Raw genomic sequence first — 55712 nt, forward strand, 5'->3', positions numbered from 1 at the left:
ACATGGAGTTGAACAACAGGAGTGCCGCATGATTCGCGTATTGCTGGCCGAAGATCAGGCCATGGTGCGTGGCGCGCTGTCCGCGCTGCTCAATCTCGAAAGTGATATCGAAGTGCTTGGTTCGGCGGCGGATGGTGAGTCGGCGTGGCGCGAATTGCAGCGTATCAAGCCCGACGTGCTGGTCACCGATATCGAAATGCCTGGCCTGACCGGGCTGGAGCTCGCGCAGCGCATCCAGCGCCATGACATGCCGATCAAGGTGATCATCGTGACCACGTTTGCGCGGCCGGGTTTTCTTCGCCGCGCCCTGGATGCCGGCGTGTCCGGCTATTTGTTGAAGGATGCGCCGGCGGAGAACCTGGCCGAAGCGCTGCGCATGGTCCATCGCGGCGGACGCGCCATCGATCCGCAGCTGGCGCTGGAGGCCTGGTCCGAGGCCGACCCGCTGAACGATCGCGAGCGGCAGGTGCTGCGCCTGGCAGGCGAGGGGCAGTCGGCCAGCGACATCGCCACCCAGCTCAACCTGTCGCATGGCACCGTTCGCAACTACTTGTCCGAGGCCATCGGCAAGCTTGGCGCCGCCAATCGCATCGAGGCATATCGGCTGGCACGGCAGAAGGGTTGGTTGTAGCCGGCGCGTTCGGGAGCAATCGCGGGCGCGCCTTGTCCTGGCCTCGCCACGCCCCCGGCAGAGGGCCCGCCGCGGGTTTTGCGCGATAATGGCCTATTCGACGCCAGTATCCCGCCGTGAAGAAGACCGATTTCGATTTTGAATTGCCGCCCGAGCTGATTGCGCAGGCACCGCTGTCCGAGCGTTCGGCCAGCCGCCTGCTGGTGCTCGACGTGGATGCGCAGTTGCGCCAGGACCGCATGTTCCGCGAACTGCCGACCTTCCTGCGTGAGGGCGACCTGCTGGTGTTCAATGACACGCGCGTGCTGCCTGCGCGCCTGTACGGTCGCAAGGACAGCGGCGGTCAGGTGGAAATCCTGATCGAGCGCGTCACCGGTGCGCACGAAGCCACAGTGCAGCTGGGGGTGAGCAAGAAGCCGAAAGAGGGTGGCCGCATCGAGCTGGCTGATGGCAGCCATGCCGTGGTGCTGGGACGCGATAACTCATTCTTCCGTCTGCACTTCGAATCGCCCGAACCGCTGGAGCGGCTGCTGCTGAAGCTCGGCGAAATGCCGCTGCCGCCGTATATCGAACGCCACGCCGATGCCAGCGACATGGAGCGCTACCAGACGGTCTTCGCGCGCGAGCCGGGTGCGGTGGCGGCGCCCACGGCCGGCCTGCATTTCGATGAGGCGATGCTGGCGACGCTACGCGAGCGCGGCATACAGTTTGGCTACGTGACCCTGCACGTGGGCGCGGGCACGTTCCAGCCGATACGTGCCGATGACATCAAGGATCACCAGATGCATCGCGAGTGGCTCAACGTGGGCGCAAGCCTGGTAGAGCAGATCCGCCGCACGCGTGCCGCCGGCGGTCGCGTGATCGCGGTGGGCACGACGGTGGTGCGCGCACTGGAGAGCGCCGTGCGCGATGGCGAGCTGCAGCCGTTCGCGGGCGAAACGCAGATCTTCATTTTCCCGGGCTACAAGTTCAGCAGCATCGACGGCTTGCTGACCAACTTCCACCTGCCGCAATCGACCCTGCTGATGCTGGTGTCGGCGCTGGCGGGGCGCGACTTCATGCTGGGCTCGTATCGGCATGCGGTGGAACAGAAGTACCGGTTTTTCTCCTACGGCGATGCGATGTTGATTTTGCCCAAGGGCTGAAAGACAGAAACCCTCACCTGTGGGAGCGCACCCTGTGCGCGACTGCCACGCCTGGGTGTACCGCTTCGTAGGCATGTCGCGCACAGGGTGCGCTCCCACAGGGGGGGGCGTTTTCGGCCTCCAAAGCACGAAATCGCCGGACAGGCGATAATTCCCCCTATGACTTCCATGACTTTCGAACTCCAGGCCACCGACGGCGCGGCCCGCCGTGGCCGTCTCACGTTTGACCGCGGCACGGTGGAAACGCCGGCCTTCATGCCGGTCGGCACCTATGGCTCGGTGAAAGCGATGACCCCGCGGGACGTCCGCGAGATCGGCGCCGAGATCATCCTGGGCAACACCTTCCACCTGTATCTGCGCCCCGGCCTCGAGGTGGTGGAGCAGTTCGGCGGCCTGCACAAGTTCATTGGATGGGACAAGCCGATCCTCACCGATTCCGGCGGTTTCCAGGTGTTCTCGCTGGCGCACAAGCGCAAGATCACCGAGGAAGGCGTGGCCTTCGCATCGCCCGTTGATGGCTCGAAGGTGTTCCTGTCGCCGGAAGAATCGATGCGCATCCAGAAGGTGCTGGATTCGGATATCGCGATGATCTTCGACGAGTGCACGCCGTATCCGGCAACGGAGAAGGTGGCGTCCACCTCGATGGAATTGAGCCTGCGCTGGGCGGAGCGTTCGCGCCGCGCGTTTGACGATCTAAAGAACCCCAATGCGCTGTTCGGCATCGTGCAGGGCAGCGTCTACGAAAACCTGCGCCGCCGCTCGGCGGAGGGTTTGGTGAACATCGGCTTCGATGGCTACGCCGTCGGCGGCCTCGCCGTGGGCGAGCCGGAGGCCGAGCGCAATCACGCGCTGGATTTCACCGTGCCCCTGTTGCCGGCCGACAAGCCGCGCTACCTCATGGGCGTGGGCCGTCCGGAGGACATCGTGGAAGCGGTGCGCCGCGGCATCGACATGTTCGATTGCGTCATGCCCACCCGCAATGCCCGCAACGGATTCCTGTTCACGGCCGAGGGCACGCTGCGCATCCGCAACGCCAAGTTCGCGCTGGACACGCGCGTGATCGAGGAAGGCTGCGACTGCTACGCCTGCAGCAACGGCTTCAGCCGCGCCTACCTGCGGCATCTTGACCGCTGCAACGAGATCCTCGGCAGCCAGCTCGCCACCATGCATAACCTGCGGCATTACCAGCGGTTGATGGCGGGGCTGCGCGAGGCGATTGCGGCGGGGATGCTGGAGGACTTCGTGGCGGAGTTCTATGCGCGCAGGGCGGGCGGAGTGGTGGCCTGAGCTTGAGGTTGGCACGAACCTCGAGCCCGTCATCCGGGCGCAGGCCGGAAGGACGGGCTAGCGGGGGCCCTTTCGGGGAACCTTCCGACCCTCGCCCCGGTCCAGCCCTTGCAAACCACGCCTCCCGACGCCAGAACCCTTCACGGGCGGGCCTTGCAGCGCATGCAGGGGCCGGGGGCGCGTGGCATAATCCACGATCTTTTATCAGGTGTTGTCAGAAAACTCTGGCAATACCGCTACTTGCGAGACGAGCTGATGACTTTTCCGATGTCCTATGTGATTGCCCAGGCCGCTCCCGCAGCCGCTCCGGGGGGTAATCCCCTGATGAGCCTGGCCCTGCCGATCCTGCTGCTGGTGGTCATGTTCTTCGTCATGATCCGCCCGCAGATGAAGCGTCAGAAGGAGCACCGCGCCATGCTGACGGCCCTGTCCAAGGGTGACGAAGTGGTCACCAACGGCGGTATTGCCGGCAAGGTGGAAGAGATCGGTGAGAGCTTCATCACGGTCGAAATCGCCCCGAACGTGAAGATCAAGGTGCAGAAGGGCGCCGTGCAGCAGGTCCTGCCCAAGGGCTCGCTGAAGTCGTCCTGACGACTTGCCGGAGCGGAGGGGCTCCGGTCCACCGAAGCATTGCTCGCCACGGCTGCCTCAGCCGTGGCTTTTGACGGATTCAAGGCATGAGTGATTTTCCACGCTGGAAATATGCGCTGGTCGCCATCGTATTGGTGCTCGGTATTGTTTACGCGTTGCCCAATGTGTTCTTGCCGGTGCCTGCCGTGCAGATCACGGCCAACCGCAACGGGACGGTTGACCAGTCGATCGAACAGAAGGTGGTCGACGCGCTGAAGAAAGCCAACGTCGCCACGACCGGCGTCGAGCTCAATGGCGATCACCTGCTCGCCAGCTTCGCCAATGCCGACGTGCAGAAGAGCGCAGCCGATGCCATCAAGGCCTCGCTGGGCGATGACTACACGGTGGCGTTCAACCTGAAGTCGACGGTGCCGCATTGGCTGACGTCCATCGGCGCCAAGTCGATGCCGCTGGGCCTGGACCTTCAGGGCGGCGTGCACTTCCTCATGGAGGTCGATCAGAACGATGTGATCGACAAGCAGGAAACGCGTTACGCGGACGACATCCGCAGCCTGCTGCGCGAAAAGAACATCCGCTACGACTCGGTCGTGCGCAACCCGCAGCGCGGGCAGGGCGTGTCGGTGGTGCTCAAGTCCGCCGCCGACCGCACCGCTGCCGGCAACGCCATCACGGCGGACTATCCCGATCTGGCCGTGACGGACGGCAACGCCACCGGCGATCGTTTCCCGCTGAACGCGGCGGTGCGTCCGGACAAGGCGCGTGAGCTGTCGCTCAACACCATCCGCCAGAACCTGGGCACGCTGCGCAACCGCATCAACGCGCTGGGCGTGTCCGAGCCGATCATCCAGCAGCAGGGCGACAGCCGCATCGTGGTCGAGCTGGCCGGCGTGCAGGATACGGCCGAGGCGAAGAAGCTGATCGGCGCCGTGGCGACCCTGGAATACCGCTCAGGCTACGGCACGCCGCAGCAGGCGGTGGACGCTGCCCGCACCGGCATCGTTCCGCCCGACGCGCGCCTGTACAAGGATCGCGACGGCCGTCCGTATCTGCTGAGCAAGAACATCATCGTCACCGGCGACCAGCTGGTGGATGCTTCGTCCAGCTTCGACCAGCAGAGCGGCAGCCCGGCAGTGTCGGTGACGCTCAATGCGGCCGGCGCCAAGAAGATGCTCGACTTCACCACCAGCAACGTCGGCAAGCCGATGGGCGTGGTGTACGTGGAGCGCGTGGTCGACACCAAGGTGGTCGACGGCAAGGAAGTGCGCACGCCGAAGGTCACGGAAGAAGTGATCAACTACGCCACCATCAACGGCGTGTTTGGCAAGAACTTCCAGACGACCGGTCTGCGCAGTCCCAAGGACGCCTCCGATCTTGCGCTGCTGCTCAAGGGTGGTTCGCTGGCGGCGCCTGTGGACATCGTCGAAGAGCGCGTGATTGGTCCCAGCCTGGGTCAGGACAACATCCAGAAGGGTCTGCGCGCCGTGACGCTCGGCCTCGCCCTGGTGCTGCTGGCCGCTGCGTTCTACTACAAGCTGTTCGGTCTCGTGGCCGACGTGGCGCTGTTCTTCAACCTGGTGATCCTGATTGCCGTGATGTCGGCGGTCGGCGTGACGCTGACCATGCCGGGCATCGCCGGTATCGTGCTGACGCTGGGTATGGCGATCGACGCGAACGTGCTGATCTGCGAACGCATCCGTGAAGAACTGCGTAACGGCTCGTCGCCGCACGCGGCGATCCGCGCTGGTTACGACAAGGCGTGGGCCACCATTCTCGACGCCAACGTTACCCACCTTATTGCCGCACTCGCGCTGACCACGATGGGCTCGGGCCCGATCAAGGGCTTCGGCGTGACGCTGCTGATCGGTATCCTGACCTCGATGTTCACCTCGGTCACCGTGACGCACGCGATCACCGCGCTGATCCATGGTCATCGCAAGCTCAAGACGCTGTCGGTCTGAGGAATAAACACAAATGGAAATCTTCAACCACAACGCCAACGTGAACTTCCTCGGCATGAGGAAGTTCAGCGTGGGTATCGCGATCTTGCTGATGATTGCCTCCATCGCGCTGATCACGGTCAAGGGACTCAACTACGGTCTGGACTTCACCGGCGGCGTGTCCATGGTGATGGACTACGACAACGCGGTGCAGGTCGGCGAAGTACGCGACGCGCTCGAAAAGGGCGGCATGGAGCATGCGCTGGTGCAGAGCCTGGGCGGCACCAAGGAAGTGTCCATTCGCCTGCAGCCGAAGGACGATCCGAACTCCGGCGTCGCCAACGGCGGCAAGGTGAACCTGGACAAGATCGCCGACGACGTCACCAAGGCCCTGCAGGCCGCGCGTCCGGATGCCAAGCTCAAGAGCCGCGACTACGTCGGCTCCGCCGTGGGCGAAGAGCTGCGCAGCGACGGCATCGTGGCTGCCATCGTGGTGGTGCTGGGCATCGGCTTGTACCTGGGTATCCGCTTCGAATGGCGTTTCGCCGTGGCGGCCATCGCCACCGAGGCCCACGATGCGCTGGTGACGGTCGGCATCTTCGCGTTGACGCAGCGCGAGTTCGACCTGACCGTGCTTGCCTCGGTGCTGGCGGTGATCGGTTACTCGATCAACGACAAGGTGGTGGTGTTCGACCGCGTGCGCGAACTGTTCCGCCTGGCCCGCAAGGCCGAGCCGGAAGAGATCCTCAACCGTTCGATCAACAACACGCTGTCGCGTACCATCATCACCGCGCTGTTCACCGGCATCACCATGGCCGCGCTGTACTTCTTCGGTGGTCCCGCGGTGCACGGCTTCGCCATCACGATGCTGATCGGTATTCTGGTGGGTACGCTCTCCTCGATCTTCGTGGCGAGCCCGATCCTGCTGTGGCTGGGCGTGTCCAAGCAGGACCTGATGCCCAGGACCAAGGAAAATCCGGAGTTGGCGCGTCGTCCGTAACTGGCTCGCTGCTTTCGCTGAGAAGAGGCCCGGGGATTCCCGGGCCTTTTTCTTTGTGTGACTTCCAGGCTGGCCCATGTGCGTGCAGGACTTCCCCGATTGAAGGTCGCCTGCACCGAACACTAGGATGGGCCAACACTGTCTCGGCCTCTCGCATGTTTCGCGCTCCGAACCTCTGGAATGAATTCTTTGCGATCGTGCTGAGGCAACCCAGGCCAAGCGCCAAGGTGGCGGCAACGTTTCCGGAAGTCCGACGTTTCAGTACGTCGAATGGACCGGTCAGCAGCGTTGTGGTCCCCATCATGATCATCGGACTGCTTGGCGACATCCCGCTTTCATGGGTGCTGGTGTCGCTCTGCCACCCCGCCCATCCATGGTTGATCCATGGCATCGTTTTTATCGCCGGGCTGTATGCGGTCGGATGGGCATTGGCGGTGCGCAGCACAAGCTGCTCGATTCCCCATGCAATCGATGAGCACGCGCTGTGGCTAGGTGGTGGCATCCATTACGGCGGGAACATCCCGCGATCTTCCATTCGCCGCGTCCTTGCGTTCCACGAATCTCGTCAGGCCTGGGCGGGGGGCCATCAAATTCCCCTGAGCGATGTGCTGGTAGTCAGTCGACCCGATGCTCCCAACGTGGCAATAGAACTTGAGGAATCGGCCATGACCCAGGTGCGTTTGAGCCGTAAAGGGAAGGACGTTGCTGCACGCCGCTGGATCCTGCTGTACGTGGACCGCCCCGGCGAGTTTGCGACGGCAGCATCCTGAGTGGAGTCGCTGCGGGGACACGGCGAGGCAGATATCTAAGCGGTCTCAGTGGAGGCCTGAACTCCGGAAACACCGGCCGAAGTTTCTTCCACAGCATGCGCCGGCTGCAGCACATGATGGGCCAACCCATGCAGATCCAGCTGCTCGACCGGAATCGGCTCGTAGCTGGGGCTGAAGGCCACCTCGCCAAACTTCCATCCCGACGGCCGACGCACCGCTCCCCAGAAGCGCTTGGCCGCATTCCAGTGCAATCCGACGAGCCCATGGTTGTTGTCGTCGTCCACCATCGGATCGCCCACGCCGGTGGGACGCAGCGGTTCGTTGTACAGCGCCGTTCCGAACACCACGTCCCAGATCGAAAACACCTGGCCGAAGTTGCAGTTGTGCAGGGTCGGTCGGGTCGGGTCGACCAGCATGTGGTGAAGGCGGTGGAACTTCGGTGACACGAATACGCGGTTGAACACCGGGCCGAAGGCGATGCGCACATTGGCGTGCGAGAAGTTCTGCACCAGTTCGCCCATCAGCACCAGCCACGCGAACTGCTCGGGCTCCACGCCCATCACGATGCCCACGCTGGCGAGGATCATCGACTGGATGAAGCCGTCGATCAGGCTGCCGCGATCATTCGTCCAGCAGCTCATCTGGCGCGTGCTGTGGTGCATGCTGTGCAGCGCCCACCACCACGGCAGCGCGTGCTGCAGGCGGTGCATCCAGTAGTACACCAGGTCGTAGATCACGTAGTAGCAGCCGAACAACAGCCACGGATGCTGCTTCAGCCACGGCACCCAGTGCGTGATGGCGAGCGGCGAGGCGCTGGCGTCGCCGGGGCCGGTGTCGGGTCCGCCAAAGTAAGTGGCGATGGGCGTGAGGATGAGATAGCTGAAGATCGGAAAGATGCCGACCAGCATCAACACGGTGTACTGGAAGTCGACCTTGGTGAGCTTGCGGTGTTCCCATCGTTCTGCCGGCACGACGCTTTCCAGCGGCCGGAAGATCAGACCGATCACGCAGAGCTGGAACGCGGCGATCAGCAGCGAGCCGGAGATATCGATTGGATCGCCGGCGAGGCCTTCCAGGTGCAGGAACTGCAGCACTGGCAGTACACCGTGGTTGGCGAACCAACTGACCAGATGGGACCACAGTTCGGACATCGTCGACACCTTGCGAGATAACGTGTCGGTCCTGCAGGCGGGGAGCGGAGCGGGGCGCTACAGAACCGGGCAGTTCAGGATACCGCCGGCTGCCGGCCGCATCCATCCGGCAGGATTTTGCGGCAGGCCACCTTTCGCTTAGCTGCCGCGCAAATGCGCGTCCAGCTCCGTCAATTGGGCCGGATTGCCCAGGTTGCGCCAGAAGCCGTCGTAGCATTCCCCGCTAAGCTGGTCGGCGCGCATGGCTTGTTGATACAGCGGCAGCAACTTGAAGCGACCGGGTGCGTGCCCGCGCAGGAATTCGGGGCGATAGACGCCGATATTGCCGAAGGTGAGCCGCTCGCCTGAACCGTCTTCGTGGAGCTGGCCCTGATCCAGCACGAAATCGCCCGTGGCATGCCAGTCAGGATTGGGCACCATCACCAGGTGTGCCAGGCCCGATGGCTCAAGCGGCAGCGCGGCATAGTCGTAGTCGCTGTAGATATCCGCGCTAACGGCGATAAACGGCTCGGGTCCCAGCAAGGGCAGTGCGTTGAGCATGCCGCCGCCGGTTTCCAGCGGTGTGGGACCTTCGTAGGCGTAGCGGATGCGCAGGCCCCAGCGCGAACCATCGCCGAGCACATCGGGAAATTGATCCGCCAGGTGCGAGGTGTTGATCACCACGTAACGCACATCAATGGCAGCCAGTTTTTCCAGATGCCACTCGATCAGGCGCTTGCCGCCCGCCTCCAGCAAAGGCTTGGGCGTGTGATCGGTGAGCGGTCGCATGCGTTCGCCCAGGCCGGCGGCGAAGATCATGGCGTGTCTCATGCGGCGACTACCTGGGTAAGATCGCGACCTTCCGCATGCTGCTTCAGCAGCGCCACGAAGTCCGCCAGTTCGGGATAACGCTCTGCCACCGACACAACGTAGTGATACACGCGCGGCACGTCGGCGAGGTAGCCGGGCTTTCCATCGCGATACCACAAGCGATAGAACTGGCCGAGCACGCGGATATGGCGATGCATGCCGGTGAGATCGAACCAGCGCAGGAAACGTTCGCCGTCGATCTTTTCATCGATCACACCTGCGTTGAGCAGGCGCTGCCGATACGACTCGACCCAGCCTTCCACGCGCTCGCGCGGCCACACGATGTAGGCATCGCGCAGCAGCGAGGCGAGATCGTAGGTGATCGGGCCAGACAGCGCGCCCTGGAAATCGATCACCCCGGGATTGTTGTGATCGACGATGAGCAAATTACGGCTGTGATAATCGCGATGCACGAAACGGCGCGGCTGTTCCAGCGCATTGCGGATGATCACGCTGAACGCGGCTTCGAGCACATCCCATTCGTCGCAGGTGGGCGTGTAACCGAGGTGTTTGCCGAGAAACCATTCCGGCATCACTTCCAATCCGCTTACCAGGCGTGCGTGATCGAACAGCGGCAGATCGGCGTGATCCATGCGTGTCTGCATCAACAACAATGCATCCATGGCGTCGCCGTAGAGGCGATCGGCGCTGTCGTCGTTCAAGGCGGGTAGGTAGAGCTGCGTGCCGAGGTCTTCTATCAGCAGGAAGCCCTGCTCCAGATCCTTCGCGTGCACCGCCGGCACATGCAAACCCGCGTCGGCAAGTCGTTGGCCGATGGCCAGCCACGGGCGAGGGTCTTCCTGCGCGATCGGTGAATCCATCACCACCCAGCTTTTGCCGCCATGCTCCGTGCGCCAGTAGCTGCGGAAGCTGGCGTCCGACGAGGCCGATTCGAGGGTGAGCGTGGGGTCGCCAAGGGCGGAGCGGGTCCAGGCGAGGCGGGCGGCGGCGCGGTCGGGAACGGTGGTCATGGTCGGCTGGACGTGGCGATGAGAGAAGCTTAGCGGGTATTCGCCTCATCTTGCCGGGAGCCAGAGCAGGGCTGAAATCTACCGTGGGAAATCTACTGTGGGAGCGAACCCCTCTGCCCAAAAGGAAAGAGGGGATGAGAGAGCGCACTCACGACAGGTTGTACGCCTTCTCCTCGTGCAACGAGAGATCCAGGCCAACCTGCTCCTGCTCATCGTCCACACGCAGCCCAATAGTCCAGTCAATCAACTTCAGGATAAGCAGACTCAACACGGCGCTCCACACCACCGTAAAGCCCACGCCTTTGGCCTGTATCCACAACTGCCCGAACAGCGATTCCACCGTGCCGAAGCCGCCGAGCTTGGGCGAGGCCAGCGGGCCGGTGAGCAGGGCGCCGATGATGCCGGCGATGGCGTGTACGCCGAACACATCCAGCGAGTCGTCATAGCCGAACTTGTGCTTGAGGCGCGTGGCGCTGAAGAAACAGACGACGCCCGCAATCAGGCCCAGCACGAGCGCGCCGCCGGGCCCGGCCGTGCCAGCGGCAGGCGTGACAGCAACAAGCCCCGCAACCGCGCCAGAAACAATGCCCAGCACGCTGGGCCGCCCATGCACGATCCATTCGATCGCCAGCCAGCCTAGTGCGGCGGCGGCGGTGGCGATCTGCGTCACCAGCATCGCCATGCCGGCGCTGCCGTTGGCGGCCACGGCCGAGCCGGCATTGAAGCCGAACCAGCCCAGCCACAGCAGGCTGGCGCCCACCACGGTGTAACCCAGGTTGTGCGGCGGCATCGGCACGTTGGGATAACCGCGGCGCTTGCCGATCACCAGGCAGGCCACCAGGCCCGCGATGCCCGCGTTGATGTGCACCACCGTACCGCCGGCGAAATCGAGCACGCCCAGATCGCCGAGGAAGGAGCCCGGCCCGCTCCACACCATATGCGCCACCGGCAGATAGACGATGGTCAGCCACAGTCCGCTGAACCACAGCAGCGCGCTGAACTTCATGCGTTCGGCGAAAGCGCCGATGATCAGGGCGGGCGTGATGATCGCGAAGGTCAGCTGGAACATCACGAACACGCTTTCGGGAACCGTCTGATAGCGCGAGTCAGGTTTCAAGCCCGCAAGAAACACGCGATCGAGTCCACCGATGAAGGAGTGCAGGTTGGTCACGCCGGCCTGCATGCCTTCCGTGCTGAAGGCCAGCGAGTAGCCATAGACCATCCACAGCACCGACACCATCGCGGTGATGGCGAAGCACTGCATCAAGACCGACAGCAGGTTCTTCGCACGCACCATACCGCCGTAGAAGAGCGCGAGCCCCGGAAGCGTCATCAGCAGCACCAGCGCGGTGGCGGTGAGCATCCACGCGGTATCGCCGCTGTCGATATGGGTGGGCGCGGCGGTGGTCTGTGCCCAGGCAGATGAGGTGGCCAGGAGACCGAGGAGAGCGAGCAGGGGGCGTGAGGTCTTCAGGTCAAAGCGCATCGACGTCGACCTCCTGCGTGCGAATGCGGATGGCCTGTTCCAGCTCGCTCACGAACACCTTGCCGTCGCCGATCTTGCCGGTGCGCGCGGCGGCGACGATGGCCTCCACCGCCCGGTCGAGCTGCTCGTCGGCCACGGCCACCTCAAGCTTGAGCTTGGGCAGGAAATCCACCACGTATTCCGCACCCCGGTACAGCTCGGTATGCCCGTGCTGGCGGCCAAACCCCTTCACCTCGGTGACGGTCATGCCCGTCACTCCCACCTCGGTCAGCGCCTGGCGGACGTCGTCCAGCGTGAACGGTTTGATGATGGCCGTAATCCACTTCATCCCCAACGCTCCCCGTACGGTAGATATGTCGCGGTGCAGCAGGATGCGTGCCATGGGCGGTGTGCGGCCGCCCATGATTCCTCATCGTCATTCCAGCAAAAGCTGAATTCCAGCGACTTTCAATGGGTTGGAGGAGAGGCAAAGCCACTGGATCCCCGCTTTCGCAGGGATGTCGGTGCGGGAAGGGGGATGTTTTCGTCAGCCGGCCGCGTGACCTTGCCCGGAAAGGGGGCGTTCTCCCCAGGACAAATCCCGCTTTTGGTGCATTGCCGCGGTTTGACCCCACCGGCATTAATCAGTACCATTTTGGTACCGATTCCCCGCAGTCTCGTGGCCGATTCCCCCATGCTCCGCGTCAGCCGACTCACCGACTACGCCACCGTGGTGATGACCTGCATCGCCGCCCATCCTGACGACGTGCTCAGCACGGCGCAGATCGCCGACGAGGCGCGCCTGGAGCTGCCCACCGTGAGCAAGCTGCTCAAGTCGCTGGGTCATGCGGGTCTGGTGGAGTCGTTCCGCGGCGTCAATGGCGGCTACCGCCTGGCACGCCCTGCGGACGACATCACCCTGGCCCAGATCGTGGAAGCGCTCGAAGGCCCCATCGGGATGACCGAATGCAGTCTCGCCGAAGGTCAGTGCGATCGTGAATCGCTGTGCGGCGTCCGCTCCAACTGGCAACACGTCAACAGCGTCGTGGACAGCGCGCTGCGTGCAGTCAGCCTGTCCGACATGCTCAAACCACCCAGTCGTCGTATCGACGCCAACCTGATCGGATGACCGCCAGGCCATCCATGACGAACGCCCACGACGACACGAAGAACACCATGACCATCGAAACCACTGAACGCAGCGACCTCTCCGCCACGACACTTCGCGACAACGCCGAAGTGGCAGAAGCGCTGGGCCGTCGCTACGAAGCCGGCTTCGTCACGGACATCGAGACCGAGTATCTGCCGGCCGGTCTGTCCGAAGACATCGTGCGTCAACTTTCCGCGCTCAAGAAAGAACCCGAGTGGATGACGGAGTGGCGCCTCAAGGCGTATCGCCACTGGCTCACCATGCCGATGCCGGACTGGGCCAAGTTGAATCTGAAGCCGATCGATTACCAGTCGATCAGCTACTACGCCGCGCCCAAGTCCGGCCCGAAGTCGCTGGACGAGGTCGATCCGAAGCTGCTGGAAACCTACGACAAGCTGGGCGTGCCGCTGCACGAGCGCGCCAAGCTCGCCGGCGTCGCGGTCGATGCGGTGTTCGATTCGGTCTCCGTAGGCACCACTTTCCGCAAGGAACTGGCCGAAGCCGGCGTGATCTTCTGCTCGATGAGCGAAGCCATCCGCGAACATCCCGAACTGGTGCAGAAGTACCTGGGCAGCGTGGTGCCGACGGGCGACAACTTCTTCGCCGCGCTCAATTCGGCGGTGTTCTCCGATGGCTCGTTCGTGTTCATCCCCAAGGGCGTGCGTTGCCCGATGGAGCTGTCCACCTATTTCCGCATCAACGCCATCAACACCGGGCAGTTCGAGCGCACCCTGATCGTGTGCGAAGACGATGCCTACGTGTCCTACCTCGAAGGCTGCACGGCGCCGATGCGCGACGAGAACCAGCTGCACGCAGCGGTGGTTGAGCTGGTGGCGCTGGAGCGCGCGCAGATCAAATATTCCACCGTGCAGAACTGGTACCCGGGCGACGAGAACGGCGTGGGCGGCATCTATAACTTCGTCACCAAGCGTGGCGACTGCCGCGGCAACGATTCCAAGATTTCGTGGACGCAGGTGGAAACCGGCTCGGCGATCACCTGGAAATACCCCAGCTGCGTGTTGCGCGGCGATCGTTCGGTGGGCGAGTTCTACTCCGTCGCGCTCACCCATCATCGCCAGCAGGCCGACACCGGCACCAAGATGATCCACATCGGCAAGGGCACCAAGTCGAAGATCGTCTCCAAGGGCATCAGCGCCGGCCGCAGCAACAACAGCTATCGCGGCCTGGTAAAGATAGAGAAGGGCGCCGAAGGCGCGCGCAATTACACGCAGTGTGATTCGCTGCTGATCGGCAAGAAGTGCGGCGCGCACACCTTCCCGTACATGGAAGTGAAGAATCCCTCCTCCATCGTCGAGCACGAGGCGACCACATCGAAGATTTCCGACGACCAGCTCTTCTATTGCCGCAGCCGCGGCATCGGCGAGGAAGACGCCGTGTCGATGATCGTCGACGGCTTCTGCAAGCAGGTCTTCCGCGAGCTGCCGATGGAGTTCGCGGTGGAAGCCAAGAAACTGCTGGAAGTGTCGCTGGAAGGCGCGGTCGGCTGATCGCCTTCACCGCTGCATCCGATCCTTATTTTGAACATGCGACGCCCCGGCGTCGCCCACTGAAGAAACCGTCATGCTGAAGATCGAAAACCTGCACGCCCGCGTCGAGGGCAAGGACATCCTCAAGGGACTCACGCTCAGCGTGAACGCCGGCGAAGTGCACGCGATCATGGGCCCCAATGGCGCGGGCAAGTCCACGCTGGGCAATGTGCTCTCGGGTCGCGACGGTTACGAAGTGACCGAAGGCTCCGTCACCTTCAACGGCGTCGATCTGCTGTCGCTGGAGCCGGAAGAACGCGCCGCTGCCGGTGTGTTCCTGGCGTTCCAGTACCCGGTGGAAATCCCCGGCGTCAATAACACCTACTTTCTGCGCGCCGCACTCAATGCGCAGCGCAAGCAGCGCGGTGAGAAAGAGCTCGACTCCATGCAGTTCCTCAAGCTGGTGCGCGAGAAACTGAAGATCATGCAGATCTCCGACGAACTGCTGCATCGCGCCGTGAACGAAGGTTTCTCCGGTGGCGAGAAGAAGCGCAATGAGATCTTCCAGATGGCCGTGCTGGAACCGAAGCTGGCGATCCTGGACGAGACCGATTCGGGCCTGGACATCGATGCGCTCAAGCAGGTGGCGCAGGGCGTGAACGCGTTGCGTTCGGCTGAGCGCGGCTTTCTGGTGATCACCCATTACCAGCGCCTGCTCGACTACATCGAACCCGATTTCGTGCACGTGCTGGCCGATGGCCGCATCGTTGAAAGCGGCGACAAGACGCTGGCACTGAAGCTGGAAGCGCAGGGCTATGCGTGGGTGAACGACAAGGATCCCGCGCTCACTGGAGCCTCGGCATGAGCGAAGCCCAGCGCACGCCCTTCGTCGAATCGCTGCTGGAGGCTGCCGCTCAGGCTCAGCTGCCGGGCAGCGGCATCGGCTGGCTGGATGCCGCGCGCCGCGAGAACCTCGATGCCTTCGTGGCCGGCGGCCTGCCGGATACGCGTATGGAGGCGTGGAAGTACACCGCGCTGCGCGCGCTGGCTCAACGGCGATTCGCTGCCGGCGATGCGCAGGCGTCCACGCGTGCGATCGATATCGACCGCTATGCGCTGGCCGGTATCGACGGTCCGTCGCTGGTGTTCGTCAACGGCGTGTTCCGTCAGGATTTGTCTGGCGTGGACAACCTGCCGGCCGGCCTGACGCTGCAGCCGCTGTCGCAGGTGCTGCAGGGCGATGCCGAACCGCTGCGGTTTGCCTTGTCGCGTCACTATCGCGATGGCGGCGACGTGTTTGCTCGCCTCAACGCCGTGCTTGCCGGTGATGGCGTGGTGCTGCGTGTGGCCGCTGGCACGAAAGTTTCGAAGACCGTCCGCGTGCTGTTCATCGGTGCGCCGGCGGACGCCGCGCTTGCATCGCATGTGCGCCAGGTCATCGAGCTGGGCGAGGGCGCTGAGCTCTCCCTGGTCGAACAGCACGTAGCCACCGATTCCCATCAGAACCTCGGCACCCAGGTCACCGATATGGTGCTGCGCCAGGGCGCCAAGCTACGTCACGTGACGTTGCAGGATGCTTCCGACGCCAGCACCTTGGTGCGCCATGACAGCCTCCAGCTGCATGCCGAAGCGCACGCGGCAATGTATGTGCTGGAGCTCGGCGGCTCGCTGGTGCGCCACGACCTGCACGCCGTGCTGGCAGGCGACAAGTCGCGCCTGGACACGGGCGGCGTGTTCGCCCTGCGCGGTCGCCAGCATGTGGATACGCAGATGTCGATCCGCCACCAGGCGCTCAATACGACGTCCGAGTCGGTGTGGCGTGGTGTGGCCGACGAGCGTTCGCGCGGCGTGTTCCGCGGCGCCATCGTGGTGGCCGAAGGCGCTGATGGCAGCGACGCCAGCTTGAGCAGCAAGAATCTCTTGCTGTCGGCCCAGGCCGAGATCGACACCAAGCCCGAACTGGAGATCTACGCCGATGAGGTGAAGGCGGCGCACGGTGCCACCGTGGGCCAGCTCGACGAGCGCTCGCTGTTCTATCTGCGCTCGCGCGGCATCCCGTTGGCCGAAGCACGCGCCATGCTCACCGCGGCCTTTTGCCGTGCCGTGTTCGAGTCCCTGCCGGACGAGGGATTGCGCGAGCACATCAACGAACGACTGATGGCGCAATTGCCTTCCGCCTGACCGGCGGCCCGACAGCAATCAGGCGAAACGAACACGATGAACGCACAGACCAAGCCGAGCCCGACCGTTTTCGACGTCCAGCGCATCCGCGCGGATTTCCCGCTGCTGTCGCGCACCGTGCACGACAAACCGCTGATCTATTTCGACAACGCCAATACCAGCCAGAAGCCGGAGAGCGTGATCGAGGCAGTGGATGCGCACTATCGCCATCACAACGCCAACGTATCGCGCGCCGTGCATCTGCTGGGCGAAGAGGCGACGGCGGCCTATGAAGGCTCGCGCGACAAGCTGGCCCGCTTCATCAACGCCACCTCGCGCAATGAGCTGATCCTCACCTCGGGCACGACCCAGGCGATGAACCTCATTGCCTACAGCTATGCGCTGCCGCGCCTGAAGGAAGGCGATAGCATCCTCACCACGGTGATGGAGCACCACGCCAACATCGTGCCGTGGCAGATCGCCGCCTCGCGCACCGGCGCCACGGTGAAGGCGGCGCCAATCGACGAGCGCGGCGAGCTGATCCTCGAGAAGTACATCGAGATGCTCACGCCCGACGTGAAGCTGGCTTGCGTCACGCATGTGTCGAACGTGCTGGGCACGGTCAACCCGGTGCGCGAGATCGCGCGCGAATGTCGCAAGCGTGGCATTCCCCTGGTAGTCGACGGCTCTCAGGCGGTGCCGCATCGCCCGGTGGATGTGCAGGCGCTGGGCTGCGACTTCTACGCCTTCACCGGCCACAAGATGTTGTCGCCCACCGGCACTGGCGGCCTGTGGGCACGCAAGGAGCTTCTCGACGCGATGCCGCCGTTCTTCGGCGGCGGCGAGATGATTCGCGAAGTGAGTTTCGCCGGCACCACTTTCGCCACAGCGCCGCACAAGTTCGAGGCGGGCACGCCCAATATCGCCGGATTCGCCGGCGTCACTGCGGCGATCGACTACTACGACTCCGTGGGCTTCGAAGCCATCCATGCCTGGGAGCAGCAGCTGCTCTCCTATGCCACGGAGCGCCTGCGCGAAATCCCCGGCCTGCGCCTGTTTGGCGAGGCGAAGGAAAAGGAGCCCGTGATCTCGTTCCTGATCGAGGGTGCACAAGCCACCGACCTGGCCACGCTGCTCGACCTTCAGGGCGTTGCCGTGCGCTCGGGCCACCACTGCGCCCATCCGCTGATGCAGTTCTTCCAGGTGCCGGCCACGCTGCGCGCTTCGTTCGCGTTCTACAACACGCGCGAAGAGATCGACGCCTTCGTGACCGCGCTGCTCAAGGTGCGCAAGCTGCTGATGTGAAGCGGTGGCGTCAGGGCTTGGCCATGTTCGGCGCGACGCATTGGTGATCGCGGAACAGCGCCCATTCCTCGCACGCCCGTCCATCCTGGAAGATGCCGCTGACGTTGCCGGCGGCGTCCTTGCGCAGATCGAGCCGCCCGCCTTGCTGCACGCAATAGGTCGACGCGGGGTTGGCGAGGCCGGCCTTGCCCGCGACGGGTGGAGCGGGTGGCGGCGTGGCACACGCTGCGAGCGCGCAGGCGAGCAGGGTCGTGATGGCATGTCTCATGGCAACGCCTCCTCGATAGGCCATACGCATGACATGTTGCGACTAGCTTGCCACACCAACGAAAACGCCGCGGCATGACCGCGGCGCTTTGCTCGCTTACCAGGCGATAGCCGTTACCAGATCTTCACCTGCTTGTCGGCTGAACGCACCATCACATCGTTCGCCTTGCACTGGAACGCCTGTGCAAAGGCCGGCATGTTCGACGGTGCGCCGATGGCGCGGAACTGCGCAGGTGCGTGCGGATCGGTGTTGAGCAGGGTGAGCTGCGCTTCCGGGCGGATGCTGCCGCGCCAGACGCGACCCCAGTTGAGGAAGAAACGCTGGTCCTGCGTGTAGCCGTCGATCTTCTTCTTTGCTTCGGCCGGGTTGCGGGCCAGGGCCATCTGCAGTGCGTCGTACGCCGCGTTGAGGCCGCCCAGGTCGCCGATGTTCTCTCCCATGGTCAGCTTGCCGTTGACGAACTTGCCCGGCAGCGCTTCGTAGTGATTGAACTGGTCGGCGAGGCGGTCGGTGCGTGCTTCGAAGGCCTTGCGGTCTTCGTCGGTCCACCAGTTGACGTTGTTGCCCTTCGCGTCGAACTTGCTGCCCTGGTCGTCGTAGCCGTGGCCCATTTCGTGGCCGATCACGGCGCCGATGCCGCCGTAGTTCAGGCCGTCATCGGCCTTGGCGTCGAAGAACGGCGGCTGCAGGATGGCGGCGGGGAACACGATCTCGTTCTTCAGCGAGTTGTAGTACGCGTTCACCGTCTGCGGCGTCATGCCCCATTCGGTGCGATCAACCGGCTTGCCGATCTTGTCGACCATGTAGTCGTAGTTGAACTTGTCGGCGGCCTGGACGTTCTGGAAATAGCTGTTGCCGCTGGGAATGGTCAGGCCGGCCCAGTCGCGCCACTTGTCCGGATAGCCGATCTTCGGCGTGAAGGTAGCCCACTTTTCCAGCGCCTTCTTCTTGGTCGCTTCGCTCATCCACGGCAGGTTTTCGATGCGGTTCTTGTAGGCCGCACGCAGATCGCCCACCAGCTGTTCGGCGCGCGCCTTGGATTCCGGCGAGAAGGTCTGCGCCACGTAGAGCTGGCCCAGCGCCATGCCCATGCCGCCTTCCACGCTGTCGAGCGTGCGCTTCCAGCGTGACTTCATTTCCTTCTGGCCGTTGAGCGTCTGCGCGTTGAAGGCGAAGTCTTCCTGCTGGAACGGCGTGGAGAGATACGGCGCGGCCTCATCGATCGCATGGAAGCGCAGATACGCCTGCCAGTCGCTGGCGGGCACGTCGGCCAGCATCTTGTCGAACTCGGCGAAATACTTCGGCTGCGAGAGCGAGAAGCCATCCTTCACGTCCGCGCCCTGGGCCTTGAAGAACGCGGCCCACTCGAAGTGCGGCGTCGCCTTGTCGGCGTCGGCGATGCTGACGAAGTGATAGCGGTTTTCCGGCTGGCGCAGTTCGGTGGGCACCAGCGACGCGGCGGCGAGGCGCGTCTCGAACGCCATCACGGCCTTGGCCTGCTTCTGTGCCTCGGCTTCGCTCACGCCCACCAGCTGCAGCGTGCGCGCGATATGCGCGACGTAGGCGGTACGGATCTTTTCGAAGTCCGGCTTGCTGTAGTAATCGGCCGTCGGCAGGCCCAGGCCGCCCTGGTTGGCATAGGCGATCTGGCGGCTGGAATCCTTGAAGTCCGCGTTGCCGAAGAAGCGGAACGTCACCGGGTTGCCGCGGGCGTAGCTGTCGGTGATATAGGCGACCACGTCCTTGCTGTTCTTCAGCGCGTCGATGCGCGCGAGCTCCGGCTTGATCGGGTCGTAGCCGGCCTTTTCGATGGCGGCTTCATCCATGCCCGAGGCGTAGAAGTAACCGATCTTCTGTTCGATCGAGCCAGGCTGCGCGCTGGCGACATTCTTGGCGGCCTTGTCGACGATGCTGTGCTGCACGTTGAGGCTGTCTTCGCGCAGCGCATCGAACGAACCCCAGCGCGTGCGGTCGGCGGGAATCGGATTGGCGGCGAGCCACTTCGCATTGACGAAGCCGTTGAAGTCGTTGCAGGCGCTCTTGTTGGTGTCCAGCTCCTTCACGTCGAAGGAGCCGCCGGGGGCGGCCAGCGCGCCGGTGCACAGAGCCAGGCCCACGGCCAGCGCGAGCGGTTTCACAATGCGGTTCTTCATGGATTCTCCCTGGTGGGATGCATGGCGTGCATCCGGTCGTGGTCATACGCAGGGCGCTCGGCCCCAATCCACAGGCTAGGCAGGGGTGTCAGGGAGCCGACAGTGTCGAAGGTCATTGTGCGGTGCGATGACGACAGCGAGCGGTATCATGTGGGGATGATGACTGCGTCTGAACTCCTTTATCGCACCGCTGCGGCCGCCGACGTGCCGGCCGTGGTGACCCTCGTCGAATCGGCTTACCGCGGCGAATCCGGCCAGCGCGGCTGGACCACCGAAAGCCACCTGCTGGACGGGCAGCGCACCGATGCGCAAAGCGTGTCCGAGCTGATCGGTCGCGAAGGCAGCAAGATCTTGCTGGCCGAACGCGATGGCGTCCTGCTCGCCTGCTGTCATATCGAACGGCAGGGCGGGGCCGGGTACTTCGGCATGTTTGCGGTGAATCCCCAGCTGCAGATGGGCGGCATCGGCCGGGCCCTGCTGGCCGAAGCCGAGCGCGTGGCGCACGCCTCGTGGCAGGTGCCGGCCATGCGCATGACGGTGATCGTGCAGCGTGCCGAACTGATCGCCTGGTACGAACGCCGCGGCTACCAGCTCACCGGCGAAACGCTGCCGTTTCCCTATGGCGATGAACGCTGCGGCCTGCCGCGCCGCGACGACCTGCATTTCGTGTGCATGAGCAAGCCGTTGGGCGAGGTGTTCGCATGAATCTCGCCGACTGGATCTTCGTGGGCACGCGCAGCGAGATGTTGCCGGGCGAATTCAAGGTGGTGTGGGATGGCGACACGGCCATCGCCGTCTACAACATCGACGGCGATCTCTACGCCATCGAAGACGTCTGCAGCCACGATGGCGGCGACCTCGCCGGCGGCGAGGTGCACGGTTTCGAAGTGGAGTGCCCGCGTCACGGTGCGCGCTTCGACGTGCGTACGGGCGCCGTCACTTGTCCGCCCGCGTACGAACCGATCGCCAGTTTTCCGGTGCACGAAGTCGACGGGCAGATCTGGACGCGCGACGATCGTTGAAGGGGAGCGCTTGTTCCCGGTTCAGAAACGGTAGACGAAGGCCAACGTGGTGGTGAGCTGATTGGCCGAGCCATAGCTGCGCACCAGCGGGCTGCCGGATGCATCGCCCAGCAAGCGCGTGTAATTGATCGCCACGGCAAAGCCAGTGTGCATGCTGGTGGGCATATACGCGTCGTATTCGAGCGAGATCTGCTGGCCGCCGGCATTCGGTGACCATGGCGATACGCCAAGCTTGCTGGCCTGATCGGGCGATACGCCAAAGAAGCGACGCATCGCCGGCCCGTTCATCGCCTGCCATTGCAGCTCCAGGCTGTGGTTGAGATAACCGATGACGGGCAGGTCGTAGTCCGCATACACGTTGAGATAGGCGCCGGCGCCTTGCGTGTCGTGCGCCAGATTGCCGCCCAGGCTGAACTGCGTGGTGGCCTGGTATTCCAGATAACCGCCGCCGTTGATGCGCGGCGATAGCGACTCGACGATGCCGCCTAGCCTGGGGCCGAGTTCGTCGCGGTCGCGGCCCCACAGGTAGTTGCCGTAAAGTCCGCCGCGCCACTTGCCGCTATGGATGAAATCCACGGTGAGGCCATCGAGCGTCGACAGCGTGATATGCCAGGGCAGCTCGGCATCGATATAAGGCACGGCCTGGTTGCGATGATCGCTGGAGCCGAGCCAGGCCGGCATGCGCTGCACGCCCGCGCCGAGAATGATGTTGGGGCCTTCGGTCGCGTCGTCCGCGCTGGCGATCGAGCACAACGCGCAGCCGGACAGCAGCGCACTGGCGGCAACACGGCGCAGCAGCATGCCGATCCGGATCACGCGCCAGGTTTGGCGCGCGCGCCTGCGTTGTCGCCGAACTGAACGATCACACGCTGGCCGATGCGCAGCGACGACGGCGGCGTTTCATCGAACACCAGCACGCATTCGACGGTTCGCGTGTTGGCGCGAATGAGGGGATCTTCCTCGAGCGCACTGGGACCGAACACGGTGCCGATGCGCTGCACATGCGCGCCCAGCGTCGGCACGCCGCTGCCGCTGTCATCAACGACCTGGGCATGCATGCCTTCGTGCACGGCGCTCACAAACGATTCGTTGAGTTCGGCACGCACGATGCGCGCGCCTTCGGGCAGCAGCACGAAGGCCGCGCCGCCTTGCGGCGATACCGTGGCGCCGGGCTGGATGTCGCGCTCGACAATCTGTGCGTCCACGGGCGCAACGAGGCTGCGCTGCGCCAGCTCATAGCGCGCCGCTTCCAGCTTCTGCGCGGCCATGGCGTCGGCGGCGCGCACATTGTCGAGTTCGCCCTGCAGCTGGGTGGCGGCATCCCTGGCGTCATCGGCGCTCTGCCCATCGCCAGCCCCGGCTGCCGCCGCTGCCTGCAGGCGCGTGGCGCGTTGCTGTGCTGCCTTCAGGCGCGCTTCCAACGAGCTGCCTTGGGCCCTCGCCTGTTTCTGTTCGGCTTCGGCCGCGCTCACGGCAAGCTGCGCAGGCTTGGTGTCGAGCACGGCCAACACCTGGCCCTTTTTCACATGGTCGCCTTCGCGGACCTTGATGTCGGCCACCACGCCTTCGCGCGGCATGCTGAGCTTGAGCAGGCCGCCTTCGATATCAACACGGCCGCGCGCCACCGCCGCATACGTGGCAGTGGGTGCGGTGGACGACGTCGACTTGCCGCTGTCGTCATGCGAGCAGGCAGCCAGCACGGGTGCCACCAGCACCAGGGCAAGCAGGGAATGTAGCGGGCGCAAGGTCATGCAGAAGGGTCCTCGTGCCCTGACGTCAATGTCGCAGAGGGCACACGGTCACTAAGGATACGGCCATCTTCCATGGCGAGCACGCGGTCTGCGTGGCCAACCAGTCGAGGATCGTGGCTGACGCACAACACGGTGGTGCCGTGCGTGCGTGCGATGCGGTGAAGAATATCGATGACGATCTGCCCGTTCGCGGCATCGAGCGCGCTGGTGGGCTCGTCGGCAAACAACAGGCCCGGCTCCTTGGCGAGCGCCCGTGCAATCGCCACGCGCTGCTTTTCGCCGCCGGAGAGTTCGGAAGGGCGCAGCTCCATGCGCGGGCCCATGCCCACTTCTTCCAGCGATGCCACCGCGCGACGGCGCGCTTCGCCGGGTGCCAGGCCGAGATAGCTCAGCGGCAATTCCACCTGTTCCAGCGCATTGAGCGCCGGAAAAAGATTGAAACCCTGGAACACGAAACCGGTGTGCAGCAGACGGAAGCGCTCGAGCTCGCGCATGCCGAGCACGCCCAGGTCCTGTCCCAGCGCCATCACATGGCCGCTGTCGGCTGCCTGCAGGCCGCTCAGGATGGCGAGCAGCGTGCTCTTGCCGCAGCCGGAAGGTCCGGAGATGAGGGTGAGTTCGCCGGCGTGCACGTCCAGCGTGAGGTCGTGCAGCACGGTGTGGTGGATCGGTCCCGACGAGAACGATTTGGTGACGTTGCGTGCCTGCAACGACACCGTGGGCATGGCCTGTGGCTGCGCGCTCATCGCTTACCTCAGCAAGGTGGCGGGATCGGCGCGGCGCAAGCTGCGCATGGCGGCCAGACCGGACACGATGGCCAGGCCCATGCCCAGCGCGAGGCAGGCCAGCGTGGTCCACGGATCGAGCGCCACCGGCACGCTGCGGCTGCGCGCAATGGCCAGCGCGATGGCGCCGAGCACGGTGCTGCCGACCAGGCCCAGCGCGCCCACCCAGAAGGCCTGTTCCATCACGACACGACGCAGTGCACCGACGCCGACGCCCAGGGCGTTGAGCGTGGCGTATTCGCGCACCGAACCGATCACTGCAGCGACCAGGGTCTGGCTGGTGATCACGGCGCCAACCAGGAACACGATGCCGGCAAGGAACAATACGCCCGCGCCGGCGCCGGTATCGAACATCCAATAGAGCTGCGAGCGACGGGCGAAATCCTGCGCGGTCCACACGTCGTACTTGCCGAACGCACCATTGCCGCGCAAGCGCGCCGCGACATCGTCGGCTGCAGCCGGGTCGCGCAGCTTCGCCACGAAATACGTCATGCGATTGGCATTGGATGGATCGGTATCGAGTTCGGCCGCCGTGGCCAGCGAAGCCACCACGTTCACGCCCCCCAGCGCACGCAGACCGCTGCTCACGCCGACCACACGCACGCGATGGCCGTTGATGACGGCGCTATCGCCTACCTTCACGCCGAGGCTGTCCAGATCGGCGCGATCGACGATCACCGCATCCGGTTCGTTCAAGCGCGCGCGCAGGGCGGGCGGCAGCGCATGCGCGAACAACATGCCGTCGGGACGTGCATTGATGCCGGACACGAATACCGACACGCCGCCCGTATCACTGGGGCCACGCCAGTCGGCATCGACCCAGTGGAACGGTTCCACTGCGGTGACGGCCGAATCCATGCGCAGTCGCATTTCCACGCCCGAATCGATCGAGCGGCCGAGGTTCACGCTCTGTGTGCCCGGATAGCCGGCCCACAAATCGGCCGACGAACCGGTGATGTAGACGCTGGCGCTGCCGAAGATGCCGAGCACCAGCGCGGCCTGCAGCAATTGCAGCAGGCCGGCGAAACCGACAGCGAGGATCGCCGGCAGAAAGCGGCGCCATTCGTAGATCAGGGTTTTACGTGCCAGCGCGACCATCAGTCCGTGCCCTTTGCGACGGGTGCGTCGGAAGGCGGCGGGTTGGGCATCGGCGGGTTGGGCATCGCTGCGCCACCCAGGGCCTTGTAAAGCGAGACATAGGCGAGGTCGCGCGCGGCGATGGCGCTGACCAGTTCAAGCTGTGCACGCTGGTTTTCGATCAGGCCTTCCTGCACGTCGAGCTTGCTGCCCAGGTTGAGTTCCTCGCGCTTGCGCAGGGCGGTGATGCTGCTGTCCAGCGCCACGCTGGCGCGCTGCGTGGCGTCCTCGCGTGTGCGCGACTGCTCCAGGTCGCCCATCGCCGTTTCCGCTTCCGCCACGCCTTGCAGCACGGCCTGGCGATAGGCGTAGACGGCGGCCTTCAGCTCATGATCCTTGGCGTGTGCCGCGGCCACGCGCTGCCCCCAGTCGAACAAGGGCACATCGATGATCGGGCCGAACGAGGAAATGGCTTCGCCGGTGTGCGCGCGATAGTTGGACAGAATATTGGTCGACCATTGCAGCGACGCGCCCAGGCCGATATGTGGATAGATGTCCGCGCGGCTCATGCCCAGCTCGCCGGCGGCGCGCAGCACTTCGGCTTCGGCGCTGGCGATTTCAGGACGTGCGCGCAGCATGTCGGCCGGTGCGGTGGTGAGCTGCCAGGCACCCAGGCGCGGTTGTGGACCGGGCGTGAGCCACGCCAGATCGGGTTCGGGCTGTCCCAGCAGCAGGGCGAGCTGCTGCACGCAGGCGTTGATGACCTGCTGGGGTTCGGTCAGCGCGGCCTCGGCGCGGGCGAGTTCAGCCTGGGTCTTGGCGACCTCGACTGGCGCCACCAGCCGCAGTTGTTCGCGCACCTGCACCAGCTGCAGCTTTTGCTGCTGGGCATCGCGGATGGCCGTGAGCAGGCGGGCCTGCTCCTGGGCCGAGCGCAGTTCGATCCAGCGCCGACTGACTTCGGCCACCAGGGACACCTGCGCACCGCGCAAGGCGGCCGCCGCGCCGTTCTCCTGGCCTTGGGCCGCGCGCTTGCTGCTTTGCCAGGCGCCAAACAGCGGAAGCTCCCACACGGCATCAAAGCCGACCACGAAATACGAAGCCGTGGTGTCCGGATCGATCAGGTCGTTGGTGCGCCCGTGCAGGTTGGGCAGGTAGGGATCGTGGGCGTGGTGGTTCAGGGTGCGCGCGGCGCGCAGGCGCTCGGCGGCCTGGGCCACGTCCAGGTTGTTCTGCAGGGCGCGATCGATCAGGGCGTCCAGCTCGGGGTCACCCAGCGCGGTCCACCAGCCCTTGAGGTCGGCGGAGGGCGGCGCCACGCCGGCCGGCGCATTGCGCCAGGTCTCGGGGAGGGGCGGCTTGAGTTCGGGCAACGGGGCCACCGAGCAGCCGGCCACCAGCGCAAGTCCACACGCCAGCAAGGCACTGATCAATGGACGGCGATCCCGGCGAGGCGCAGCTTCCATGTTCGGCAGATCCGGGTTGTTTCGACGCTGAAGCACGAAGTTCCTGAGATTTGAGCAACGGCACGACAGGGAGTTCCCTAGCATACCGGAGCAAGCCTTCAACTAGCTTATTGACGGCCGACACCAGAATACCCGTTTTTACGCAGCAACTTTCGGCAAGAAAGGGGGCCGAAAGGGGTGTCTTTCTAGTCTTGTCATCACACTGCATTGGCGGAGCTTCACCGAGTGACAGGCTGGACCATCCTCTGCGATTTCGACGGCACCATTTCCGTCGAGGACGTGATCGACTCCCTGCTCGACCGTTTCGGCCGTCCCGGCTGGGAAACGCTGGAGCAGGACTGGCGTGCCGGCCGCATCGGCTCGCGCGAATGCATGACCGGGCAGGTGGGTCTGCTGGACATGACCCAGGAAGCGCTGGACAAGCATCTCTCCTCGCTGTGGATCGACCACGCGTTCCCGGCCTTCGTGGCCAGGACGCGCGAATTGTCGACCCCGCTGCGGGTGGTGAGCGACGGCCTCGACTACGCCATCCACAAGATCCTTGGCCGTTACGGCCTGGACGATCTGCCGCTGGCCGCCAACCACCTGGCTCCGGCCACGCCGCCGCGTCAGTGGCAGCTGACCTCGCCGTTCCAGGCGGACGGTTGCCGCAGCGGCACCTGCAAGTGCGCCGTGGCGGCCCAGGCCGCCAAGACGGGCACCAAGACCCTGCTGATCGGCGACGGCGCCTCGGACTTCTGCGCGGCCGACCGCGTCGATTTCGTGTTCGCCAAGCATCGCCTGATCGAGCACTGCCGCGCCGCCGGCATCCCCTATGTGCCGATCACCGGCTTCGAGGATGCGCTGGAGCTGCTGCCCCGTCTGCTCGACGGCAGCCTGCTGGCCGAACACACGCCGGGCGAACCGGCCGTGGCCGTCACGATCCCCTGAACGGGCCTCGCCCGTTCCACCCCTTTCTGATCTATTCCGGATTTCCTGATGAACGCATACGACAAGAACGCCGCTGGCGTCGTTATTCCCGACGCCCAGCTGCTGGCCGATGAGGCCCAGTGGAGCTCCTTTGGCGATACCGTGCATTACGTCGATCCGCCGAAGATCTTCCGCCACGGCGAAGGCAGCTGGATGATCGATACCGCCGGCACGCGCTTCCTGGATCTGCAGATGTGGTACTCGGCCGTGAACTTCGGTTACGGCAACAAGCGCCTGAACGACACGCTGAAGAACCAGATCGACGTGCTGCCGCAGGTGGCTTCGCAGTACCTGCACCAGACCCGCATCGAGCTGGCCAAGACCATTGCCGTCGACGCGCAGCAGAAGTTCGGCCTGAAGGGCCGCGTGCACTTCAACGTCGGCGGTGCGCAGGCGGTGGAAGACTCGCTCAAGCTGGTGCGCAACTACACCGGCGGTAAGAGCCTGATGTTCGCCTTCGAGGGCGGCTACCACGGTCGCACGCTCGGCGCTTCGTCGATCACGTCGAGCTACCGCTACCGTCGCCGCTTCGGCCACTTCGGCGAGCGCGCGATGTTCGTGCCGTTCCCGTATCCGTTCCGCCGCCCCAAGGGCATGACGCCGGAAGAATATTCCGATGCCTGCGTGCGCCAGTTCGCCCGCCTGTTCGAAACCGAATACAACGGCGTGTGGGATCCCAAGGTCAATCAGGCTGAGTACGCCGCGTTCTACGTCGAGCCGATCCAGGGCACCGGCGGCTACGTGCTGCCGCCGATGAACTTCTTCAAGGATCTGAAGAAGGTGCTGGACCAGTACGGCATCCTGATGGTGGTCGACGAAATCCAGATGGGTTTCTGGCGCACCGGCAAGCTGTGGTCGATCGAGCACTTCGGCGTGACGCCGGACATCATCGTGTTCGGCAAGGCGCTCACCAATGGTCTGAATCCGTTGTCGGGCCTGTGGGCGCGCGAAGAGCTGATCAACCCGACCATCTTCCCGCCGGGCTCCACGCATTCCACGTTCAACTCCAACCCGCTCGGTACCGCACTGGGTCTGGAAGTGATCAAGATGGGTTACGAGCTGGACTACGAGACCAGCGTGCCGAAGAAGGGTGCGCACTTCCTCGAAGGCCTGCGCGACCTGCAGAAGCGCCACAAGGAAATCGGCGACGTCGACGGCCTCGGCCTGGCCATGCGCGCCGAGATCTGCACCGACGACGGCTTCACGCCGAACAAGGCGCTGCTCGACAAGATGGTCGACATCGGCCTGGCCGGCGACCTGGAGCACAACGGCAAGAAGATCGGCCTCGTGCTCGACGTGGGTGGCTGGTACAAGAACGTGATCACCTTCGCGCCGTCGCTGGACATCACGCACGAAGAAATCGACCTGGCCATCGCACTGCTCGATCAGCTGCTGACCAAGGCCAAGAAGGCGATGTAATCAACACGACGCCGCGGGTGAAAACCCGCGGCGTCTGTCTGTGGTTTGTCTCAAGTAGTTCCCATGCAGGGGAAGTGTGACGAACGGCGATGCTCATGCATCGCCGTATTTTTTTGGGCGGCGTTTGTCGGCTCGAGCGAGTTACCTCTCATCCGTGCACTCATCTAAGCGACAGCGCGCAGTCCGACTGCTTGTGGTCGCTCGCTGACACCGCAAGCAAGTGCAATGAAAAGTCGGACATTTTCTCTCGGTAGAGAAATCGACCGAAGTGCATTTGAGAGCGCGCCTTATTTGTTCAAGTTCAAGTGATTTCTAGCATGGCGGCGATTTTACGTTGCTGCCTTCGTTCGCTGGAAAGGACTTGTCGTGAACAAAATCTATAACGTCGTTTGGGATGCCCAGAAGCAGTGCTTCGTGGTCGCTTCTGAGTTGGCCAAGGGCCACAAGAAGCCGGGATCGGCCAAGCTGAGTCTTGCCATTGCAGGCGCCTTGTTGGTCGGCGGACTCTCCGCACCTGCCATGTCGGCCACGGGCTCCGGGCTCAAGGCTGGCCTGGCCCTGATGGCCAACTATTACAGCGTCAACGATAGCGGTGTGCAGGGCGGCAACTACAACAGCGACGGTGCGACCGGAGCAAACGCTCTTGCGGCAGGTGTTGGCGCGAGCGCTGCCGGCAGCTCGGGCGTGGCCGTCGGCACCGACGCGAGCGCTTCCGGCAATTCCGCGATCGCCATGGGCGACAGTTCGGTTTCCACTGGTCTGATGACCACCAGCGTGGGCGCGGGCGCGCAGGCGATCGCCGACACCGCCACCGCGTTGGGATCAACCACTAGTGCCACCGGATTCGGCAGTACCGCCGTGGGCTACGGCGCGAATGCGGCCGGTTCCCGTGCCTTGGCTTCCGGCTATGGCACCAGCGCCAGCGGTGATAATTCGACTGCCTTGGGCAATAGTGCCAAGGCCTTGGTCGCCGATGGCGTCGCCCTCGGCAGCAAGTCAGCAGCCAACACGGCAGCGGGCATCGCCGGCTACGTGCCAGCCACGGCGACGGCGGCGCAGGCCGCGGCTATCAACGCGACGAAGAGCACGCTCGGTGCGGTCAGCGTGGGCGATGCCGCGACCAACAAGTTCCGCCAGATCACCAGCGTGGCCGCAGGTACGGCGGACAGCGATGCAGTGAACGTTGCCCAGCTCAAGGGCGCCACTGCCGATGCCGTGCTCTACGACGGCAGCGCGCACGACAGCATCACGCTGGGCGGTCCCGCCTATAACCCGGTCACCAAGGCCGGCGGCACCAAGATCACCAATGTCGCCAACGGCGTGGCCCCAAGCGATGCGGTGAACAAGTCGCAGCTGGACGATCTGGCCAATACGCCGCTGACCTTCGCCGGTAACAGTGGCACGGTGCAAAAGAAACTGGGCGACACCATGTCGATCCAGGGTAAGGGCACCACGTCCGGCACCTACGTCGGCGACAACCTCAGGACCGAGGTGGACGCGAGCGGCGTATTGCAGGTCGAGATGACCGACAAGCCGGAGTTCACCAGCGTCACGACGGGCAACACCACCATCGATACCAACGGTGTGGTGATCACGGGTGGTCCCAGCATGACCGCCAACGGCATCGATGCCGGCGGACAGAAGATCGGCAATGTTGCCGCGGGTACGGCGCTCACGGATGCAGTGAACGTCAACCAGCTTTCCACTGCGGTGAACGGTGCCAAGTCGCACTACTTCAGCGTCAACGATGGCGCCGTACAGGGCGGCAACTACGACAACGACGGCGCCACCGGCACGAACGCCTTGGCCGCAGGCATGAGCGCCGGGGCGGCTGGCAACTCGGCAGTGGCCGTCGGTCCCAATGCGAGTGCGTCCGGCACGTCGTCGGTTGCGGTGGGTGATGGTTCCGTGTCGATCGGCCTGATGACGACCGGCGTGGGTGCGAACGCTCAAGCGCTCTCCGACACGGCGACTGCCTTGGGATCGACCACCAGCGCCACGGGTTTCGGCAGCACGGCCGTGGGATTTGGGGCGAATGCGGCCGGTGCCAGGACGCTGGCCGGCGGCTACGGCGCCACCGCCAGCGCCGACAGTTCGATCGCGCTGGGCAATAGCGCCAAGGCTTTGGTGGCCGATGGTGTGGCCATCGGCAGCAAGTCGGTGGCAAATACCGCAGCAGGCATCGCTGGTTATGTGCCGGTAACGGCGACCACAGCGCAGACGGCAGCGATCAATGCCACCGCGAGCACGCTCGGTGGCGTCAGCGTGGGTGATGCGGCCAGCAATAAGTTCCGCCAGATCACCGGCGTGGCCGCCGGTACGGCCGACAGCGATGCGGTGAACGTGGCACAGCTCAAGGGCGCCACCGCCGATGCCGTGATTTACGACACCGGCGCGCACGACAGCGTCACGCTGGGCGGTCCCACTTACGATCCGGTGAGCAAGACCGGCGGCACCAAGATCACCAATGTCGCGGACGGCGTGGCGCCCAGCGATGCGGTGAACAAGTCGCAGCTGGATGACCTGGCCGATACGCCGCTGAGCTTTGCCGGCAACACCGGCACGGTACAGAAGAAATTGGGCGACACCATGTCGATCCAGGGCAAGGGCACTACGGCAGGCACCTATGTTGGTGACAACCTCAGGACTGAGGTGGATGCGAACGGTGTCTTGCAGATCGAGATGACCGACAAGCCGGAATTCACCAGCGTGACCACCGGCAACACCACCATCGACACCAACGGTGTAGTGATCACCGGTGGTCCCAGCATCACCGTCAACGGCATCGATGCGGGTGGCACGAAGATCACCAACATCGCCGCCGGCACGGCGCCGACCGATGCGGTGAACGTCAGCCAGCTCACCACCACGGTGAATGGCGCCAAGACGCATTACTACAGCGTCAACGACAGCGGTACGCAGGGCGGCAACTACAACAACGATGGTGCCACCGGTGCCAATGCCATCGCCGCGGGCGTGGGCGCCAAGGCCATCGGCGCATCGTCCACGGCCATGGGCAGCAACGCCCAGGCCAACAATGACAACGACGTGGCGCTGGGTGCAGGCTCGGTCACCTCCAGAAGCAATCCGATTTCCAGCGTCACCGTGGCTGGGCAGACCTACCAATTCGCCGGTGCCAACCCCACCAGCGTGGTGAGCGTGGGCAGCAAGGGCAACGAACGTCAGATCACCAACGTCGCCGCCGGGCAGCTCTCCGGCGACAGCACCGATGCCGTCAATGGTTCGCAGCTGTATGCCACCAACCAGGCGGTGGACGTGCTCAACGGCACGATCAACACCATCAACGGTGGCGGCGGCATCAAGTACTTCCATGCCAATTCGTCGCTGGCCGACTCGCAGGCGGTGGGCTCCAATTCGGTGGCAGTCGGCCCCCAGGCAGTAAGCACGGGTGCCGACAGTGTGGCTATCGGCCATGGCGCTGCAGCAAGCACCAACAACAGTGTCGCCTTGGGTGCGAACTCGGCGACTGGGCCAGTGAAGGGCACGTCGGGCGCCACCATCGCCGGTGACAACTACACCTTTGCCGGCGCCAATCCCACCGGCACGGTGAGCGTGGGCGCGGCGGGGCAGGAACGCACCATCACCAACGTGGCGGCGGGGACGCTCTCGTCCACCAGCACCGACGCAGTGAATGGCTCGCAGCTGTATGCGACCAACCAGGCAGTCGACAAGATCGATGGCCGCGTGACCACCGTCGAGAACACGGTCAACCACATTGCCGGCGATATCACCAACATCAGCACGGGACAGGCCGGCATGTTCCAGACCAGCACCGACCAGAAGGCGCCGACCCCGACGCCCACCGGCAACAACTCGGCCGCAGGCGGTGCAGGTGCAACGGCTTCGGGTGATAACAGCCTGGCGCTGGGCAATGGCTCGCAAGCGAGCGCCAACAATAGCGTCGCTATCGGCAATGCCTCTGTCGCCGATCGAGCCAACGCGGTGTCGATGGGTTCGTCGGGCAACGAGCGTCAGATCACGAATGTTGCTGCGGGTTCGCAGGGTACGGATGCGGTGAACGTGAGTCAGTTGAAGGCAGCGCAGGCAGGTGGCGTGCAGTACGACGTCAACAGCGACGGCTCCATCAACTACAACGCGGTCACCCTTAATCCGAATGGTGGCGGCGCCAGCATCCACAACGTGCAGGCGGGAACGGCGACCACGGATGCGGTGAATGTGGGACAGCTCAATGACGCGGTGGTCAATACGCAGAACTGGGCAAAGAACTACACCGACCAGCAGATCAACCAGATGGGCAAGCGTGCTTATGCCGGTACGGCTTCCGCGCTGGCAACGGCCAATATTCCGCAGGCCTATCAGCCCAATCAAAGCGTCGTGGGCGTGGGCATCGGCAATTACCACGGGCAGAACGCGATTTCGGTCGGCCTGTCCACGATCACTGAAAGTGGTCGCTACATCCTCAAGGCCAGTGCGACCGGCTCGCAGCAGGACGGTCTTGGCGTGGGTGTGGGCGCGGGCATGGCCTGGTAAGGACCGGCCATGAAGATTCCTCTGCCGTTGCGGCAGAGGGATCTTCATGGCTCTTGTATTCATCGACATAAAGGCTTGCAAAAAAAAATGCACATCAACACCAAGTTCTTCAAGCTCGCGCCACTCTTGCTGGCGGCCGCGTTCGCACTGGCGGCCTGCGGCAATGTGAGTCGCAACGTCCACGCGGATGGTCAGTCTGCCGACTCCATCAATTGGCCGCACATCGACGACACTACGCCGCTGCACAAGGGCGGGACCTTTCCCAACCTCGACAACCTGGTCCGCGTGCACGCGGGCTTGAACAAGCAACAGGTCAGCGATCTGATTGGCTACCCCCATTTCAGCGAGGGTATATGGGGCGTGCGCGAGTGGAACTACGTCTTCAACTTCCGCGAACCGGCGCAGAGTGATCACGTGGTGACTTGCCAGTTCAAGGTTTTGTTCGACACCGACAAGCTGGCGCAACGCTTCTACTGGCTGCCCGAGGAGTGTGCGCGTTTCCAGCAGGTGGCCAAAGCGCCGGCGCCCCCGCCGGTCGTCGTGGCTCCCGTCATCAACACCGAGCGGTTCACGCTGGGCTCGGATGCGCTGTTTGCATTCGATCGGGCGGGACTGTCGGATATGTCGGCCGAAGGTCGCGCCAAGCTTGACCAGCTCGCCCAGGGCATCATCGTGCATGCGGGCCAGGTGCAAAGCGTGCGCGTGATCGGTTACACCGACCGTCTGGGCAGCGATGCCTACAACGATGCGCTTTCGCAGAAGCGGGCCGACACGGTGAAGGACTATCTGATCTCGCACGGCGTGGACAGTCGCCTGATCCAGGCCGAAGGTCGCGGCAAGCGCAATCCGGTGGAGGCATGCGCCCTGACCGAACGCAGCGCCTTGATTGCCTGCCTTGCCGCGAACCGCCGCGTTGAAGTGCTGGTCACGGCGTTGAAGTCCGAGCCTCGCGTCGGTTGAGCCCATCGCAAGTCGTGTAGCGTTGAAGCCTTGCCCCGCCTTCGAGCGGGGCAAGTCGTATCAGGCGTTGTGCTTGCTCGTATCGTGTCGGTTGCGCTTGCGCGATCGCCTATCCGATAGGGAATTGAGTCCGGTCGCCTCAGTGCCATGCATGGATGAGTCGCTCGCGTGAGCGATGAGCGAGGGGGGCGAGCTTGCTTCGCCGGCTTCGCTGAAACCGGCGGTGATTTCCGGGACGGCAACCGCTATCGCGTTGGCGGGCGCAGCAGGCAACGCAGTGCCATCATCGCTGCGCGAAGCGCAATGCTGCAGCCGACCATCGATCTGCGCGCCAGCGATCACCACGATCGAGCCATAGCAAACGTTGCCGGAAACGCGAGCTGTCGCTGCCAGTTCGAGCCGTTCCATCGCGTATACATCTCCGCAGACGCTGCCATGGATGATCGCCGCCGGGACACGTATATCTCCCTGCACGAGGCCTTGCTCGCCGATCGTCAGCAGTGCGCCTGGCTCGATCGCCATGATTTGCCCATCGATCTCACCCTCGAGGAACAAGCTGCCCTCGAAGTTGACGTCACCCGTGATGCGGGTTCCGTGAGCGATCAGGCTGGTGGCGAGGGAGTGTGCGACTTGTGTCGGGCGTTTGCGATTGAACATGCGACCAGGTGTAGTCATGTCGGGTGGATGGCGCCGAGTGCCAGATTGAATCTCAGCGGCGGAAAATACGTGTCCTGCAGCGGCGGCGGAGTGATCGTCGGCACTGGCGGGCTGAACAACGCTTGCTGCAACAGTCCGCTCACGCGCGCCACGTAATGCGGCAATGGCCAGCGCGCCGGCCAGTCGCCGACAAAGCGTTCCATGGCATCGGTCCAGGTGAGCGCCGATTTGGCGTCATGGGCGGCCAGGGCGCGTTCAATTTCGCAGGCCGCCGTTACAATCGCACGACGCAGCACCACGCGGGAGCGGACCTTGTTGAAGATGGGGTCGGACAAGCCCAGATCCGCGATCATTTCTCTGGTTCCCGCAAAGCGGTCGCTCTCCAGCCGTTGTTGCGCAAGCTGGCGCAAGTCCGGTTCCGGGCTGTAGATCGCCACATGCAGAATCAGCGCCCGATCGGTTTGCACCTCGACCAGCCGAAGGCGGGTGGCGAATTCGGGAGCTCGCTCGTGGGTGCCCGCCATCAAGGAGAAATAAAGGGCGCGGGCATGCGCGCGATTCTCCGGATCGGTTTCGGTGTACGAAGCTTCCTGGGCTACCGCGAGATCAGCGCAGCGCGATAGGGCGGCTCGCCGCACTGATGGATCGGGGTCGGAGAGCGCCAGTCGAGGAAGTGCGGCAAGCAATTTGTCGTCGCGGCCAAATTCAGCGGCGACACGTCGAAACAGCGACGTGTTGTGTTGCCAAATGGAGCGCTGTCTGGTCTTGGCCATCGCAGGGAGTCGTGGTTGGCATCGTGCCCACGTTCCCGCGGTACGTGGCGTCTGCACAGGCAAGGACGTGCGGCGTTCGACCTGCCGAGGTCGGGCGCGCCCGGTCCTTGCATCAGGCCATGCATGTTCCACGACTTCGCCCGCACAAATACATCAGACTGCTCTGAAAGGGCGATTCAAACGCTGGTGCTGCGCTTGCGCGCGGCGCAGGCTCAGCTGACGGAGCGGGAGGTGCGTGCGGGCGAGAACAGGATCTCCACGCGCAGGCCACCGGTCGCGCCATTGAGAAAGCGCACGGTGGCGCGATGGCGCTCGGCAATACGCTGCACGATGGCCAAGCCCAGGCCCGTGCCTTCTTCCGTCATGCCCGGCACGCGGAAGAAACGTTCGCCCAGGCGCTCAAGGAAGGCAGGCGGCACGCCAGGCCCGTTGTCTTCCACGCTCACGCATGGGCCTTCGCTGAGCACCGATACGCCTATCGTGAGAATGCTGCCACGGCCCGCGTAGCGCAGGCTGTTGTCGATCAGGTTGTCGAGCATCTCCTGCAGCGAAAGGCGATCGGCGTCGATCCACACCGGTCCGGCCGGTCCCTCGTAGCCAAGATCCACGCCCGCGGCGATGGCATCGTGCACGCGCACACCCAGCAGTTCGGGAATCACCTGCGCGAGATCCAGCAGCACACAGGGCGCGGTTTCGTTGAGGTCGGGCGATTGTGCGCGCGTCAGCGCGAGCAGCTGGCTGGACGTGCGACTGGCACGCTGGGTGAGTCGCAGGATGTGCTGCAAGGCATCGGTGACCGTTTCCTTGCTCGGATCAACCTGGGCGCGTTCGACGTGTACGCGCAAGCCGGCAAGCGGCGTCTTCAGCTGATGCGCGGCATCGGCAATGAAGCGTTCCTGCAAGGCCAGCATGCCGCGCTGGCGTGCGAACAGGCCGTCGATGGTGCGCGTGAGCGGAAGGATTTCCACCGGCACATCGGCATCGCCGATCGGGGCGAGGTCGTGTTCGCGCGCGGCCAGCCGCGCCGTGAGTGGATCAAGCAGGCGCAGGCCCACGCGCACGCCGTACAGCACCAGGAAGAACACGCTGGCGATCAGCAGGGCCTGGGCCGGGATGCTCAGCAGCAGGATTTCACGCGCGCGTTGGTGACGATCGTGGAAGGTCTCGGCCATGGTGACCGTAAGCTGGTCGGTCGGATCCTGCAGATTGGGTATGCGCACCGTCGCCGCACGCAGCTCGCGAAACTTCTGCGTGGTCGTGACCAGCGAGGTGGTGTAAAGCGCTGGCTCGCCGTCGGAGCTGGCGCCGCTCAACGGCGCCGGCTGCAATTCCGCAGAACCGGCCAGCAAGCCGTGCTTCTGGCTGCTGACGTTGAAATAGTTGTGGCCTTCAGGCGCGTACTCGAGCAGAAAGCGCGCCTGCGGCGAGATCTGTCCGCCCAGGTCTTCCTGGCTGAGCATCTGCGCGAGCGTCATCGCATCGTCGCCCAGATCGCGGTCGTGCACGTGGTTGGAGTAGATCAGCGCACCGCCGTAGGTGATCAGACTCTCGACCACCAGCAACATCATCAGCGGCACCAGCAGCGACGACAGCAGGCGATGGCGCAGGCTGGGCCGGCCATCCGGTTCGATGATCCGATAAAGCCAGGAGTCGTCCTGCTTGGCCGCCGGCCGGTTCATGCCTTGGCGTCCTTGCCTTCCTTCACTTCTTCAAGCAGATAACCCAGGCCGCGGATGGTGCGCACTTGCGTGCCTGAGTCGGCCAGCTTGCGGCGCAGGCGATAGATGGCGATGTCCAGGCCGTTGTCGGTGAGTTCTTCGTCCCAGCTGCAGAGGGCTTCCACCAACTGGGCGCGGCTGGTCACGCGATCGGGGCGTGCAGCGAGCGCTTCGAGCAGGCCGAATTCGCGCGCCGTAAGTTCCAACGCCTTGTCGTCGATCCAGGCGCGATGACCGGGAAGATCCAGCCGCAGCCGCCCGATGGTGAGTTCGGGTGCGCCCTGCGAGGTGTAGCGGCGCAGCAGGGCGCGCACGCGCGCCTCGAACTCGGCCAGCGCAAAAGGCTTCACCAGGTAATCGTCGGCGCCCAGGTCGAGCACGCGTACCCGCTCGCGCAGGCCTTCGCGGGCCGTGATCACCAGCACAGGCAGGCCGGTGCCGCGCTTGCGCAGGCGCTGGAGCACGTCGGCGCCGTCCAGGTGGGGCAGGCCCAGGTCGAGGATAAGCAGGTCGTACGGGGTGTCGCGCAGCGCTGCGTCGGCCTTGGCGCCGTCGGTGACGCTGTCCACCGCATGGCCGCCCTGGCGTAGCGCGGCGCTGACACCGGCGGCAATGGAGGGGTCATCCTCGGCGATCAGTATGCGCATGGGGCTATCCAGCAGGGGCGGTGGGTCGGTGGGTGGGGAAGTGCGAGACCCATCATCGTTGAATTGCGAGTGATTCTCATTTGTGGCAACATTCCAGCCCTACGTCAGGAGCGGGCGGCCCGAATGGTGGGAAGCTTAGCGCCCTGGTGGATGTTGAGACAGCGGGCATGCGACTGGGTTGCATGACCCGTCCACGCGGTTTGGCGCTGATCCAAGAGAGATGATCCAAAGGCTCTGAAAGGCAGGCATGGAATCAGCGGCGCGGTCGCACAACAACCGGATGGGATCGAGCCGCGCGTTCTGGCTCAAGCAGCTCCATCAATGGCACTGGATCAGCTCGGCGCTATGTCTGGTCGGCATGCTGCTGTTTGCCATCACCGGCTTCACGCTCAACCACGCCGGACAGATCGAGGCGCAGGCCAACACCGTGCATCACAGTGCCGTCCTGCCTACCGCCTTGCTCAAGGCCGTGAGCGGCGATGACGAACGCAAGGGCGCGCCCTTGCCGGCCGCGGTGGCGGACTGGGTGTCGACCACACTCGATGTCGATGTGACCGGACGTACCGGCGACTGGTCATCCGATGAAATCTATCTCTCCATGCCGCGCCCGGGTGGCGACGCGTGGGTCAGCATCGATCGCGAAACCGGCAAGGTGGAGAGCGAACGCAGTTCGCGCGGCGTCATCGCCTATCTCAACGATCTGCACAAAGGCCGTCATGCCGGACCTGCCTGGGGCTGGTTCATCGACGTGTTTGCGCTGGCCTGCGTGATCTTCGCGGTCACCGGGCTGTTGCTGCTGAAGATGCATGCGGCGCAGCGTGGCGCCACGTGGCCGTTGGTGATCTTCGGCCTGGTACTGCCGTTGTTGCTCGCGCTGATCTTCATCCACTGACATGAAAGCTGTGCGCACGCGCATCACGATGATGGTCGGCCGCCGCGCACCCATACGCGTTTCCCCTTTTTCCCCCGTTTCTGCTCGCGCCCAACCGAGGACACCATGCGCCGTCTCTCCCTGACCATCCCCGCGATCCTGCTGGCCGCCCCGGCTGTTGCGGCCGACCTCAACGTCACCGTGCAGATTCCGCAGCTCAATGTGGCGGAATACCACCGTCCCTACACCGCCGTGTGGGTGGAGCGCGAAGACCATTCCGTCGCCGCCCAGCTGGCCGTGTGGTATGCGCAGAAGGAATCGAAGGAAGGCGCCGGTACCAAGTGGCTGCCGGAGCTGCGCCAGTGGTGGCGTCGCGGCGGTCGCGACCTGCAGATGCCGGTGGACGGCGTGTCCGGCGCGACGCGTCCGGCAGGCGACCAGAAGCTGAGCTTCCATCAAGGCAAGGCGCCCCTGGCTGAGCTGGCGCCGGGCAAATACGAACTCGTGGTGGAAGCCGCGCGTGAAACCGGCGGCCGCGAAGTGGTGCGCGTGCCGTTCACCTGGCCGGCCGCCGCGCCCCAGCAGCTCGCCGCGCAAGGCAGCAGCGAGCTGGGTGCCGTCAAAGTCGATCTCGCCCCCTAATCGAAGGAGAACAACATCATGATCAAGCATTCGTTGAAGTGGGGCGCGCTGGCCATGGCTCTGGCGCTGCCGCTTACCGCGCAGGCGCACAAGATGTGGCTGGTGCCGTCGGCCACCAATGTATCCGGCAACGATCCGTGGGTGACGGTGGATGCCGCCGTTTCCAACGACTTGTTCTATCCCGATCATATGGCGGTGCAGCTGGACCGCGTGGTCATCACCACGCCGGACGGCCAGACGGCCAAACCGGAGAACGCGCTCACCGGCCAGTACCGCAGCGTGTTCGACGTGCACCTGACCCAGCCGGGCACCTACAAGATCGCCGCGGTGAATGGCGGTCTGTTCGCCAACTATGAACTGGATGGCCAGAAGAAGCGCTGGCGCGGCGACGCGGCGGAGCTGGCCAAGGCGATACCTGCCAACGCGAAGAACGTCGAAGTGTCCGAGTCGATCAACCGCGTGGAAACCTTCGTCACCAACGGCAAGCCCAGCGATGGCGCGCTCAAGCCCAGCTGCAAGGGGCTCGAGCTGGTGCCGGTGACGCGCGTCACCGATCTGGCCTCGGGTGAGGCGGCCACCTTCCAACTGCTGCTGGACGGCAAGCCCGCGTCGAACCTGAAGGTGATGGCGATTGCCGGCGAGACGCGCTATCGCAATGCGCCGGAAGAAATCGATGTCACCACCGACAAGGATGGCAAGTTCAGCGTCACCTGGCCGCACGCCGGCATGTATTGGGTGAATGCCAGCACGCAGGACAACAAGTCCAGCATCAAGCAGGCCAAGCTGCGTCGCCTGTCATATGCCGCCACGCTGGAAGTGCTGCCGCAGTAATGCAAGGCGCGAGTGCTGAATCGAAGCGATGGGTGCATCGGTGAGCGAGCTGGTCGTGCAATCCGTGCAAGGCGAGACCATGGGCACGTTCTGGTCGGTGCGCGCGGTGGTGCCGGCACAGTTGTCGCTGGCATCGCGCAGCAAGACCATCCAGGCCGTGCTCGATCTGGTCGATGGGCAGATGAGCACCTACAAGCCCAGCTCGCCGCTGTCGCGTTTCAACGCGGCGCCGGCGGGCACCTGGCATGTGTTGCCGGCCGAGTGCTACGAAGTAGCGCAGCATGCGCTCGAGCTCGCACGTATTAGCGATGGTGCGTACGACCCCACGGTCGGACCGCTGGTGAATCTTTGGGGCTTCGGCCCCGACGCCGCACGGCAAGCACCGCCGTCGCGCGAGGCGATCGACGCGGCGCGCGAACGCATCGGCTGGTGGCGGATCAAGCTGGACGCCGCTACCCATAGCCTCTATCAACCCGGCGGCGTCTATCTCGATCTCTCGTCGGTGGCCAAGGGCTACAGCGTCGACCTGGTCGGCCGCAGTCTCGACGCTGCCGGCATCGACGCGTGGCTGGTCGAAGTCGGCGGCGAATTGAAAGGCAAGGGCAGGAAACCGGATGGATCGCCGTGGCGCATCGGCATCGAACGTCCCGGCGCTGCCGCCGGCGCCGTGCAGCATGCCGACCAGCTCAGCCAGGTGGTCTGCCTCACGGGCAGGGCCATCGCCACGTCGGGCGACTATCGCCGCCAATTCACGGCCGATGGCGTGACTTATTCGCATCACGTGGATCCGCGCACCGGTTGGCCCGTGCCGCACGCCGTCGCCTCGGTCAGCGTGCTGGCCAACGATGCGATGCAAGCGGATCCCCTCGGGACGCTGATGACGGTACTGGGGCCGGAACAAGGGCTGATGTATGCCACCGAGCGCGGTCTCGCCGTGATGTTCATCGTGCATGGCGCACATGGCATGGAAGAACACCTGTCGCCCGCGTTCGAGGCTGCGCTGGCCTCATGAACACGCCTTCCGCCATGTCGACTCGTCCCGCCTGGGGCAATGTGCTCCTTTGCACGTTGCTGGCGCTCCTGGTCGTCGGGCTCATGGGCTTGCATCGGCGCGAATGGGAATGGCACGACCCAGGTGCAACGCGTTGGCTCAGTGCGTTGGCCGTACTGCTGGCATGGGCAGGATTCACCGCCTGGCTGGTGGTCTATCGGCGACGCGCCGCGCAACGGCAGACGGAACGCGTATCGTCCGTCAACGCATCGCAGAGTGATTCCATCCTCATCGCCTTTGCCAGCCAGACCGGCACGGCGGAGCAGTGGGCACTGCAGACGGCGCAAAGTCTCCAGCAGGCTGGCGCATCCGTGCGACTGACCGAGCTCGGGCAACTGGATGTGGCTGCGCTATCGCAGGAAGAACGCGTGTTGTTCGTGGTGAGCACGACGGGCGAAGGGGATGCACCCGATAGCGCGGCCCGCTTTGTCACTCAGTGCATGCGTAGCCCGCAAGCATTGCCAGCGCTGCAATACGGCCTGCTCGCGCTCGGTGACAGTGACTACGACGATTTCTGCGGATTTGGCCGCGTGCTGCAGCACTGGCTGCAGCAGAGCCGTGCCAGACCGCTGTTCGATCCGGTGGAAGTAGACAATGGCGACCCGTCGGCGTTGCGTCATTGGCAGCACCATCTCGCGCTGCTCTCCGGCGCCGCCGAACTGCCGGACTGGCAGCAGCCGGACTATCAACGCTGGCAACTGGTCGAGCGCGTGCTGCTCAATCCAGCGAGCCAGGGTGACCCGTGTTTCCATCTGGCGCTGCGTCCGCACACAGGGCAGGCGACATGGCAGGCCGGCGATCTGGTGGAGATCGGTCCGCGACACGCGGCGGCCGAGGTGGAGCAGTGGTTGGCAACGCACGGACTCGACGGCGACGCATCGGTCGAACACGAAGGACGCCACGCATCGTTGCGCGAATGGCTGGCAGCCAGTCACTGGCCGGAATGCAGCGAAGCATCGCTTACCAACCCGGCTCAGCTGGTGGCGGCGCTGCAGCCGCTGCCGCATCGGGAATATTCCATTGCGTCGGTGCCGTCGGACGGCACGGTGCATCTGCTCGTTCGGCGCATGCAGCGCAATGATGGCTCGCCCGGCATCGGTTCGGGCTGGCTCACGCAACACGCGCAGCTGGGCGGTGATATCGGACTGCGCATTCGCGCCAACCCGGGGTTCCACGCGCCTGTCGACGACCGCCCGCTCGTGCTTATCGGCAATGGCACGGGGCTGGCAGGTCTGCGGGCGTTGCTGAAGACGCGCGTCGAGGCAGGACGGCACCGCAACTGGTTGCTGTTCGGCGAGCGCGAGTATGCCCGCGACTTCTACCATCGCGACGAGATCTTGCGATGGCAGCAGCAAGGCTCGATCGAACGGCTCGATCTTGCTTGGTCTCGCGAGGGCATCTCGCGCGTGTACGTGCAGGACCGCCTGCGTGAATCGAGCGATCTGTTGCGTCAGTGGGTGGAGCAGGGCGCCGCGATTTATGTGTGTGGCAGCCTCGCCGGCATGGCGCCCGGCGTAGACACGGTGTTGCGCGAAGCCTTGGGCGAGGCCATGGTCGAACAACTGCGCGAGGCCGGGCGTTACCGACGCGACGTCTATTGAGTTGCCGTGACCTTTGGCCTATAGGAGCGCCATGCGCGAATGCCGCAGGCTGGGCGTTCCTTCGGGGGAGGGTTACATGGGAACACGGATGGAACACGCGCTGCGCCATGGTTTGGCGCTGGTCTGCCTGGCGTTGTCGTCGCTGGCCTCTGCACAGGACGCGCCGGTTCCGGCGCCCGGTACGCCAATTGCGCCAGCGGTGATCCCGCTCGCCAAGCCTCAAGCTGATGCGCCGCGTGAGGCTAGCGCGCCCGATGCGTGGGGTGGTGTGCGCACAGGCAAAGAGGCGACCTTGTCCGATCGCGTGGTCGCTTATCGCATCGATGCCGAACTGGACGCAGCCAGGCACAGCATCACCGGCAGCGAGCAACTGACCTGGCGCAACCGCAGCAGCCAGCCGGTCAATCGCATCTACCTGCATCTCTATCTCAATGCCTTCCAGAACGAGGGCAGTACCTTCTTCACCGAGCGCAGCGTGCTTACCGCGCATGGCCATTCGCGCGGCGAGGCAGCGCCGAAGAAAGGCGAATGGGGCTGGATGGACCTCAAGACCGTGCAGCAGGGCAATGCTGCACTGAAGTGGCGTTTCGTGCATCCCGATGATGGCCCCGCCACGGACCAGACCGTGGCCGCGATCGATCTTGCCGAGCCCGTGCCGGCCGGAGGCACGCTCACGCTGGATATCGATTTCGTCAGCCAATTGCCGCGCGTGATCGAACGTACCGGCTGGTGGGGCAACTTCCATCTGGTGGCGCAGTGGTTTCCCAAGATCGGCGTGCTCGAACTGCCAGGCGAGCGTGGCGCGACGCAAGTGCAATGGAACGTGCACGAGTACCACTTCAACAGCGAGTTCTACGCCGACTTCGGCAGCTACGACGTGCGCCTCACTGTGCCCTCCGATTACACCGTGGGGGCGGTGGGCGCGCAGAAGGACGAACCTTTCGAACAAAACGGCAAGACGACCTATCACTTTGTGCAGGGCGACGTGCACGATTTTGCCTGGGTGGCCGCCAAGGGCTTCCGCACGCTCGATGGCAGCTGGCAGGGCCCGGGCAGCCCGAACGTGGCGGTGCGCGTGATTTATCCGCCCGAGTACGTGGCCAGCGCGCAACCTGTGCTCAAGTCCACGCTGGATTCGTTGAGTTATTTTTCCGAGACGTTGGGGCCGTACCCGTATCGCACCGTCACCGCGGTCGTGCCGCCATTCAATGCGGAAGAAGCCGGTGGCATGGAGTACCCGACCTTCTTCACCGCCGAAGGCGACAAGACGATCGACAAAGACACCATGGACCAGTGGAATATCGACTTCGTGACCATCCACGAATTCGGCCACGGTTACTTCTACGGCCTGCTCGCCTCCAATGAATTCGAAGAGCCGATGCTGGACGAAGGCATCAACGAGTACTGGGACGAACGCATGCTGCGCGAACGCAACCAGCGCGTGCTGACGCCGAGCTCATGGTTGCGGCGCGCCGGCATCACGCCATCGATGGACGTCTTCACGTTTGAGCGACTCGACGCGGGGCTGCAGCATCCGTTCGATCCGCTGGGACAGAACAGCTGGGATCGTTACTCCAGCTCGAGCTACGGCACGGTCTATTCGCGCACCGCCACCGCCATGCACGATCTGGAAGAGCGCCTGGGCAAGGACGTGATGGCACGCGCCATGCGCGAATACTATCGGCGCTGGCACTTCCGTCATCCCTCCGCGGCAGACTTGCGCGCCACCTTGATCGATGTCTCCGGCAACGCGCGTGCGGTCAACGAGATCTTCGATCAGTACGTCTACGGCACGGCGCGTATCGACGATCGCGTGACATCGATCGACACCATGAAAGTACTGCCCGAGGCGGGCAGCTGGACGAAGGATGGCCAGCGTACCGAGCTCACCGCCGATGATCGCGACGACGAGGTCGAGAAGAAGCGCGATGCCTGGAAGAAGTCGCACCCCAACGCCGGCAAGCACGAGGATGGTCCGTATCAAGTGCGCAGTACGGTGACGGTAGTGCGTGAAGGTGCCGCCGTACCGCAGTTGCTGCGCGTGACGTTTGCGGGCGGTTCGCATGTCGACGTTCCATGGGACGACGATCGCCGCTGGAAGCGCTTTGTGTTCACCGGCGACGCAGCGGTGATCTCCGCCGAGCTCGATCCCGAGCATAAGATCCTGCTCGACGAGAACAAGCTCAATGACAGTCGCACAGTGAAGGCCGACGCCTCGGCCTCGCGCCGCTGGACGGCTGATCTCGCGGCACTGTTGCAGTCGCTGTACGCATGCCTGGTGACGCTGTGATGGCCTACAAGAGTGCTCGTCGTGTCGATATGGGCGCCGTGGCGCTGGCGCCGCTTGCCGCATTGCAGTGGCGCTTGTTGCTGCTGTGGCTGCTGGCGACGTTGATCGCCACTTTGGTGGCGGCGCTCCCTTTGCTGCAGGCACTCGGTAGCTTGCTCGACCGCTCCACGCATACGCATGAGTGGGCGCGCCAGTTCGACGGCCTGATGTTCAGCGATGTGGCCGTGGCCTTGTCGCGCGAGCACGCCACGTTGCATGGCGCGGGGCTGGCCAGCGGCTTGCTCATGTTGCTGTGGCTGCCGTGGCTCAACGGCATGGTGGTGGCCAGCGGCCGGGCGGGGCGCACGCTGGGATTTGCCCAGCTTTTGCAGGGTGGACTGGTCGAGTACGGCCGCATGCTCCGGCTGATGCTCTGGTCGGTGCTGCCCTATGCGCTCGCTGGCCTGCTCGTGCAGATGGGCCTGGACCGCGCCGACGATCGCGGCGATCTCGCCACGCTGCAATCGCAGGCCGATACCGCGCAACACGTGGCCTGGTGGGCAGCAGGTGTCGTGGTTGTGCTGGCGCAGGCCTGGGTGGAATCCGCGCGCGCCTCGTTCATCGCCGACGTCGGATTGCGTTCGGCGTCGATCGCCATGCTGCGCGGCCTCCTGCAGCTGCTGCGTCGACCGGTGTCGACGCTATTGGTCTACCTGCTGCTGACCGCCATCGGTTTCGCCATGGCGCTTGCCTTGGGCCTGGCCCGCATACACACCGTGTCGGTCGGTGCGTCGGGCTTGCTGTGGGGCTTCCTGCTCAGCCAGCTCATCGTGGCGGCCTTGGGCTGGATGCGCATCGCGCGCCTGTTCGCGCTGGCCGATGTGGGGCGCTCGCTGGGCCTGGGTCGGCGGGCCGGGTTCTAAGCACGACGGTTAGGTATCGGCGTGGCGAATCAGCACGATCTCGCGGACGCCTTCGATACATGGCAGTCGACTCCGCGGGACTGAGCATAGGAACCAACGCCAGCGCTGAAGTGTCAACACTCCCATCGCCCCGTTCTGCGAACGGGCGAAGGGAGTGCACGTCTGATGCCGCATTGGAAGCATGCGATAAGCAAAGGCACGACGTTAGCGGTCGTTGCTCTGCTGCATCTACTGATCTTCGTGTACCTGACGATGCCTCCGGCACCCGACTATTGGAGCAACTCAGGGACGATGCTGAGCCGGACTGGCGCGCTACAGCTTGTGTTCCTGAAGCACCCATCCCTCTCATACAGCGTGGTGTTGCCGCATGCCAATCCGGTGCCGGCGCACGCCTTGCCTCGCTCATCCCGAGCCGTTGGTTCCAAGCGAGCGTCTGTGCTTGAGGCGTTAGATGCTCAACCGCCTGCGGAAACCCTCAAGGCGAGGGACCAGGACGGTCATAACAACGGCGGCGCGCCCAAAGATGCCATCGCCGTTGACTCTTCGTATGGAAATCCCTTGTTCAAGGCGTCTCAAGAAGGCTCTCAAGCGCTGGGGCGTCCGCGCATTCCGGGTCACGCAGACAGGGAGTTGGTGAAGACCATTTCCATTGGTGAGCAGTCGAGCCCGAGACGGACACTTCAAGAAGGAGCAAGGTTCTTGAACTGCAGTCAAGTTCGGATGGCCCGCTTTCTTTCCGCCAGTGAAATGGACAAACGCCACATAACGACGCGCGAACTTGATCAGGCATTCACTGAATTCGGGTGCACCTAAACCTTCATTGCGCCGTTGCGCGCGCTCCGGAGAAATGCTCGGCTGAGAGTACGGCGATGAAGAGTCACGTCAGCCGTTGGAAGAGGGCCGCGCACTGAGTAGATATCTGTCAGCCTTCATTTTCGAGGAGGCCGCAGACGAAGGATCAAGCCGTGGGCAATCGCGCCAGCACGATCTCGCCGCCACCTTCGATGCGTACCGGGTGACCGGGGATCGGGTCGATCCACATCATGTCGTTGGCTTCCAGCGACTGCGAGCGGTGATCGGCGATCACCTTGGCGCGGCCGGACAGCAACAGCAGAAACCAGCGCCAGCCGTTGGGCGCCAGCAGCACCATGGCGCCATTCAAGGGCCGGGCCATCAGCTCGCCCTGGGCCTCGCCTCGCAGCTTGAGGTTGAACGTGCGGGTCGGCGCCGTCGGCAGGCAGGCCTGCGGATCGTTGCTGTGGTCGAACTGGGCGATCTGAAAGCGGGTGACGTGTTGCGTGCGACCGTCGGGGAAGGCGATGTCCACCGGGGCGTCCAGCGGCACGAAGTGCCGGCGCAGGTCAGCATGTGCTGGAAAATCGACCTCCTGCTCCATCCCGATCAGGGTCATTTGCCACTGCCAGGCCTCGTCGTCCGGTCCGCAGGCAATCGGGGTGATGACTGCCGTGCCCTTGGCGCAGGGCGCGCCATGGAGACCTTCCATGGACAGCCGCTGCAGCTGGCTCATGCCCAGGCGCGACGCTTTTCGGTGCAGGGCGGGTAATAGGCGAACACGTGGTTGTGGGCGCCAAAGAAATCCATATCGTCGATATGCTCGCCGCCCAGCCGTTCGGCCACGCGGTCGGACGCTTCGTTGCCGATCTTCACCAGGCTGATGACGCGCGGCGAGCCCAGGGCGTGCCAGGCGAAATCGAGAATGGCGCTGCCTGCTTCGGTGGCGTAGCCATGGTGGCGGAAGTCCGGCTTGAGCATCCAGCCCAGTTCCAGGTCCGGCCAACCTTCAGGGCGCATCAGGCCGGCACGACCGATGAATTCGCCGGTGTCCTTCAGCTCCAGCGCCCACATGCCGTAGCCGCGCAGATGCCAGTGGCCGATCAGCATGGCGAGCGAACGCCAGGCGTTGGTGCGGTCCAGCGGCTGGCCGTCGCCGATCCAGCGGGTGCTGGCGGGGTCGGCGAGCATCGCGGCGTAGTCGTCGAAATGCCGTTCGGCGAGGGCGGTAAGGCGCAGGCGCGCCGTTTCAATAACAGGTATGTCGATCATGATCTTCAGCAAGCAAGTCGGGTGCCATCGAGCAGGGCCGCCAATGCGTGAGTGCTCATCCGTAGGCTTTCGGTCCATGACAGGCCAACAATAGGCTGTCCGGTGGCCGCGTCCGTGAAAGCCTCTTCCTCACCCGGCGGCAACAGGTGCCGGTAGTCCACGGTGATCTCCGTGCCGGCAGGCAAATCGCCCGCCGCGAACACGAAGCCCAGATGCCACAGCCCGGTGGGCTCGAAGCTGTGATTGAGATAGCACTCGTCCGGCCAGTCCGGAGAGACCGTATAGCGGTCCTCGAACCAGCGCGCACTCGCATACAGTTGGGCCGAAAGCTCGGGCGAGCCAGTCAGTTCGTCGTAGCGATACGTGCGGTCGATCGCGTCCGGGGCCGTGACGATCTGCCCGGCCGACACGTCCTCTAATAGGAACAACCCCTGGCCCGCGCCGGCGATGTTCGACGCGGCGATGCGATAACGCGGAACAATCATGACAGCCCAATGCCGATGGCAAGGCGGGCGAGTGTAGGCGCATCCGGCCGGGGTTTCCATACCGGCCGAATGCGATTGGTGTACTTAAGTGGTTGACACAGTTTGGTTATTGCCCGCCGCCCTTGGCCGCCTTGGGCGCTGCCTTGGCTGGGACGGCTGCTGCGGCGGGCTTTGCAGCGAGTTTCGCGGCGGGTGCCGGCGAGGAACCGGAGCCGGTCAACAGGATGGCGCTGCGGTTGCGCTCCAGCGTGGCGGGTCCCACCCCTTTGACATGGGACAGGTCGGCGACTGTCTTGAAGGGGCCGTGTTCTTCGCGGTAGGCCACGATGGCCTTGGCCTTCGACGGGCCGATCCCGTCCAGCGAGTTGGACAGCGTGGCGGCATCGGCCGTATTGACATTGACGGGCGTGGCGGCGAATGCCGGCCATGCCAGCGCAAGAACCAACAGTGCTGCTGCGATCTGCTTGATCATGGTCACTCCTCCCTTGGTGGATGCGGCCCTCTCGTGGCCGCCCGAGGACTGTGCCCAGCCGCCGCGCTGGTGGCTGTCGGCAGCGGCGGAATGGGTGACCTGGTATCGCCCGTCACGACGCGTGGGCGCTTGTCGATACGCCAGGCCCCTCTCGCACGTGCTGATACAATGACGGCCTTTTCCCACGCTGTAGGAGTCGTCCATGGATACCGCTCGCCTCAACCGATACATCAGCGGACTGTGGGATGACGAGATCGTGCCGCAGCTGGTCGAGTACATCCGCATTCCGAACAAGTCGCCCATGTTCGATCCCAAGTGGGTGGAGCACGGCTACATGGATGCGGCCGTGAAGCTGATGGAGACGTGGGCGCGCAGCAAGCTCTCCGCGCTGCCGGGCGCCACGCTCGAAGTGGTGCGCCTGGAAGGCCGTACGCCGCTCATCTACATCGAAGTGCCGGGCACGGGCGATGACACCGTCGTGCTGTACGGCCATTTGGACAAGCAGCCGGAAATGACCGGCTGGGCCGAAGGCCTGGGTCCGTGGACGCCCGTGTTGAAAGGCGACAAGCTCTACGGTCGCGGCGGCGCCGACGACGGCTACGCCATCTTCGGCTCGCTCGCCGCCTTGCTGGCGCTGCAAGAGCAGGGCGTGCCCCATGCGCGCTGCGTGGTGCTGATCGAAGCCTGCGAAGAGTCGGGCAGCTACGACCTGCCGTACTACGTCGATCACCTCGCCGACCGCATCGGCAACCCGTCGCTGGTGGTGTGCCTGGATTCGGGCTGCGGCAACTACGACCAGTTGTGGCTGACCACCTCGCTGCGCGGCATGACCGGTGGCGAGCTGACCGTGCAGGTGCTGGAAGAGGGCGTGCATTCGGGCGATGCGTCCGGCGTGGTGCCCTCCAGCTTCCGCATCCTGCGCGAGCTGCTGAGCCGACTGGAAGATCCGCAAACCGGCGCGATCAAGCCCAAGGAGCTGTACGTCGACATCCCGCAGCAGCGCATTGACCAGGCCAAGAAATCGGCCGAAGTGCTGGGCACGGCAATCTACGACAAGTTCCCCTTTGTGGCAGGCATGCACCCGGTCACCGAAGACCTCACCGAACTGGTGCTCAACCGCACCTGGCGTCCGCAACTGGCCGTCACCGGCGTGGACGGCATGCCGCCGCTGGAAAGCGCGGGCAATGTGCTGCGTCCCAAGACCTCGGTGAAGCTCAGCCTTCGTGTGCCGCCGACATTGTCCGGTGCGAAAGCGGGTCAGCTGGTGAAGCAGCTGCTGGAAAAGGATCCGCCGTACGGCGCCAAGGTCAGCTTCAAGCTCGAGAAAGACGGCAGCGGCTGGAATGCGCCGCAGCTGTCGGCGTGGCTGGAAGAAGCGGTGGCCAAGGCCTCGGAAACGTATTTCGGCGCACCGGCGGCCTATATGGGCGAGGGCGGCAGCATTCCCTTCATGGGCATGTTGGGCGAGAAATTCCCCAAGGCGCAATTCCTGATCACCGGCGTGCTTGGCCCGCACTCCAATGCGCACGGCCCGAACGAATTCCTGCACATCCCCACCGGCAAGAAGGTGTCGATGGTGGTGGCCGACGTGGTGGCTCATCACTACGCGCAGGGCGCCAAGGCCTGAACGTGATCGTCGCCCCGGCGCGATGCCGGGGCGACGCAACCGACTGCGCAGGACGCCGGCAGCAGCCGGACGCAAACCCGTGCGGTCTCTGGCAGGGTTTTCAGCGATGTCTGATTCCAGCAACGAGCTTTCCTATCTCGCCGAGAACTGGGCGTCCGTGCGCGAGCGCGTCGACGCGGCGTGCCGTGCGGCGGGGCGTGATCCCGGCGAAGTGTCGATCCTGCCGGTGAGCAAGACGTTCGGCCCGGAGGTGGTGCGTGCCGCCCTGGCGCTGGGCCTTCATCGCTTCGGCGAGAACAAGGTGCAGGAGATTCGCAGCAAGGCCGAAGCGCTGGCTGGCGAGCGCATCGAGTGGGTGGTGATCGGCCATCTGCAGACCAATAAAGCTAAGGATGTAGCCCGACTGGCCAGCGAAGTGCAGTCGATGGATCGGCTGGAGTTGGCCGACGCCCTGCAACGGCGCCTGGAGATCGAGGATCGCGTCGTCGACGTGCTGATCGAGGTGAAGACCTCGCCGGAAGACAGCAAGCACGGCCTGCCGCCCGATCAGCTGCCCGGCTTGCTGGACGCCCTGCGCGCCTATGACCGTCTGAAGGTGCGAGGTCTTATGACGTTGGCCGTCCAGTCGGACGATGCCGCGGCCGTTCGCGCCTGCTTCCGCCAGTTACGCCAGCTGAGCGCGGCCGGAATGGACCAGGGCCATGATTTGGCTCGACTTTCCATGGGGATGAGCGGCGACTTCGCGCTCGCCATTGCCGAGGGCGCGACCGAAATCCGGCTCGGTACGGCGATTTTCGGTGTGAGACAGCTCACAAAACATACGGTACCGAACTGAACATTTGGTTCACTAATTGGTCAATATGTAACCAATTTGACACAGCATTCACCGATAAATCAGTCACTTATCACGCGGCACACCCCAAGCATAGGCCGTGCCAGGTTTCGAAACGACAGGGTACAGTTAACCCCATCCGAACAAACGATCTAGATCCCTTTGCTAAGTTCACGCCTCGATCACGGCCCGTTGACCTGACGACGGCGATTTCCACAAACTGCAAAGGGATGTGTCCCACATGCGAACAAAGCGAATTTTCGCCGCTGCTGCGCTTGCTGGTGCACTGCTTACGTCCCTTCCGCTTTTTGCTGAACCGCTGACCGCCACTCCGGCTTCCACGCCGACGTCGGCAACCGTGACACCGAATCTGATGGGCCAGCTGTCGTTGTTCTCGCCGGCAGCCATGCTTGCCCAGTCCGCCGCTCCCGCCCAGGTCGCTGCCAAGGCCTCGGCCGGCAACACCACCGCCCTGGGTGATGACGAAGACGCCGATGGCGACGGCATGCCGGACAGCGGCGTCAGCGCCGTCGCGGCGCTCGCCAACGACACCTCCGACCTGCGCAAGACCCTGATCGGCATGGCCATGCAGCTGCGTGACATCCGTTACGTGCGCGGCGGTCATGATCCGTCCACCGGCTTCGATTGCAGCGGCTTCGTCCGCTACGTGTTCGCCCATGCCGTCGGCCTCGAGCTGCCGACCAACTCCGCTTCGCAGTTCGTGGCTGGCCTCAACGTCAATCGCGGCGACATGAAGCCGGGCGACCTGGTGTTCTTCCGCACCGCCGGCAAGCGTGGCCAGGGCCGCGTGTCGCATGTGGGCATCTATATCGCCAATGGCCAGTTCATCCATTCGCCCTCGCGCGGCAAGACCGTGCGCGTGGACAGCCTGGACCAGTCTTACTGGGCGCAGCGTTTCGCTGGCGCCAAGCGCCCGGGTGCGCTGGCTCGCAGCTAATTTGGACGTCACCGTCAGTCAAAGGCCGCCTCATGGGCGGCCTTTTTTTATGCGACGTTTCCCGCTGCGGGCAATACAAGTTTCAGCCGCCTAGTTGCTGCAGTTCGTCGGACGCCACGATGCGCAGGCCGCTACCCGGTGCCTTGGCCAGCCGCCACATGGCGGTGGCCACCGTGCCGGCCGAGATGCCGCGCCAGCGTCCTGGCAGTACGCGCGAGAAGGGCGCGGCGAATACTTCGCCCATGCGTGGCTTATGGCGCGAACCCAGCAGCAGCGATGGACGCACGATAGTGAGTCGCGGCCATTCCTGTTTCTGCAAGGCTACTTCCAACTCGCCCTTGGTGCGGTTGTAGAACAAGCGCGAGGTCGGATCCGCGCCCAGCGCGCTGATCACCAGATAGTGGCTGGCGCCAAGCGCATGCGCATGCTTGGCGAGCGATAGCGGGAGGTCGTAATCGACCATGCGGAACGCCTCGCGGGATCCGGCCTGGCCGATGGTGGTGCCCAGGCAACAGAACACCGTGTCAGCCCGTCCGTGCAGCTGCGCGATCAGGTGGCTGACCATGCCTACCGGGTTCTCGAGTTTCGGATGAGGCGCCAATGGCCGACGCGTGGGGGCGTAGACGTGCTCCACCGAGTCATCCGCGAGCAACAGCTCGAGCAGCTTATGCCCGGTCAGTCCGGTGGCACCGGCAAGCAGTACATGGCGCGGCGGCGTGCTCATGGCGACATTGTATGGCGAGGATTGTTATGGCGACCGAAGTCTTGCCTGGCTGCGCTTGAACCCCATGTTGAGCATTCGCTTTCCCCCGGAAGAACCCCGATGTCGCTTTCCTCGTTGCTTGCCATGCCGGGCGTCCATGCGCCCGAGGCCGCCACCCACGGCTACGTGTTCAACCACACCATGATCCGCGTGAAGGATCTGAGTCGTTCGCTGGACTTCTACACGCGCGTACTGGGCTTCACGCCGGTGCACCGCCAGGACTTCGCCGAGGCGGCCTTCACCATCGTGTACCTGGTGCTGGCGCCGGATCGCTCGGTCATCCCCGAGGACGATGCCGCCCGCCTGCGCTGGGTGCTCGGCCAGCCGGGTGTGCTGGAGCTGACCCACAACCACGGCACCGAGCACGACGAGGCGTTTCACTACCACCACGGCAACGCCGAGCCGCGCGGTTTTGGCCACCTGTGCGTCTCCGTGCCGAACGTGCAAGAAGCCTGCGCCCGCTTCGAGGCCTTGGGCGTGACGTTCCAGAAGCGCCTGAGCGATGGACGCATGAAGCACATCGCATTTATTCGCGATCCCGACGACTACTGGATCGAGATCCTGCAGCCGGCTGCGTTCATCGGCTGAGCTGGGCCGTCGTGCTGTTGTCGGGAGAAGTTCTTGATCACGTCGTGATCCCTTGCTTGATGGCACCTCCAGTGCCCCGTCATTCCCGCAAAAGCGGGAGTCCGGTGACTCTCAGGCCCTGAAGCGAAGGCGCTGGATCCCTGCGTTGGCAGGGATGGCGAGCAAGTACGCGGTTTTCCGAGGCTCCCTTTATGGCCATTGGCCGTGGCGATGCACGGCCTCTACCAGTACGCTTGGGAATATTGCCCCGCGGATTCGCCCCGATATGCCGTTTGACCTTCCTCCCGTCACTCGCAACCTGCTGATCGCCAATGTGGCGGTGTATCTCCTGCAGCAGATCATGGGCGAAACGCTGCTGACCTACTTCGCGCTGTGGCCGTGGGGCCCGGACCAGGTCGCCCAGGGGGCGCAGGGCCTGGTCTCGGTAGGTTTCCGTCCGTGGCAGCTGATCACCTATGCCTTCATGCATGGCAGCCTGACGCACCTGTTCTCGAACATGCTGGCGCTCTTCATGTTTGGCGGGCAGATCGAGCGCGTGCTTGGTGCGCGCAACTTCGTCGTCTATTACTTCGTCTGCCTGCTGGTCGCCGCGCTGGCGCAGCTGGTGGTGGTGAACTGGTTTACCGGCGGCTTCTATCCGACCCTGGGCGCGTCGGGTGCGATCTTCGGCATCCTGCTGGCGTTCGGCATGTTGTTCCCGCACGAGAAGATGATCCTGATCTTCCTGCCGATCCCGATTTCCGCCTGGCTGTTCGTGACACTTTACGGACTGGCCGAGCTCTACATGGGCGTGACCGGCACGCAGGCAGGCATCGCGCATTTTGCGCACCTGGGCGGCATGCTCGGTGGTTTTGTATTGATCCAGTACTGGCGGGGCAAGCTCCCCATCAAGCCGCAGCGCAAACTCTGGCGCTGATCGCAGCACTCGCAGTCTTCCGGCAGTTTCCATGACACAGCATCTCCAGCGTCGACTGACGCCGCGCCACATCACCTTCATGGCGCTCGGCATGGCCATCGGCGCAGGCCTGTTCCTCGGCTCCGCCGATGCGATCAAACTGGCCGGCCCTTCGGTTTTGTTTGCCTACCTGTTCGGCGGCGTGATGATCTACATCATCATGCGCGCGCTGGGCGAGATGACCGTGCGCGATCCGGTCGCCGGTTCCTTCAGCGTGTATGCGCAGCGTTATCTCGGCCCCTTCGCCGGTTTCGTCACCGGCTGGAATTACTGGCTGCTGATGGTCGGCGTCGGCATGGCCGAAGCCACTGCCGTGGGCGCGTACATGCACGAGTGGTTTCCCGATTGGCCACGCTGGATCTGGGTGCTGGGCAGCGTGGTGATGATCGGCGGACTGAACCTGCTCACCGTGAAGATTTACGGCGAGATGGAGTTCTGGTTCACCCTGGTGAAGGTGATCACGGTGCTGGCGATGATCGTGGGCGGGCTGAGCATCATCTTTGTTGGCTGGGGCAATGGCGGACGGCCCACCGGCTTGTCGAACCTGTGGTCGAACGGCGGCTGGTTTCCGCACGGCTTGCTCGGCATGGTGCTGGCGCTGCCGGTGGTGGTGTTCTCGTTTGGCGGTGTGGAAACCGTAGGTATCGCCGCTGGCGAAGCGGCACAGCCCGAGCGCACGATTCCACGCGCGGTGAATTCGGTGC

53 protein-coding genes and 1 pseudogene (2 of these 54 running past the window's edge) are annotated in these 55712 nt (G+C 64.3%); 33 read left to right on the forward strand and 21 right to left on the reverse strand.

Annotated elements, in window-relative coordinates; all coding sequences use genetic code 11:
* The 8 genes from AC1DE1_RS08930 to AC1DE1_RS08965 form a co-directional block, all read left to right on the forward strand.
* A protein-coding gene (locus AC1DE1_RS08930; protein ID WP_477175421.1) for a sensor histidine kinase crosses the window boundary here: on the forward strand, nucleotides 1–32 show its 3' end. The gene continues 1150 nt to the left of window position 1, outside the view; only the last 32 of its 1182 coding nucleotides appear in the window; its start codon lies off the left edge, out of view; it ends in the stop codon at nucleotides 30–32.
* Nucleotides 29–631: a response regulator transcription factor gene (locus AC1DE1_RS08935; protein ID WP_477175422.1), complete on the forward strand. Its 603-nt coding sequence runs from the start codon at nucleotides 29–31 to the stop codon at nucleotides 629–631. The genes AC1DE1_RS08930 and AC1DE1_RS08935 overlap by 4 nt, the downstream gene beginning before the upstream one ends.
* 116 nt (nucleotides 632–747) lie before the next feature.
* On the forward strand, nucleotides 748–1776 hold the full coding sequence (gene queA / locus AC1DE1_RS08940; RefSeq protein WP_477175423.1) for a tRNA preQ1(34) S-adenosylmethionine ribosyltransferase-isomerase QueA: 1029 nt from the start codon (nucleotides 748–750) through the stop codon (nucleotides 1774–1776).
* Between the two features lie 159 nt (nucleotides 1777–1935).
* Nucleotides 1936–3063, forward strand: coding sequence for a tRNA guanosine(34) transglycosylase Tgt (gene tgt / locus AC1DE1_RS08945; protein ID WP_477175424.1), 1128 nt, complete (start codon nucleotides 1936–1938; stop codon nucleotides 3061–3063).
* Between the two features lie 255 nt (nucleotides 3064–3318).
* Entirely contained in the window at nucleotides 3319–3654 is a 336-nt protein-coding gene (gene yajC / locus AC1DE1_RS08950; protein WP_441602696.1) for a preprotein translocase subunit YajC, read from the forward strand.
* Between the two features lie 86 nt (nucleotides 3655–3740).
* Nucleotides 3741–5612, forward strand: a complete 1872-nt coding sequence (gene secD, locus AC1DE1_RS08955) for a protein translocase subunit SecD (RefSeq protein WP_441602617.1) — start codon at nucleotides 3741–3743, stop codon at nucleotides 5610–5612.
* Nucleotides 5613–5625: 13 nt separating this feature from the next.
* Nucleotides 5626–6591: a protein translocase subunit SecF gene (secF, locus tag AC1DE1_RS08960; protein WP_477175425.1), complete on the forward strand. Its 966-nt coding sequence runs from the start codon at nucleotides 5626–5628 to the stop codon at nucleotides 6589–6591.
* A 302-nt stretch (nucleotides 6592–6893) separates the two neighbouring features.
* Nucleotides 6894–7361, forward strand: coding sequence for a hypothetical protein (locus tag AC1DE1_RS08965; RefSeq protein ID WP_441602619.1), 468 nt, complete (start codon nucleotides 6894–6896; stop codon nucleotides 7359–7361).
* Between the two features lie 35 nt (nucleotides 7362–7396).
* Here AC1DE1_RS08965 and AC1DE1_RS08970 read toward each other — a convergent pair whose 3' ends face one another.
* The 5 genes from AC1DE1_RS08970 to AC1DE1_RS08990 all read right to left on the reverse strand — a co-directional run bounded on the left by AC1DE1_RS08970 (nucleotide 7397) and on the right by AC1DE1_RS08990 (nucleotide 12146).
* Nucleotides 7397–8512 (reverse strand): sterol desaturase family protein, encoded by a 1116-nt coding sequence (locus tag AC1DE1_RS08970; RefSeq protein WP_477175427.1) that lies wholly within the window; start codon nucleotides 8510–8512, stop codon nucleotides 7397–7399.
* Between the two features lie 138 nt (nucleotides 8513–8650).
* Entirely contained in the window at nucleotides 8651–9322 is a 672-nt protein-coding gene (gene murU, locus AC1DE1_RS08975; protein ID WP_477175428.1) for an N-acetylmuramate alpha-1-phosphate uridylyltransferase MurU, read from the reverse strand.
* A complete protein-coding gene (locus tag AC1DE1_RS08980) occupies nucleotides 9319–10332 on the reverse strand; it encodes an aminoglycoside phosphotransferase family protein (RefSeq protein WP_477175429.1) in 1014 nt (337 codons plus the stop codon). The genes murU and AC1DE1_RS08980 overlap by 4 nt, the downstream gene beginning before the upstream one ends.
* A gap of 148 nt (nucleotides 10333–10480) precedes the next feature.
* Nucleotides 10481–11818, reverse strand: a complete 1338-nt coding sequence (locus AC1DE1_RS08985) for an ammonium transporter (RefSeq protein ID WP_477175430.1) — start codon at nucleotides 11816–11818, stop codon at nucleotides 10481–10483.
* Complete coding sequence (locus tag AC1DE1_RS08990; protein ID WP_477175431.1) at nucleotides 11808–12146, reverse strand: P-II family nitrogen regulator; 339 nt, start codon at nucleotides 12144–12146, stop codon at nucleotides 11808–11810. The genes AC1DE1_RS08985 and AC1DE1_RS08990 overlap by 11 nt, the downstream gene beginning before the upstream one ends.
* Before the next feature lie 345 nt (nucleotides 12147–12491).
* Here AC1DE1_RS08990 and AC1DE1_RS08995 point away from each other — a divergent pair, with 345 nt between their 5' ends.
* The 5 genes from AC1DE1_RS08995 (at nucleotide 12492) to AC1DE1_RS09015 (ending at nucleotide 17899) form a co-directional block, all read left to right on the forward strand.
* Entirely contained in the window at nucleotides 12492–12926 is a 435-nt protein-coding gene (locus AC1DE1_RS08995; protein WP_046970009.1) for an SUF system Fe-S cluster assembly regulator, read from the forward strand.
* Nucleotides 12927–12973: 47 nt separating this feature from the next.
* On the forward strand, nucleotides 12974–14455 hold the full coding sequence (gene sufB, locus AC1DE1_RS09000) for a Fe-S cluster assembly protein SufB (RefSeq protein WP_477179064.1): 1482 nt from the start codon (nucleotides 12974–12976) through the stop codon (nucleotides 14453–14455).
* A 73-nt stretch (nucleotides 14456–14528) separates the two neighbouring features.
* Complete coding sequence (gene sufC / locus AC1DE1_RS09005; protein WP_477175432.1) at nucleotides 14529–15299, forward strand: Fe-S cluster assembly ATPase SufC; 771 nt, start codon at nucleotides 14529–14531, stop codon at nucleotides 15297–15299.
* Nucleotides 15296–16615: a Fe-S cluster assembly protein SufD gene (gene sufD, locus AC1DE1_RS09010; RefSeq protein WP_441602626.1), complete on the forward strand. Its 1320-nt coding sequence runs from the start codon at nucleotides 15296–15298 to the stop codon at nucleotides 16613–16615. Before sufC ends, sufD begins: the two co-directional genes overlap by 4 nt.
* 36 nt (nucleotides 16616–16651) lie before the next feature.
* Nucleotides 16652–17899: an aminotransferase class V-fold PLP-dependent enzyme gene (locus AC1DE1_RS09015; protein WP_477175433.1), complete on the forward strand. Its 1248-nt coding sequence runs from the start codon at nucleotides 16652–16654 to the stop codon at nucleotides 17897–17899.
* 10 nt (nucleotides 17900–17909) lie between these two features.
* On the opposite strand, the gene AC1DE1_RS09020 is transcribed toward AC1DE1_RS09015, so the two are convergent.
* Both AC1DE1_RS09020 and AC1DE1_RS09025 read right to left on the reverse strand, forming a co-directional pair.
* Complete coding sequence (locus AC1DE1_RS09020) at nucleotides 17910–18167, reverse strand: putative hemolysin (protein WP_477175434.1); 258 nt, start codon at nucleotides 18165–18167, stop codon at nucleotides 17910–17912.
* Between the two features lie 113 nt (nucleotides 18168–18280).
* A complete protein-coding gene (locus AC1DE1_RS09025) occupies nucleotides 18281–20320 on the reverse strand; it encodes a M13 family metallopeptidase (protein WP_477175435.1) in 2040 nt (679 codons plus the stop codon).
* A 156-nt stretch (nucleotides 20321–20476) separates the two neighbouring features.
* Between AC1DE1_RS09025 and AC1DE1_RS09030 the strand changes: the two genes are divergently transcribed.
* Nucleotides 20477–21025 (forward strand): GNAT family N-acetyltransferase, encoded by a 549-nt coding sequence (locus AC1DE1_RS09030; protein ID WP_441602635.1) that lies wholly within the window; start codon nucleotides 20477–20479, stop codon nucleotides 21023–21025.
* Nucleotides 21022–21342, forward strand: coding sequence for a non-heme iron oxygenase ferredoxin subunit (locus AC1DE1_RS09035; protein ID WP_046970005.1), 321 nt, complete (start codon nucleotides 21022–21024; stop codon nucleotides 21340–21342). The genes AC1DE1_RS09030 and AC1DE1_RS09035 overlap by 4 nt, the downstream gene beginning before the upstream one ends.
* Nucleotides 21343–21363: 21 nt before the next feature.
* On the opposite strand, the gene AC1DE1_RS09040 is transcribed toward AC1DE1_RS09035, so the two are convergent.
* Genes AC1DE1_RS09040 through AC1DE1_RS09060 form a run of 5 tightly spaced genes read right to left on the reverse strand, consistent with a single transcriptional unit; the run spans nucleotide 21364 to nucleotide 26457 of the window.
* Complete coding sequence (locus tag AC1DE1_RS09040; protein ID WP_477175436.1) at nucleotides 21364–22143, reverse strand: MipA/OmpV family protein; 780 nt, start codon at nucleotides 22141–22143, stop codon at nucleotides 21364–21366.
* 11 nt (nucleotides 22144–22154) lie between these two features.
* Nucleotides 22155–23093, reverse strand: coding sequence for an efflux RND transporter periplasmic adaptor subunit (locus AC1DE1_RS09045; RefSeq protein WP_477175437.1), 939 nt, complete (start codon nucleotides 23091–23093; stop codon nucleotides 22155–22157).
* On the reverse strand, nucleotides 23090–23839 hold the full coding sequence (locus AC1DE1_RS09050) for an ABC transporter ATP-binding protein (RefSeq protein ID WP_441602638.1): 750 nt from the start codon (nucleotides 23837–23839) through the stop codon (nucleotides 23090–23092). The genes AC1DE1_RS09045 and AC1DE1_RS09050 overlap by 4 nt, the downstream gene beginning before the upstream one ends.
* A gap of 3 nt (nucleotides 23840–23842) precedes the next feature.
* Nucleotides 23843–24976 (reverse strand): ABC transporter permease, encoded by a 1134-nt coding sequence (locus tag AC1DE1_RS09055; RefSeq protein WP_441602639.1) that lies wholly within the window; start codon nucleotides 24974–24976, stop codon nucleotides 23843–23845.
* Entirely contained in the window at nucleotides 24976–26457 is a 1482-nt protein-coding gene (locus tag AC1DE1_RS09060) for a TolC family protein (RefSeq protein ID WP_441602640.1), read from the reverse strand. The genes AC1DE1_RS09055 and AC1DE1_RS09060 overlap by 1 nt, the downstream gene beginning before the upstream one ends.
* Nucleotides 26458–26646: 189 nt before the next feature.
* Between AC1DE1_RS09060 and AC1DE1_RS09065 the strand changes: the two genes are divergently transcribed.
* From AC1DE1_RS09065 to AC1DE1_RS09080, 4 genes and pseudogenes are all read left to right on the forward strand, one after another.
* A complete protein-coding gene (locus tag AC1DE1_RS09065; protein ID WP_477175438.1) occupies nucleotides 26647–27351 on the forward strand; it encodes an MtnX-like HAD-IB family phosphatase in 705 nt (234 codons plus the stop codon).
* A gap of 48 nt (nucleotides 27352–27399) precedes the next feature.
* Nucleotides 27400–28809: an aspartate aminotransferase family protein gene (locus tag AC1DE1_RS09070; RefSeq protein ID WP_121878372.1), complete on the forward strand. Its 1410-nt coding sequence runs from the start codon at nucleotides 27400–27402 to the stop codon at nucleotides 28807–28809.
* Between the two features lie 381 nt (nucleotides 28810–29190).
* Nucleotides 29191–33321, forward strand: a pseudogene (locus tag AC1DE1_RS09075) (YadA-like family protein); the annotation flags it as partial.
* Nucleotides 33322–33408: 87 nt separating this feature from the next.
* Entirely contained in the window at nucleotides 33409–34281 is an 873-nt protein-coding gene (locus AC1DE1_RS09080; RefSeq protein WP_477175439.1) for an OmpA family protein, read from the forward strand.
* Between the two features lie 60 nt (nucleotides 34282–34341).
* Here the strand turns inward: AC1DE1_RS09080 and AC1DE1_RS09085 are convergent, their stop codons facing one another.
* The 4 genes from AC1DE1_RS09085 to AC1DE1_RS09100 all read right to left on the reverse strand — a co-directional run bounded on the left by AC1DE1_RS09085 (nucleotide 34342) and on the right by AC1DE1_RS09100 (nucleotide 38076).
* Complete coding sequence (locus tag AC1DE1_RS09085; RefSeq protein ID WP_477175440.1) at nucleotides 34342–34938, reverse strand: bactofilin family protein; 597 nt, start codon at nucleotides 34936–34938, stop codon at nucleotides 34342–34344.
* Nucleotides 34939–34952: 14 nt separating this feature from the next.
* On the reverse strand, nucleotides 34953–35768 hold the full coding sequence (locus tag AC1DE1_RS09090; protein ID WP_477179060.1) for a hypothetical protein: 816 nt from the start codon (nucleotides 35766–35768) through the stop codon (nucleotides 34953–34955).
* Between the two features lie 155 nt (nucleotides 35769–35923).
* Complete coding sequence (locus tag AC1DE1_RS09095) at nucleotides 35924–37390, reverse strand: sensor histidine kinase (RefSeq protein ID WP_441602646.1); 1467 nt, start codon at nucleotides 37388–37390, stop codon at nucleotides 35924–35926.
* Nucleotides 37387–38076: a response regulator gene (locus AC1DE1_RS09100; protein ID WP_046969994.1), complete on the reverse strand. Its 690-nt coding sequence runs from the start codon at nucleotides 38074–38076 to the stop codon at nucleotides 37387–37389. Before AC1DE1_RS09100 ends, AC1DE1_RS09095 begins: the two co-directional genes overlap by 4 nt.
* Nucleotides 38077–38323: 247 nt before the next feature.
* Here AC1DE1_RS09100 and AC1DE1_RS09105 point away from each other — a divergent pair, with 247 nt between their 5' ends.
* From AC1DE1_RS09105 to AC1DE1_RS09140, 8 genes are all read left to right on the forward strand, one after another.
* Nucleotides 38324–38968 (forward strand): PepSY-associated TM helix domain-containing protein, encoded by a 645-nt coding sequence (locus AC1DE1_RS09105; protein ID WP_477175442.1) that lies wholly within the window; start codon nucleotides 38324–38326, stop codon nucleotides 38966–38968.
* Nucleotides 38969–39073: 105 nt separating this feature from the next.
* Complete coding sequence (locus AC1DE1_RS09110; protein ID WP_441602648.1) at nucleotides 39074–39589, forward strand: DUF2271 domain-containing protein; 516 nt, start codon at nucleotides 39074–39076, stop codon at nucleotides 39587–39589.
* 18 nt (nucleotides 39590–39607) lie between these two features.
* Nucleotides 39608–40420 carry a DUF4198 domain-containing protein gene (locus AC1DE1_RS09115; RefSeq protein WP_477175443.1) on the forward strand — a complete coding sequence of 271 codons (813 nt, stop codon included), beginning with the start codon at nucleotides 39608–39610 and terminating at the stop codon, nucleotides 40418–40420.
* 28 nt (nucleotides 40421–40448) lie between these two features.
* Entirely contained in the window at nucleotides 40449–41432 is a 984-nt protein-coding gene (locus AC1DE1_RS09120; protein ID WP_477175444.1) for an FAD:protein FMN transferase, read from the forward strand.
* The gene (locus tag AC1DE1_RS09125; RefSeq protein ID WP_477175445.1) at nucleotides 41429–43072 is read left to right on the forward strand and encodes a sulfite reductase subunit alpha; all 1644 of its coding nucleotides are present in this window, start codon (nucleotides 41429–41431) and stop codon (nucleotides 43070–43072) included. Before AC1DE1_RS09120 ends, AC1DE1_RS09125 begins: the two co-directional genes overlap by 4 nt.
* Nucleotides 43073–43148: 76 nt before the next feature.
* Entirely contained in the window at nucleotides 43149–45362 is a 2214-nt protein-coding gene (locus AC1DE1_RS09130) for a M1 family metallopeptidase (protein ID WP_477175446.1), read from the forward strand.
* On the forward strand, nucleotides 45344–46264 hold the full coding sequence (locus tag AC1DE1_RS09135) for a hypothetical protein (RefSeq protein ID WP_477175447.1): 921 nt from the start codon (nucleotides 45344–45346) through the stop codon (nucleotides 46262–46264). Before AC1DE1_RS09130 ends, AC1DE1_RS09135 begins: the two co-directional genes overlap by 19 nt.
* Before the next feature lie 165 nt (nucleotides 46265–46429).
* The gene (locus tag AC1DE1_RS09140; protein ID WP_477175448.1) at nucleotides 46430–47077 is read left to right on the forward strand and encodes a hypothetical protein; all 648 of its coding nucleotides are present in this window, start codon (nucleotides 46430–46432) and stop codon (nucleotides 47075–47077) included.
* 145 nt (nucleotides 47078–47222) lie between these two features.
* Here the strand turns inward: AC1DE1_RS09140 and AC1DE1_RS09145 are convergent, their stop codons facing one another.
* The 4 genes from AC1DE1_RS09145 to AC1DE1_RS09160 all read right to left on the reverse strand — a co-directional run bounded on the left by AC1DE1_RS09145 (nucleotide 47223) and on the right by AC1DE1_RS09160 (nucleotide 49285).
* Nucleotides 47223–47792 carry a HutD family protein gene (locus AC1DE1_RS09145; RefSeq protein ID WP_477175449.1) on the reverse strand — a complete coding sequence of 190 codons (570 nt, stop codon included), beginning with the start codon at nucleotides 47790–47792 and terminating at the stop codon, nucleotides 47223–47225.
* Entirely contained in the window at nucleotides 47789–48328 is a 540-nt protein-coding gene (locus tag AC1DE1_RS09150) for a GNAT family N-acetyltransferase (RefSeq protein ID WP_441602655.1), read from the reverse strand. The genes AC1DE1_RS09145 and AC1DE1_RS09150 overlap by 4 nt, the downstream gene beginning before the upstream one ends.
* Nucleotides 48329–48333: 5 nt before the next feature.
* Nucleotides 48334–48813 (reverse strand): SET domain-containing protein, encoded by a 480-nt coding sequence (locus AC1DE1_RS09155; RefSeq protein ID WP_441602656.1) that lies wholly within the window; start codon nucleotides 48811–48813, stop codon nucleotides 48334–48336.
* A gap of 106 nt (nucleotides 48814–48919) precedes the next feature.
* On the reverse strand, nucleotides 48920–49285 hold the full coding sequence (locus AC1DE1_RS09160; RefSeq protein ID WP_441602657.1) for a ComEA family DNA-binding protein: 366 nt from the start codon (nucleotides 49283–49285) through the stop codon (nucleotides 48920–48922).
* A 202-nt stretch (nucleotides 49286–49487) separates the two neighbouring features.
* Here AC1DE1_RS09160 and AC1DE1_RS09165 point away from each other — a divergent pair, with 202 nt between their 5' ends.
* From AC1DE1_RS09165 to AC1DE1_RS09175, 3 genes are all read left to right on the forward strand, one after another.
* Entirely contained in the window at nucleotides 49488–50912 is a 1425-nt protein-coding gene (locus AC1DE1_RS09165; RefSeq protein WP_441602658.1) for a M20 family metallopeptidase, read from the forward strand.
* Between the two features lie 106 nt (nucleotides 50913–51018).
* Complete coding sequence (locus tag AC1DE1_RS09170) at nucleotides 51019–51747, forward strand: YggS family pyridoxal phosphate-dependent enzyme (RefSeq protein ID WP_477175450.1); 729 nt, start codon at nucleotides 51019–51021, stop codon at nucleotides 51745–51747.
* A gap of 238 nt (nucleotides 51748–51985) precedes the next feature.
* A complete protein-coding gene (locus AC1DE1_RS09175) occupies nucleotides 51986–52702 on the forward strand; it encodes a C40 family peptidase (RefSeq protein WP_477175451.1) in 717 nt (238 codons plus the stop codon).
* An 82-nt stretch (nucleotides 52703–52784) separates the two neighbouring features.
* On the opposite strand, the gene AC1DE1_RS09180 is transcribed toward AC1DE1_RS09175, so the two are convergent.
* A complete protein-coding gene (locus AC1DE1_RS09180; RefSeq protein WP_477175452.1) occupies nucleotides 52785–53426 on the reverse strand; it encodes an NAD(P)H-binding protein in 642 nt (213 codons plus the stop codon).
* Nucleotides 53427–53525: 99 nt separating this feature from the next.
* Here AC1DE1_RS09180 and gloA point away from each other — a divergent pair, with 99 nt between their 5' ends.
* The 3 genes from gloA to AC1DE1_RS09195 all read left to right on the forward strand — a co-directional run.
* Nucleotides 53526–54053, forward strand: a complete 528-nt coding sequence (gene gloA, locus AC1DE1_RS09185; RefSeq protein WP_477175453.1) for a lactoylglutathione lyase — start codon at nucleotides 53526–53528, stop codon at nucleotides 54051–54053.
* A 265-nt stretch (nucleotides 54054–54318) separates the two neighbouring features.
* Nucleotides 54319–54969, forward strand: a complete 651-nt coding sequence (locus tag AC1DE1_RS09190) for a rhomboid family intramembrane serine protease (protein ID WP_477175454.1) — start codon at nucleotides 54319–54321, stop codon at nucleotides 54967–54969.
* A 31-nt stretch (nucleotides 54970–55000) separates the two neighbouring features.
* Nucleotides 55001–55712: the 5' portion of an amino acid permease gene (locus AC1DE1_RS09195; protein ID WP_441602664.1), read on the forward strand. Its footprint extends 659 nt past the window's final position; 712 of the gene's 1371 nt are visible here — the first part of the coding sequence; its start codon is at nucleotides 55001–55003; its stop codon lies off the right edge, out of view.

The organism is Dyella sp. 05T440, from assembly GCF_056395965.1.

What these genes read in the sequence shown, in the direction of transcription:
- AC1DE1_RS09140 (WP_477175448.1), top strand. Translation starts at nt 46,430, where the DNA reads ATGCCGCATTGGAAGCATGCGATAAGCAAAGGCACGACGTTAGCGGTC.
- AC1DE1_RS09120 (WP_477175444.1), top strand. Translation starts at nt 40,449, where the DNA reads ATGGGTGCATCGGTGAGCGAGCTGGTCGTGCAATCCGTGCAAGGCGAG.
- AC1DE1_RS09150 (WP_441602655.1), bottom strand. Translation starts at nt 48,328, where the DNA reads ATGATCGACATACCTGTTATTGAAACGGCGCGCCTGCGCCTTACCGCC.
- AC1DE1_RS09175 (WP_477175451.1), top strand. Translation starts at nt 51,986, where the DNA reads ATGCGAACAAAGCGAATTTTCGCCGCTGCTGCGCTTGCTGGTGCACTG.
- AC1DE1_RS08970 (WP_477175427.1), bottom strand. Translation starts at nt 8,512, where the DNA reads ATGTCCGAACTGTGGTCCCATCTGGTCAGTTGGTTCGCCAACCACGGT.
- AC1DE1_RS09115 (WP_477175443.1), top strand. Translation starts at nt 39,608, where the DNA reads ATGATCAAGCATTCGTTGAAGTGGGGCGCGCTGGCCATGGCTCTGGCG.
- AC1DE1_RS09045 (WP_477175437.1), bottom strand. Translation starts at nt 23,093, where the DNA reads ATGACCTTGCGCCCGCTACATTCCCTGCTTGCCCTGGTGCTGGTGGCA.
- murU (WP_477175428.1), bottom strand. Translation starts at nt 9,322, where the DNA reads ATGAGACACGCCATGATCTTCGCCGCCGGCCTGGGCGAACGCATGCGA.
- yajC (WP_441602696.1), top strand. Translation starts at nt 3,319, where the DNA reads ATGACTTTTCCGATGTCCTATGTGATTGCCCAGGCCGCTCCCGCAGCC.
- AC1DE1_RS09105 (WP_477175442.1), top strand. Translation starts at nt 38,324, where the DNA reads ATGGAATCAGCGGCGCGGTCGCACAACAACCGGATGGGATCGAGCCGC.
- AC1DE1_RS09025 (WP_477175435.1), bottom strand. Translation starts at nt 20,320, where the DNA reads ATGAAGAACCGCATTGTGAAACCGCTCGCGCTGGCCGTGGGCCTGGCT.
- AC1DE1_RS09135 (WP_477175447.1), top strand. Translation starts at nt 45,344, where the DNA reads ATGCCTGGTGACGCTGTGATGGCCTACAAGAGTGCTCGTCGTGTCGAT.
- AC1DE1_RS09040 (WP_477175436.1), bottom strand. Translation starts at nt 22,143, where the DNA reads ATGCTGCTGCGCCGTGTTGCCGCCAGTGCGCTGCTGTCCGGCTGCGCG.
- AC1DE1_RS09145 (WP_477175449.1), bottom strand. Translation starts at nt 47,792, where the DNA reads ATGAGCCAGCTGCAGCGGCTGTCCATGGAAGGTCTCCATGGCGCGCCC.
- AC1DE1_RS09170 (WP_477175450.1), top strand. Translation starts at nt 51,019, where the DNA reads ATGTCTGATTCCAGCAACGAGCTTTCCTATCTCGCCGAGAACTGGGCG.
- AC1DE1_RS09165 (WP_441602658.1), top strand. Translation starts at nt 49,488, where the DNA reads ATGGATACCGCTCGCCTCAACCGATACATCAGCGGACTGTGGGATGAC.
- AC1DE1_RS08985 (WP_477175430.1), bottom strand. Translation starts at nt 11,818, where the DNA reads ATGCGCTTTGACCTGAAGACCTCACGCCCCCTGCTCGCTCTCCTCGGT.
- AC1DE1_RS09125 (WP_477175445.1), top strand. Translation starts at nt 41,429, where the DNA reads ATGAACACGCCTTCCGCCATGTCGACTCGTCCCGCCTGGGGCAATGTG.
- AC1DE1_RS09035 (WP_046970005.1), top strand. Translation starts at nt 21,022, where the DNA reads ATGAATCTCGCCGACTGGATCTTCGTGGGCACGCGCAGCGAGATGTTG.
- AC1DE1_RS09030 (WP_441602635.1), top strand. Translation starts at nt 20,477, where the DNA reads ATGATGACTGCGTCTGAACTCCTTTATCGCACCGCTGCGGCCGCCGAC.
- AC1DE1_RS09055 (WP_441602639.1), bottom strand. Translation starts at nt 24,976, where the DNA reads ATGGTCGCGCTGGCACGTAAAACCCTGATCTACGAATGGCGCCGCTTT.
- AC1DE1_RS08965 (WP_441602619.1), top strand. Translation starts at nt 6,894, where the DNA reads ATGATCATCGGACTGCTTGGCGACATCCCGCTTTCATGGGTGCTGGTG.
- AC1DE1_RS09190 (WP_477175454.1), top strand. Translation starts at nt 54,319, where the DNA reads ATGCCGTTTGACCTTCCTCCCGTCACTCGCAACCTGCTGATCGCCAAT.
- AC1DE1_RS09085 (WP_477175440.1), bottom strand. Translation starts at nt 34,938, where the DNA reads ATGTTCAATCGCAAACGCCCGACACAAGTCGCACACTCCCTCGCCACC.
- AC1DE1_RS08995 (WP_046970009.1), top strand. Translation starts at nt 12,492, where the DNA reads ATGCTCCGCGTCAGCCGACTCACCGACTACGCCACCGTGGTGATGACC.
- secD (WP_441602617.1), top strand. Translation starts at nt 3,741, where the DNA reads ATGAGTGATTTTCCACGCTGGAAATATGCGCTGGTCGCCATCGTATTG.
- tgt (WP_477175424.1), top strand. Translation starts at nt 1,936, where the DNA reads ATGACTTCCATGACTTTCGAACTCCAGGCCACCGACGGCGCGGCCCGC.
- AC1DE1_RS08990 (WP_477175431.1), bottom strand. Translation starts at nt 12,146, where the DNA reads ATGAAGTGGATTACGGCCATCATCAAACCGTTCACGCTGGACGACGTC.
- sufD (WP_441602626.1), top strand. Translation starts at nt 15,296, where the DNA reads ATGAGCGAAGCCCAGCGCACGCCCTTCGTCGAATCGCTGCTGGAGGCT.
- sufC (WP_477175432.1), top strand. Translation starts at nt 14,529, where the DNA reads ATGCTGAAGATCGAAAACCTGCACGCCCGCGTCGAGGGCAAGGACATC.
- AC1DE1_RS09155 (WP_441602656.1), bottom strand. Translation starts at nt 48,813, where the DNA reads ATGATTGTTCCGCGTTATCGCATCGCCGCGTCGAACATCGCCGGCGCG.
- sufB (WP_477179064.1), top strand. Translation starts at nt 12,974, where the DNA reads ATGACCATCGAAACCACTGAACGCAGCGACCTCTCCGCCACGACACTT.
- AC1DE1_RS09110 (WP_441602648.1), top strand. Translation starts at nt 39,074, where the DNA reads ATGCGCCGTCTCTCCCTGACCATCCCCGCGATCCTGCTGGCCGCCCCG.
- AC1DE1_RS09100 (WP_046969994.1), bottom strand. Translation starts at nt 38,076, where the DNA reads ATGCGCATACTGATCGCCGAGGATGACCCCTCCATTGCCGCCGGTGTC.
- AC1DE1_RS09050 (WP_441602638.1), bottom strand. Translation starts at nt 23,839, where the DNA reads ATGAGCGCGCAGCCACAGGCCATGCCCACGGTGTCGTTGCAGGCACGC.
- AC1DE1_RS08980 (WP_477175429.1), bottom strand. Translation starts at nt 10,332, where the DNA reads ATGACCACCGTTCCCGACCGCGCCGCCGCCCGCCTCGCCTGGACCCGC.
- AC1DE1_RS09180 (WP_477175452.1), bottom strand. Translation starts at nt 53,426, where the DNA reads ATGAGCACGCCGCCGCGCCATGTACTGCTTGCCGGTGCCACCGGACTG.
- AC1DE1_RS09070 (WP_121878372.1), top strand. Translation starts at nt 27,400, where the DNA reads ATGAACGCATACGACAAGAACGCCGCTGGCGTCGTTATTCCCGACGCC.
- gloA (WP_477175453.1), top strand. Translation starts at nt 53,526, where the DNA reads ATGTCGCTTTCCTCGTTGCTTGCCATGCCGGGCGTCCATGCGCCCGAG.
- AC1DE1_RS09080 (WP_477175439.1), top strand. Translation starts at nt 33,409, where the DNA reads ATGCACATCAACACCAAGTTCTTCAAGCTCGCGCCACTCTTGCTGGCG.
- AC1DE1_RS09095 (WP_441602646.1), bottom strand. Translation starts at nt 37,390, where the DNA reads ATGAACCGGCCGGCGGCCAAGCAGGACGACTCCTGGCTTTATCGGATC.
- AC1DE1_RS09130 (WP_477175446.1), top strand. Translation starts at nt 43,149, where the DNA reads ATGGGAACACGGATGGAACACGCGCTGCGCCATGGTTTGGCGCTGGTC.
- AC1DE1_RS09015 (WP_477175433.1), top strand. Translation starts at nt 16,652, where the DNA reads ATGAACGCACAGACCAAGCCGAGCCCGACCGTTTTCGACGTCCAGCGC.
- AC1DE1_RS09160 (WP_441602657.1), bottom strand. Translation starts at nt 49,285, where the DNA reads ATGATCAAGCAGATCGCAGCAGCACTGTTGGTTCTTGCGCTGGCATGG.
- AC1DE1_RS08935 (WP_477175422.1), top strand. Translation starts at nt 29, where the DNA reads ATGATTCGCGTATTGCTGGCCGAAGATCAGGCCATGGTGCGTGGCGCG.
- secF (WP_477175425.1), top strand. Translation starts at nt 5,626, where the DNA reads ATGGAAATCTTCAACCACAACGCCAACGTGAACTTCCTCGGCATGAGG.
- AC1DE1_RS09020 (WP_477175434.1), bottom strand. Translation starts at nt 18,167, where the DNA reads ATGAGACATGCCATCACGACCCTGCTCGCCTGCGCGCTCGCAGCGTGT.